The sequence below is a fragment of the Heyndrickxia sp. NPDC080065 genome (assembly GCF_050281185.1).
Classification (GTDB): Bacteria; Bacillota; Bacilli; order Bacillales; family Bacillaceae_C; genus Heyndrickxia.
The window spans coordinates 57,672-115,342 of record NZ_JBNNWS010000016.1; the positions used below are offsets into that span (position 1 = coordinate 57,672).

Consider the following 57,671-nt stretch of genomic DNA (forward strand, 5'->3'; position numbering starts at 1 on the left):
GCCATCGCATTTTGTGAGAATGCTGTTTTAAAAATCTCCATAGCAACCATTTGTGTTGAATTAAATGGTCCTCCACCTGTTAACGAAAGGTTCTGGTCATATAATTTAAATGAATTAGATAAAGTTAAAAACAAACTAACTGTAAAAGCTGGTGCAACAAGTGGAAATGTTACATGATAAAAACGTTGAAAACTATTCGCACCATCTATCTCTGCCGCTTCTAGTAATTCCTGAGGGACGCTTTCAAGGTATGAAATATAGATCACCATAATATATCCTGACATTTGCCAGCTCATTAAGATTGCCAGTGCCCAAAATCCTGTTTCAGGAGTAGCAAGCCATCCCTTTAATGCTTCAATTCCTAGTAAATCACCAATTCCACCAAAAACCTTAATAAAGATAAATTGCCAAATGAACCCTAGTATAAGTCCACCGATTAAATTTGGCATAAAGAATATCGTTCTCAATATTTTACTTGATTTCATTTTTTGGGTAACGATAAGGGCTAAGGATAAGCCAAAAAAGTTAATAAGAAACACCGAAATAATAGAAAATTTCGCGGTAAACCATAAGGAAGCCAAAAATTCCTTATCTTTAAATAGATTGATATAATTTTCAAAACCTAAAAATTTCGTTGTTTGGATCCCATTCCAGTTTGTAAAGGAATAATAAACCCCAAAAATCAACGGTAAAATGACCACTATCGCAAGTGCAATAAGAGTTGGCGCCAAAAATAGCCAATACCATAAATTTCGTTTTTTCATGATATTTCCTCCAAATTAGAAAACAAAGCAACTAATCTTAGCTGCCTTGTTCTCTATTTTCCTATTTGATGTACATTATTTATTTCTTCCTGCTTCCCAAGCTGTTTTTGAATCCTTAATTAATTCATCCCAGCTCATTTTTCCGCTTAAATATTTTTGGATATTTACACCTAATTTATCTTGTCCCCAGCCAGTAGGGTAACCCATAAATACCCATCCAATTGTTTTGCCATCTTGTGCATATTGATAAACAGCTTTTGCAAGCGGATCAGAAATTTTACTTGCATCAAAACCATCATAGGCAGGAATAAATTTAAAATCGTTAATGACAGCTTCTTTTCCTGTATCAGATGTATATAACCAATCTAAAAATTTCTTCGCCTCAGCTACTTCTTTTGAATCTTTATTTTTGTTTACTGCCCAATACATTGGTACTCCAACAGGAATAGAATCTTCCTTAAATCCTACAACAGGAATCGGTAGAATACCTACTCCATTGTCTGCTAAATCTTGGTCAATTCCAGCAATCGAACCATAAACCCAGTTACCTTGTTGAATAATTGCGACTTTACCAGTAGAGAATAACTCTTCTACCTGTTGAGAATAGTCAAGACTTACTGTTGGTTGTGCAGAATATTTGTTTTGTAAATCAAGTACCTTTTTAAAAGAATCACCATATTTGAAGTCAACCTTTTTCGCATTATAGGCATCCAAAACATTGCCATTAAATTCTGGTGATATGAAAGTATTTGATAAATGTAAACCAGTTACCCATGTTTCTTTGGCAGGTAAAGCAAATACTGATTCAAGACCTAAATCCTTTTTCTTACTATCTAAAGTTTTCACTGCATCTTCTAAAGCAGCATAAGAAGTAATCTTCTTAGGATCAATACCTGCTTTTTCAAAAATTTTCGTATTATAAATTAGACCATATCCCTCTTGATTATATGGAAGTCCTAAAACTTGATTATCTTTTTTAACCCCTTCAAGAGTTCCGTTTAATGCTAGTGAAGCAGCCTTTGTATCAGATAAATCAGCTAATTTCCCTTCCCAATCTTGAACATCCTGCGGTCCGCCTACATTGTAAATAGTTGGTTCATTACCAGATGCAAATTTTGATTTTAGTGCAGCGCCATAATCTTCTCCGCCGCCTACAGTAGTAATGTTAATCTTTACGCCTTTATGCTCATCTTCGTATTTTTTTGCAATCGCTTTAAATTGATCTTTAAATTCTACTTTAAATTGGAAAATATCAACGACTACATCGTCTTTTGAAGATCCGTTTCCACCTTTTGAACTATCCTTTGATGAACAACCTACTAATCCAACACTTACTAAAAGTAGAAATGCAAAAATTGCTGGAAAGAGTTTTTTCGCTCTCACGCATATTACCCCCATTAATTGTTTTAACTACTATTCATGTAATCGCTGCCTACTTAGGAAATCGTTTGCACAAACTTCGACAATTCATGAGATTCTTTTTATCATATTAATAATTATATACTTTAATAGATTAAACGCTTTCATAACATGATAAAAAAATATCTAATCTTGTCTATTTATATTTGTGCATCAAAAGTAGTGCAAACGGTTGCATTAACTTATGTCATTATATTAGCACACGCTTTTTTGATTTACAATAATATTTTTTAGAGTTATGTAAAATTTTTATCTTTTCAATTGATGCAGATGCGGTTACAACTGAAAATAATCGCTCAAATATTCTAATAGTAAATAAAAAAACTTCCATAAAAATTAATTCTTTTGTATGGAAGTTTCTTATATCGTATTTGCAGCATTTAATGCTTTTATTTTTTATCTTCATTAAAACTTGATTTGCTTTATCTGTATTTAATATAACAAGTTTAGTAGCAATCGATTCATAAAGATCTGGCCTTACTTTAAAAATTAAAATTAAATAATCCACTGAAAAAATAATTAGTAAAAATGAGAGAATAGTACTATTATCCAATTTTTTCTTAATAAATTTCCTTTTCTAGTCATAAAGTTCCATTTAAAAAGCCCATTTGCTTAAACTATTTCCAAAACAACAGCATCCTTTGTACTATTTTCTTAAAATATAAAAAGGAAAAATCAATGAATCGATTACCCTTATATGAATTAAAAATAGGTCTTTAGATATACAAAATAGTTAAAATAATGAGCACATAAAAAAAGAAGATGTTGTTATCACGACTAACTACATGGATCTTTATTATGGTGATAGAGTAAATAAATGGGAAAGGATGGTTACCATACTGGAGACTTATTTCTTATACAGCAGAGATGATTTAAAAGAAGAGTTTGATGTTAAATCTTAAATGATAGTTATCAGCCTTAAAATTTTTAAAGGCTGCTTTTTTGGTCAATCATTCATTTTATTCACATGAAAAAGGACATCACTACCCATACTAAATTTGGGAGGTATGTCATATATGAAAGTTCTCTGGTTATCAGCTCTTTTAATGATTGGAAACCAAAGCGATCTACCTGATAATTTATTTGTTACGCACGAAGGAAATACGATTGCTAATGTGAATCGAGTTTATTTTTCTAATCCTTTAATAGATATTCCACTCATCAATCAAAAAAACTATAAGGCATTTTTACAAAATCTAAATAAGACTATTTATAAACCGCCTACAAATGCTACAATTGATGACCATGGGAATATCGTTTCCGAAAAAGTTGGATACAAACTTAATCATGAAGAATTTAAACGTTTATTTTATACATATTTTTTCAATAAAGGATCACTTTTCGTAGAAGCACCATTGCATACTTTATATCCACATGTTGATAGCGAACTGCTCTCACATATTAGAGTAAATCAAATTGGTCATTACGCTACCTATTTTAATTCGAATAACAAGGAGCGTTCCAACAATATTTTATTAGCAAGTAAAGCAATCGACAATCATGTTGTATTTCCCGGTGAGACTTTTTCATTTAACAAAGTAGTCGGCAAACGGACAAAGGAAAAAGGGTATTTACGTGCACCCGTTATTGTACGTGGAGAGATGTCAGAAGATATTGGCGGGGGGATATGTCAAATTTCTTCCACATTATTTAATGCAGTTGATAATGCTGGATTAGCTATTACAGAACGCTACTCCCATAGCAAGCGGGTTGCCTATGTTCCACCTGGAAGGGACGCAACCGTTAGTTGGTATGGGCCAGATTTTCGTTTTACAAACAAATACACCCAGCCAATACTTATTCGGTCCAAAGTATATGGAGGCACAGTAAGGATCCTTCTCTATTCTTCAGACGCTATTAATAATAAGCAGAGAAAAATTCCTAGTGCTTCGTATAGACTGCCAAAAGAGGTGCCGATTGAGTCTGAGGTGAATAGGAATAGATAATATCTGGATTTTTTCGCAGAAAAACGGACATATTTTTCATTATGTCCGTTTTTAACTTTGGGTTCCACCTGAATGGGAAAAATATCGATCAATTTTCAATTTATATTAGGCAATATTTTAATTTATCGGTCATATTGGAAATATATCGGTCAAATCTCTTTATTTTTCGGTCATACTGGAAATATATCAGCCAATTCTCTTTATTTTTCGGTCATACTCCAATATATCGGTCATTCGCTTGAAATTAATACTAACAAACCTAAAAACGGACCCACCATAAAGGTGAGTCCGTATATTTTAAAGGATTATCCACCAATATGTATTTGGTGGAGACGGTGGGAATCGAACCCACGTCCAGAAACATTGGCACTTAAGCATCTACGAGTGTAGTCGATATATTAGTATTTCGCAGCTTCATTTGCCTATCGACGGGCGTCCGAAGTGCTAGCCTGATTGGTCTCTTCCTTCGTCCTCAGGCGGAGGACAACCGGCGTAGCCCACTAAAGTTGAGACCCTGACCCTACCACATGGGCGATGGAGGGAGGATCCGCTTAGTGCTTATTAAGCAGCTAAAGCGAAGTTATTGTTAGATTTGCCAGTTATTATTGGCTTTGGCGTTTTAACGAGGCCGACCCCCTCGACTCGCAACCTAAGCTCAAACTATCCCTGTCGAATCCGTAACGTCCCCATGATAGAAAGGTTACGATCTCTATATTAAGAGAAAGACGCTCGAGACATCTGAGCTTTTAAAATGATCAACTGGCTGTTACATGTATTATTATAACATGTTTATCGACGATTGCAATTGTAAATTTCTGCAATCTACATTTGTTGACGTGCCTTGAATGCTTTTTCGATTTCACGCTTTGCTTCTTTTTTCTTTAAATCTTCTCGTTTATCATATTTCTTTTTCCCTTTTCCGAGTCCGATTAAAACTTTTGCATAGCCATCTTTTAAATACATTTTTAGTGGAACTAATGCATAACCTGCTTCTTTCGTTTCACCTATTAGTTTATTAATTTGTTTACGATGGAGTAATAGCTTTCTTTCTCGTAATGGATCGTGATTATAGCGATTTCCTTGTTCATATGTGCTGATGTGCATATTGTAAATGAACACTTCACCCTTTTGAATGCGTGCAAATGAATCCTTTAAGTTTACACGTCCAGCACGAATGGATTTTATTTCTGTACCTTGTAGAACAATTCCTGCTTCGAATGTTTCTTCAATAAAATAATCATGATTTGCTTTTTTATTTTGAGCAACAACTTTGCCTTCTCCTTTTGGCATACAACAATCTCCCCCTATTTTTGACGAGAAATCTGGCATGTAGGTACCTAGATCTACATGCCAGATTTTTTATTTCCGTTTCTTCTTCCGCTTGTTTTTAGGTGTATTATTTGCAAAGGATTTTTTCTTTTTCTTTTTTGCCCCTGCAGGTCGTGTAGACCATTCACCTTCGTCGGAATTTCCTTGTGGACCTTTTTGATTCGTATCCTTTTTATGTGCCCGAACCTTTACAATTCTAGGCTTTTCTTGAGTTCCTCGTCTTGGTTTATTATTTTTCATACCAACGATTTCAAAATCGATATCTTTTTCTTCTTTATTGACATTAATCACACGAACGGTGATTTCGTCCCCAATACGAAAGACATTTCCAGACCGCTCGCCAATCATGGCGAATTGACGCTCATCATAATGATAATAGTCATCTGTCATATAACTAACATGAACAAGTCCCTCAATCGTATTAGGTAATTCAACAAACATACCAAAGTTTGTTACAGAGCTGATAATTCCATCAAACTCCTCACCTACTTTATCTTCCATAAATTCAGCTTTTTTCAATTCATCTGTTTCCCGTTCGGCATCAACCGCTCGCCGTTCCATTTTTGATGCATGATCGGCAATTTCTTGTAGGGAGGCATCCCATTTCGCTCTTGTTGCCTCATCTAGTTTCCCTTCAATTAAGTACGTGCGAATTAACCGATGGACGGTTAAATCTGGGTAACGTCTGATTGGAGACGTAAAATGTGTATAGAACTGTGTTGACAGACCAAAGTGACCTAGACTTTCTGGATCATATTTCGCCTGCTGCATCGAGCGAAGCATCACCGTTGATATTACCATTTCCTCCGGTTTCCCCTGTACCGCTTCGATAATTTCTTGAAGTGCACGAGGATGAACAGAATTCGCCGTGCCCCTAACGATTAAACCGAAGTTTGTAATAAATTCAAAAAAGCGTTGAAGCTTTTCTTCCTTTGGATCCTCGTGAATCCGATACATAAATGGAACGTCTAACCAGTGAAAATGCTCAGCAACCGTCTCATTGGCAGCTAACATAAATTCTTCAATTAATCGTTCAGCAACAGAGCGTTCACGAATGACAACATCTTGCGGCTTTCCTTCTTCATCCACAATGACCTTTGCTTCTTTAAAATCAAAGTCGATTGCACCACGTTCCATCCGCTTATTCCGTAAAATTTCTGCAAGCTCTTCCATCATTTCAAACATAGGAACTAACGGTTCATAATGGTTTCTTAGCTCTTCGTCTTTGTCAACTAAGATTTTATTAACATCTGTATATGTCATTCTCTCAGTGGTTTTTATAATGCTTTCAAAAATTTCATGACTGACAACTATACCTTGGTCGTTAATTTCCATTTCACAGGATAATGTAAAACGATTCACTTTTGGATTCAATGAACAGATTCCATTCGATAATCGGTGAGGAATCATCGGAATGACTCGGTCTACCAAATATACACTAGTGCCTCTTTCAAGAGCCTCTCTATCAATCGGTGAATCTTCCGTTACATAGTGAGTAACATCAGCAATATGTACACCCAGCTTATAGTGACCGTTTTCAAGCTTTGTAACGGTTACTGCATCATCTAAATCCTTTGCATCGGCACCATCTATTGTGACAATCGTTTCATATCGAAGATCTCGGCGATTGCCTATTTCTGCTTCATCGATCGTATCTGGCACACTGTTAGCCTGCTCTAATACCTCATCTGGAAATGCTTGTGGAAGACCATGCTTATGTATCACAGATAAAATATCTACTCCTGGATCATTTTTATGGCCTAAAATTTGGATAACTTCTCCCTCGGCATTTTTATTTCCTTCTGGATAAGAGGTTAATTGTACGACCACTTTATGTCCTTCAACTGCCCCTGCATTTGCAGCTTTAGGGATAAAAATATCACTTCCAAACTTTTTATCATCAGGTATAACGAAACCAAAATATTTACTCTCTGTATACGTTCCTACCACTTCTTTTATTCCACGCTCTAAAATACGAACGACAGAACCTTCACGCCTTGCCCCAGAGCTTTCTGATGAAACACGAACTAAAACGATATCACCATGCATGGCATTATTTTTTTCATGTGGTGGTATAAAAATATCATCATATCCATGTTCATCAGGAGTGACGAAAGCGAATCCTTTCGCATGTCCTGTCATTTTCCCACGTACTAAATTCATTTTTTCTGGCAGTCCATAACGATTACTTCTCGTACGAACAACAAGCCCCTTCTCTTCCATCACAACTAATGTTTTTACAAAATCCTTGAATCCCACCGAATCCTCAATCCCAAAGACTTGCTCTAATTCTTGCACTGTCAATGGTTTATAAGCTTCATCCTTCATATATGTTAAAATTCTTTCTATTTGCGATTGCGTTTTTTCATCCATTTACATCCCTCCTTAGGGTCAAAATTATTCGGACCAGTCAAGCTGCTCAAGGAATTCATATACATCTTGATGTAGTTGTTCCTTTTCCTTATCTAAGGTAATCACATGTCCTGACTCCTCATACCATTTAATTTGTTTCTGATCAGATTCAATGCTGTTATAGATGATGTTCGCACTATCCGTATTAATCATTTCATCATGCCTTGCTTGAACGACAAAAGTAGGAGAGTAGATCATATCAACATGATTCCTAACTTCTGAAATTAAGTTTTGTAGTGCTTTTAAAGTTCCCATTGGAGTTTTCTTAAACTCTTCCATTTCAGCATCTATTTGGTGTTCGTCTTTCCCCTCAAATTTTTTATATTGGCGGGCGTAATCAACTACACCGTTATACATCGTTTCTTCGCTTTTCATATACATCGGGGCACACATTGGGACAATCCCCTTTACAGGTACAGTGTATCCTAATTTAAGGGAAAATACCCCACCTAGTGATAAACCGGCTACAGCAATTTCATCGTATCCTTTTTCCTTTAAGTATTCATATCCAGCCATAACATCCTTCCACCAATCATTGGGCCCTGTATGAACCAAATCTTCTGGCGGTACTCCATGTCCTTTGTAAATCGGTGCGTGAGAAGTATACCCTTGTTTTTCAAGATACCTTCCTAACATGCGGACATCGGCAGAACTGCCAGTAAATCCGTGAAGAAGTAATACAGCTCGTTTACCTGCTTCAAATGTAAAAGGTTTTGGTGGTACAATTTTCATGATGTGGACTCCTTTAACATAACTTTCTTACCTTATTTTTAACAGAGATAATGATAACAATCCAGAAATATGTTTTTTATTAATAGGCTATAAATAATAAAAATAAAAAAACCCAACCAACCATCGGTCAGTCAGGTAGCTTCTTCTTATTATATGCCGAAGTAAGAAACGGCTAATGATAATAAAATAAAAAATACCGCAAGAACAACAGTGATTCGGTGTAAAACTAAATCCATTCCGCGAGCTTTTTGTTTTCCAAATAGCTGCTCAGCACCACCGGAAATCGCTCCTGACAAACCAGCGCTTTTTCCTGACTGTAAAAGCACTACAATAATTAAAGCAATTGCATCAATCACCAACAAAGTCATAAATAAAGCGTGCACGAAGACCCACCTCCAAATCGAACATATAAACGTAATTTTAATGTACCATAATTTGCACATGTACACAAACAAAATTTTCGGCGCCTGACACCAAATATTCAATTTTTACATAAAAATTCAAAAAATGAATAAACGGTGTCAGGCACCATTTATGCAAAATATAAATAAATATTAAAAAAACTGCATAATACTGGCCTGATACTAAAAAACTGCCGGTAAATACCGGCAGTTTGATTTTCATCTTATTTTTTTAAGTTGTAGAAAGTGTTTTTGCCTAAGTATTGTGCTGTGTCTGCCAAGCGGTCTTCAATACGTAGTAATTGATTGTATTTTGCAACACGGTCTGTTCTTGATGGTGCACCAGTTTTGATTTGACCAGCATTTGTTGCAACAGCAATGTCAGCAATTGTAGTATCTTCTGTTTCACCTGAACGGTGAGAGATAATTGCTGTATAACCAGCACGTTTTGCCATTTCGATTGCATCAAATGTTTCAGTTAATGTACCGATTTGATTTACTTTGATAAGAATGGCATTACCAACACCTTGTTTAATACCTTCAGATAGTTTTTTCGTATTTGTTACGAATAAATCGTCTCCAACAAGCTGAACTTTTTTACCAATACGTTCTGTTAAAAGCTTATGCCCTTCCCAGTCATTTTCGTCTAAGCCATCTTCAATTGAAATGATTGGATATTTAGATGTAAGCTCTTCATACCAATCAACCATTTCTGCAGATGTACGTACAACACCTTCACCGGAAAGATGATATTTTCCATCTTCTTTATTATAGAATTCAGAAGACGCAGCATCCATAGCAAGCATTACTTCTTCACCTGGTTTATAGCCAGCTTTTTCGATTGCTTCAATAATTGTTTGAAGTGCTTCTTCATTTGATTTTAAGTTTGGTGCAAATCCACCTTCATCACCGACAGCAGTATTTAACCCTTTGACTTTTAATACTGATTTTAGGCTGTGGAAAATTTCTGCACCCATACGTAATGCTTCTTTAAAGTTAGGTGCACCTACAGGCATAATCATGAATTCTTGAATATCAACATTATTATCAGCATGCTCTCCGCCATTCACAATGTTCATCATTGGAACTGGAAGTTGTTTTGTATTGAAGCCTCCAAGATATTCATAAAGCTCAACACCTAAGTAATCAGCTGCTGCACGAGCTACTGCCATTGATACACCTAGGATTGCATTTGCACCTAATTTCCCTTTATTTTCTGTACCATCTAGCTCAATCAAAAGTTTATCGATCAGTACTTGTTCTGTAACATCATAACCGATTAATTCTTCTGCAATCACTTCATTTACATTTTGTACTGCAGTTAAAACACCTTTCCCTAAATAACGATCTTTGTCACCGTCACGAAGCTCCACTGCTTCATATTCACCGGTAGAAGCTCCACTTGGAACAAGGGCACGTCCGAAAGCTCCTGATTGTGTATAAACTTCTACTTCTACAGTTGGATTTCCTCTGGAATCTAATACTTCACGTGCGTATACTTCAGTAATTAGTGACATGTTAAAATCTCCTATTCTTTTTCAAATTTTTATTACTACGTCGTATAGAGCTATTTTTAAGTAAGGTAAAAAATCCTTAATGTTTAATAATACTTTTTCCTGTCATTTCAACCGGCTGCTTCACTCCTAGTAAATCGAGCATTGTAGGTGCTAGATCACCTAAAATACCACCGTCACGCAGTTCGATTCCCTGTTTTGTTACAATAACCGGAACAGGATTAGTCGTATGTGCAGTCATTGGCTGACCTTCCAATGTGATTACTTCATCTGCATTTCCATGATCAGCTGTTATGATAGCTGAACCACCTTTTTCTAGGATTAAGTCTACAATCCGTCCTAAACATTCATCGACTGTCTCAATCGCTTTAATTGTTGGTTCTAGCATCCCTGAATGCCCGACCATATCTGGATTAGCGAAATTTAATATAATAGCATCATGATTATCCGCCTGAATTTCTTTAAGTAAAGCATCGGTAACTTCGTATGCACTCATTTCTGGTTTCAAATCATAGGTTGCTACCTTTGGTGAATTTATTAAAATTCGTGTTTCACCAGGAAATTCAGCTTCCCGTCCTCCACTCATAAAAAAGGTGACATGTGGATATTTTTCTGTTTCTGCTATGCGAAGCTGTTTTAAACCATTTTGTGATAAAACTTCCCCAAGTGTATTATCAAGGTTCACTGGTTTAAATGCAACATATCCATCCACAGTTTCTGAAAAGTGAGTTAAACATACGAAAAATAAGTTTTTTGGATGCTTAGGGCCACGGTCAAAGGAACGATAATCTTTGTTGGTAAAAGTGTTTGAGATTTGAATCGCACGATCTGGTCTGAAATTATAAAAGATAACCGAATCATTATCTTTGATGGTTGCTACCGGTTCACCATTTTCCTTTGTAATAACAGAAGGAAGAACGAACTCATCATAGATTCCATGTGAGTAAGAATCTTCTATAAGTTCTAATGGATCTTGATAAGTAGGGCCTTCTCCATAAACCATTGCACGGTAGGATTTTTCAACACGATCCCAGCGTTTATCACGATCCATCGAATAATAACGGCCGGAAATGGTTGCAAATTCTCCTACACCATATTCTTTCATTTTTTCTTGTGTTTCTTTTATATATGTTGCAGCTGTTTGTGGTCCAACATCACGCCCATCTAGAAAGGCATGGATATATACATTTTTCACACCTTCGCTTGCAGCAAGCTTTAATAAGGCAAACAAATGATTAATATGACTATGAACCCCACCATCTGATAAAAGCCCGAATAGATGAAGGTTAGTTCCGTTCTTTTTCACATTTTCGATAGCTTGAAGAAATGTTTCATTTTTGACAAATTCACCCTCACGAATAGACACATTTACACGAGTTAAGCTTTGGTAAACAATTCTTCCTGCACCAATATTTAAGTGCCCGACCTCTGAATTCCCCATTTGTCCTTCTGGAAGTCCAACCGCTTCTCCACTTGCTGTTAGCATATTATGTGGATAATTTGCCCAATAACGGTCAAAGTTTGGCTTTTTCGCTTGAGTTACTGCATTGCCCTTTGTTTCCTGACGTAAACCAAACCCATCTAGGATGATGAGTGCAACTGGTGATTTACTCATGGCTAACCGCCTCCAAAAGCTGTAAAAAGTCCTTAGGATCTAAACTTGCTCCTCCAACTAATGCACCATCGATATCAGGCTGTGACATATATTCTTTAATGTTTGTTGGTTTTACACTACCGCCATATTGGATACGAATAGCGTTTGCTGCTTCTTCAGAAAATTGCTCTTTAACCACAGTACGAATATGAGAGCAAACTTCATTTGCATCTTCTGCTGTAGACGATTTACCTGTTCCAATTGCCCATATTGGTTCATAAGCAATGACCGTTTGTTTAACTTGTTCTTCAGTTAAACCTGCTAATGCTTTATTCACTTGTAAAGCAACAAAATCTTTTGTTTCATTGTTTTCTCTTTGCTCAAGAGTTTCCCCAACACAAACAATTGGAGTTAGATGATATTTAAAAGCTGCTAACACTTTTTTATTTACAGCTTCATCTGTTTCATTAAACATTTCACGGCGTTCAGAGTGACCAAGAATGACATAGTCTACATTTAAATCTTCGAGTGCTTTCGGACTAATTTCCCCTGTAAAAGCACCGCTTTCTTCAAAATGCATGTTCTGAGCACCAATTGCGACATCATAGCTATGTGTAGATTCAACAAGTCTATCTAAAAATAGAGCAGGTGCACAAATAACAGAATCAACTATATCTTTTTTAGGAACTAAACCAGAAACTTCTTCTGCAAACGATTTCGCCTCAGACATCGTTTTATGCATTTTCCAGTTTCCCGCAATAATAGGTTTACGCATGACTAACACCCTTTCCTATTTCTTTATCTTTACTTATCGTTTAATGCTGCTACACCTGGCAAAATTTTGCCCTCCATAAATTCAAGAGAAGCTCCCCCGCCAGTTGAGATATGGCTCATTTTATCTGCAAGATTGAATTTTTCAACAGCTGCTGCAGAATCACCGCCGCCAATAACAGAATAAGTATTTGTCGCTTCAGCTAGGGCACTAGCAACACCTTTTGTACCATTTGCAAATGATTCTAGTTCAAATACACCCATCGGTCCGTTCCAAATAACGAGTTTCGATTGTCCAACCACTTCACGATAGAGTTCTACTGTTTTTGGTCCGATATCAAGAGCTTCCCAATCAGAAGGAATTTCATCAATAGGGACTACTTTTTTATTAGCAGTATCAGAGAAATCATCCGCAACAACAGCATCTACAGGCATATAAAATTTCACATTTTTTTGCTTTGCTTTTTCCATGAATGACTTTGCCAAATCAATTTTATCTTCTTCTAACAATGATTTGCCTATTTCATAACCTTGAGCTTTTATAAAAGTATAGGCTAGACCCCCGCCAATAATTAAGTTATCCACTTTTTCCAGCAGGTTATCGATCACACCTATCTTATCTTTTACTTTGGCGCCACCAATAATTGCAGTAAACGGGCGTTCAGGGTTTGATAGAGCCTTGCCTAGTACATCAAGCTCTTTTTCCATCAAGAAGCCTGCTACTGCAGGTAAGTATTGAGCAATTCCTTCTGTTGAAGCATGTGCACGGTGAGCCGCTCCAAAGGCATCATTCACATAGACATCTGCCAAATCTGCAAAGCTTCGTGCAAGCTCAGGGTCATTTTTTTCCTCGCCAGGATAAAAACGAACATTTTCTAATAAAACAATATCTCCGTTATTTAAACGATCGATTTCAGCTTTAGCGATTTCACCGTATGCCTCATTTGATTTTCGAATATCTTTTTTCAATAATTCACTTAAACGCTTTGCAACTGGTGTTAATCGTAATTCCTCTACTACTTGGCCTTTTGGACGACCTAAATGACTTGCCAAAATTACCTTTGCGCCTTGGTCAATTAAATACTGAATGGTTGGCAATGCAGCACGAATTCGAGTATCATCTGTCACATTACCGTTTTGAAGCGGTACATTAAAATCAACACGACAAAAAACACGTTTCCCACTCAAATCGATATCCTTAATGGTCTTTTTATTCATCCGTATTTGGCCTCCTTTATAGCAAAACATATTTATGTATGAAAAACACTTTCGCGTCTTTCTAGAAAGCAGATTATACGAAACCAATAATCAAGCTTTCTTTGAAAAAAGGGAGCAGGGATTGTTCCCCACTCCCTTTTGTCCCCATTATAAATGTTAGGACAATATATTTCCATCTATCACACTGAAAATACAACACATTTCTTTAATTAGTGTGGCATATTATTTATATTTTTAAAGACCTTTTTTTGCAATATAAGCAGCAAGATCCACTACACGGTTTGAATATCCAGTTTCATTATCGTACCAAGAAAGGACTTTTACCATGTTGTTTTCAAGAACCATTGTAGATAAACCATCTACTGTTGATGATGCTTTGCTGCCATTATAATCACGAGATACAAGTGGAAGATCGCTATAAGCTAAAATTCCTTTTAAATCTCCTTCTGCTGCTTCTTTTAAAGCTGCATTTACTTCGTCAGCAGTTACTTCTTTATCAAGCTCAGCAACTAAGTCAACAACAGAAACATTAGAAGTAGGTACACGCATTGCCATACCATTTAATTTTCCTTTTAATTCAGGTAACACTAAAGCAACCGCTTTTGCCGCACCAGTTGTAGTCGGAATAATATTTTCTGCTGCTGCACGTGCACGACGGTAATCTTTATGTGGCAAGTCAAGAATTTGTTGATCATTTGTGTATGAGTGAACAGTTGTCATCATACCGCGTTTAATACCGAATTTTTCATGAAGTACTTTTGCAAATGGTGCAAGACAGTTTGTAGTACAAGATGCATTAGAGATAACATTATGGTTTTGTGCATCATATTTATCTTCATTTACACCCATTACAATTGTAATATCTTCACCAGATGCTGGCGCAGAGATAATAACTTTTTTTGCTCCTGCTTCAAGATGTTTTGCTGCATCTTCACGTTTTGTAAAGCGTCCAGTAGATTCAACAACTACTTCTACACCAAGATCTCCCCAACCTAGTTGTGCAGGGTCACGCTCAGCTAAAACTTTCACTTTATGACCACCTACAACAAGGCTGTCACCATCAACAGAAACTTCCACATCAAGAGTTCCATGAACTGAGTCATATTGCAATAAATGTGCTAACATATTTGCATCTGTTAAGTCATTTACAGCAACCACTTCTACTTCTGGATTATTTAAAGCAGCACGAAATACATTACGTCCAATACGCCCAAAACCATTAATACCAACTTTTACAGTCATTTTAATTTCCTCCTTAGAGTATCTATTAATATTTTTTATCATTTAAAAGAGCAAACTCTTTTATTAAAAAAATTACAATCCTAGAATTTTTTTTGCAGCACCTTCATCAGTAATGAGTACCGTAGATTTCGTTGCACTTTTCATTACTGCTTTGATTGCTTTTGCTTTTGAAGATCCTCCTGCAACGGCAAGTACGTGCTCGATGGAAGCTAAGTCACTAAGTTGTAGTCCAACTGTAGGTACCTTATGTACAACATCTCCAGCTTCATTAAAATAATAACCAAAAGCCTCACCTACAGCGGATCCGCTCGTAATAATTTTCATGTCTTCATCCTTCGTTTTACGACGCTTCGCCATTACGTTAGCATCTCCAATTCCATGTAAAACCATGTTAGCGTTTTTAATTAAATTTAGAACCTCTTTTATAATCGGCTCTTTTATAAAGGATTGATAGACTTCTTTACTTACTTGATCAGGAACATATAGTACTCGATGCTTAGCACCTGTGTTTTCTGCCATTCTTGCACAGACAGAATTTGCCTCATTTTTAACATCTTCACCAATACCGCCTCTGGCTGGTACAAATACTGTATTCGTATCGCCAATAAATTCCGATGTAAGCATATCAGCAACAGCTGCCATAGTTGTTCCACCTGCAACGGCAATGATATTTTCATCTACAAGACGTTTTCTTATTCTTTTTTCACAGGCTCTGCCTAGTTCTTGTTTCACCCAAGGTGTTTCATCGCTGTCTCCAGAAACAATAACAACTTCTTGAAGGTTCAATATTTTTTTTAATCTTTCTTCCATTTCATTAATACCCGAGATTTCTCTCATCATACTTTCCAGCCCGCGCAAAACAGATAATCCCTGTTGAGATACCGTCATTCCACTCGATTTAATGATAATCAACTTTTGCTCATTCAAAAATTCAACTTCACTGCGCAATACTCGTTCAGATAAACCAAGTGCATGTGCCAGGGTTCTTCTTCCAACCGGTTCCATAAAATGAATCGAACGAAGAATTTGATATCGTTTTTGCATAACAGAAAGCATATCAGGTAATAATTTTTTTTGAACCTCAATTAAGGAATGCATCTTATTTGTCCCTTCTTACGAATGTTCCGGGTCCTTTTCAGTCCCGCGTAGACATATTATGTCCCGATCGATACAAAAAAAATCACCCTTGGTACATCTTTATTTTAGCAGTGTAAAAATAGGAATTCAACTAAGAAACATTATTTTTTTCTTTTTAGGGTTTATTAATTAAATGTTGTTGTTTCAAATAGGCTCTTTTCGTATAAATTGTTGTTTTTAGACTATAAACTTAGTCCGTTGATTTCCGCTCCAGACACTTGCTTTCCGCGGGGAGGGATGGAAGCCTCCTCGGCGTTACCGCCTGCGGGGTCTCCCACTTCCATCTTTTTCCCGCAGGAGTCAAGTGCCCTCCGCTACAACCAACTCAGATTGTTAATAAAATATCACTAAAAAAGCAACAAACTTTACGAAAACAGCCTTCTAATAAAAACCTGTATGGTATGTGTTCAGCTCGTTTTACAACGTAAAGAAATCGCTTCACACATACCATACAGGCGATTTTATCAAAAAAAAACTATTAACAAAGCCTTTCTTTTAAACAATTACTAATTGTAAAATAATCTATTTGCCCATACTGGACAATTTCCTGATTTATCTCAATGACAGGTATCATTAATCCATATTTTTCTGTAAGCTCATCACTTTCATCGATATTCTTTTCAATCAGCTCAAAAGAATATTCGTTTTTAAGGATCGTTAATAATTCCTTCGCTTCCTTACACAGATGACATTGATTTCTTGTATAGAAAACTACTTGCATTTTAAACAATCTCCTAACTAATTCGCTTTGTTGATGGTTGAATTACATGTAGGGTACGTGTGAAGAATTTTATACGAGTATCACTAGCTAATCACATACACTACAAGATTCAGCTATATCGCTTTCGTTTTGCTGAGGAAGGAATATTTAATTGGTCACGATATTTAGCAACTGTTCTTCTTGAGACGATAATTCCATCCTTTTTTAAATCATCCGCAATTGCTTGATCTGATAATGGCTTTAATTTATTTTCCTTCTCAATGAATTGGGTAATAAGCGTCTTAACCTGCAGAGCAGATGCTTGATCATCGTCTTCATCAGAATTTTTCATTAATCCTGAAGAAAAAAAGTACTTCAATTCATATGTTCCAAATGGTGTTTGGATATACTTTTCCCTGACAGCTCTGCTGACAGTCGATTCATGAACCCCAATTTCATCTGATAGCTCTCTCATTGTTAATGGTTTTAAAAACCTTGGCCCTTTTAAAAAGAAATCGTATTGCTTCTGAATAATCATCATTCCAACCTTCATAAGCGTTTCATTTCTTTGTTGTAAGCTTTTTATAATCCATTGATAATCCTGCGTCTTATCTTTCAAAAATTGTTTTACTTGTTGATCCTTATAGGATGACATCATTGTATAATATTCCTTTTGAAATTGCACATTTGGTAGATGCTTTTGAAACAAGTTGAGCTCAACATTTCCATTCTTTATCGTTACTATTAAATCAGGAACGATATATTGCGGCTGTTCTTTATAATAAGCTGATCCCGGCCTAGGTTCCAAGGTTTTAATATAGTCAGCTGCCATTTGAATTTCATTCATTTCTATTCCCAGTTCCTTAGAAATAAGCTTCCACTTACGATCAGCAAATTCTAAAAAATAGTTTGCTAGAATTTCTTTAACAGTTCTAGGACAGTCTTTCTTACGTTGCACTTGGAGTAAGAGACACTCCTTTAAATCACGTGCACCTACTCCTGCCGGTTCTAAGCTTTGCAATAAATCAAGACATTGATTAGCTGCTTGTATATCTATATTTGAAATTTTTGCTGCCTCTTCTATTGGTATAGTTAAATAACCATTTGTATCTAGGTTATTTATAAGCTGAGACATCATTTTTTTCTCATCTTTTGGTAGCGTTTTCAAAGAAAGTTGAATAAATAAATAGTCTTGTAAGGTAGCAGACGACTGCGCAATTTGATTTATCCAATTTTTATCGTCACGTTCGTTATATTTAGATGTTTGCTTTTTTGATCCATCATAACGTATATCCATATATTTAACATTTGTATTTTCCAATTGGATTAGGGGATTCTCTGTTGCTTTTGCTTCCAAAAATGAGGTTAATTCCTGGGCCGAATATTGGAGAAGTTCTATAGCCTGCTTCAATTCCTGAGTCATAGCTAATTTTAATGTTTGCTGCTGAAATAAACCAAATTGTAATTCCAAGCGTTTCCCCTCCCTTCAGGTTAACATTATTTATTTTACATCACATTAAATCATCCGTACATATATATGAATCTTTATTCTTATAGTTTTATAATATGTATTGCATTTCTTATCTTTCTACTATATAATTGTTTATCGTACGGTTAAAACTTTGCCCTCGTGGTGCAACGGATAGCACGTAAGATTCCGGTTCTTAAAATGGGGGTTCGATTCCCTCCGAGGGCGTAAGCAAACCTCTTGTTCCTAATGAACAAGAGGCTTTTTTTATCTTTGTTTAGAAATATTCAAACTTGGCTACTATGATTAAAGTGAAGTTATTTAAAAGGTATATTCCTTCCCAATTGATACTGGGTAAAAAATTTTCAGAAATAACAAGTGATTTGTTTGACCTTTATTGACCATCAGTGTATGATAACAGTACATAAGGATTTTTTCCTTAATATAATAATTTATGAAAGATTATGACCGGCTCTATTCGCCGTATTAGTCAAAGGAGGAGCAAGTATGAACTTAATCCCTACAGTTATTGAACAAACAAATCGAGGTGAACGTGCATACGACATTTATTCTCGTCTGTTAAAGGATCGAATCATTATGCTTGGCAGCGCCATCGATGATAATGTAGCGAATTCTATCGTTGCACAGCTTCTATTTTTAGATGCTGAAAATCCTGGTAAAGATATTTCTCTTTATATTAATAGTCCTGGCGGCAGTATCACTGCAGGTATGGCCATTTACGATACAATGCAGTTTATTAAATCGGATGTTCAAACAATTTGTATCGGTATGGCGGCTTCAATGGGAGCCTTTTTACTTACTGCTGGTGCAAAAGGTAAACGCTATGCACTTCCTAACAGTGAGGTAATGATTCATCAGCCATTAGGAGGCGCTCAAGGTCAAGCAACAGAAATCGAAATTGCAGCAAAGCGTATCCTTTTCATGCGTGAAAAATTAAACAAAATCATGGCAGAACGTACAGGTCAACCACTTGATGTTATTCAAGCAGATACTGAGAGAGATAATTTTATGACCGCAGAAAGAGCAAAAGAGTACGGCCTTATCGACCATATCATTACACGTGCGGATGAAAAAAAATAAAGTAAAACTTCAATATGAAAAACAAAAAAGAACTGTTCAAAACAACAGTTCTTTTTTTGCTATATTTAACTCCAGTGCTTAGCTCCTCCAATCAAAAAACAGCAAACATTGAAGTCAAAGAGCGGACTTCTTTGGTTGGAGGTTAATTGCTGGTCAGGGCTGATCAAGGCGCTTCTTCTTTTCTTGTTTATTGATCATTTCCAATAAATTTCGCTAGCTCTTCTACTGCAACTTTTTCATCGTTTCCGATTGCACTTAAAGTAATGATAGAACCTGCTCCAGCTGCTAGACTCATTAATCCCATTATACTTTTAGCGTTAACTTTCTTTCCATCCTTTTCAAGAAAAATCTCTGATGAAAAACGATTAGCCTCCTGAACAAATAATGCTGCAGGCCGTGCTTGTAAACCGGTTTTTAATTTTACTTCGACTTGTTTCTCAACCATTTGTGCTTTCTCCCCTTTTTATTTTTAGGCTCTTTTCGTAATTCTATCAATAATATTCCTTAATAATTCTTACTAATTATTTATCAATTTGAAAGTGACTTTTTATCCAAATTGCCTGCTCGTAATTTTTCGGCGATTTCGTCAATCTTTCTCAGACGATGGTTTATCCCGGACTTGCTAATATTACCGGACGAAACCATTTCTCCTAGTTCCTTTAGGGTAACGTCCTGGTATGCAACTCGTAATTCAGCAATCTCCCTTAATTTATCAGGTAATATTTGAAGCCCTACCGTCTCGTCTATAAATCGAATATTTTCGACTTGCCTGAGGGCTGCTCCGATTGTTTTATTTAAATTGGCTGTTTCACAATTAACAAGTCGATTTACCGAATTTCTCATATCTCTAACAATTCGTACATCCTCAAAACGCAGTAGTGCATTGTGTGCTCCAATAACATTTAAAAACTCAGTAATCTTTTCCGCTTCCTTCAAATATGTGATAAATCCTTTTTTTCGCTCTAATGTTTTACTATTTAAATTGAAATAGTTCATAAGATCACATAATGAATCATTATGTTCCTTATATAATGAAAAGATTTCTAAATGATAAGATGATGTCTCTGGATTATTAACTGAACCACCAGCAAGAAAAGCTCCTCTTAAATAAGAACGTTTACAACATTTTTTCTTAATTAAGGCTGGTGAAATGTTATGGATGAAGGTAAAGCCTTCACCTAAAATTTCGAGATCTTCTAGTATATCTCTTGCTTTTGCTTTAAGTCTTACAATATAAACATTATTTTTTTTCAAACGCATTTTTTTTCTTACTAATAATTCAACAGGAGTATCATATATCCTCTTTATTAAAGTATAAATCCTTCTAGCGATCGCTGCATTTTCTGTTTGGACATTTACGATCAATATTCTATTCGAAAATGATAAAGAACCATTCATGCGAATAAGAGCTGATAGCTCTGCACGAACACAGCAGTCCTTTACCTCCAGATTTGTTAATTCCTTTTTTGTTTCCGAAGCAAATGACATTCTACATACCTCCGATATCCCTTACCTATAGGATTGCCAGTATGCTGAAAAAGCTTACCTTATTTCCTGTAAAGAAGCGAAGCTTTACTTTTTTGGCTAACTCTAGCACCTAGCCCCTCGAGGTCAAATAACCTTCCACCATGACGTGACTCCTGATGAAAAAATATTTTTGCCCGAGGCTGATCAAGGTGCATCTTCTTTTCTCGCCAGCTCCGTCCTATTCTTTATTTTCTTTTATTTCCTTATCAAGTAATGAATATAATATTTTCGCAACCTTTGCGGTGTCATGTCGGATGTATCCCTCTTTAAAAGTGAGGATTTGATCATAAATTACATCTATTCCTAGTGACATTAATCGGTCAACATCATATATTACGGGTTTAGCGAGCTCCTCTTTATATTTCTCTTGAATTTCTAAAGGAACTTCCTCATTATTAACCAAAATAGTATCAATAAACGAACAATCCATATGATCATAAATAGCTTTTACATGATCACTCGCTGTAAAATCGAGAGTTTCTCCCGCCTGAGTCATTAAATTACAAATATATACCTTTTTCGCTTTTGAGTTACAGACTTCCATTCCGATTTCCGGTACAAGTAAATTTGGTAAAATGCTTGTATATAAACTACCAGGACCGACAATAATTAAATCAGCAGACCGAATGGCTCGAATCGCTTCAGGTAATGGATGGATAACCTCTGGAGTTAAAAACACTTTTTTTATCTTCTTACCAGAATAAGGGATTTTTGATTCACCAGAAACAATTGATCCATCCTCCATTTCTGCATGAAGGATAACACTTTGATTGGCTGCAGGAAGGACTTTACCACGAACATTTAATACCTTACTCATTTCTTGAATAGCATGAACAAAATCACCTGTAATCGATGTCAAAGCTGCAATGATTAAATTTCCAAGTGAATGTCCTGACAATTCATTAGATGTTTTAAATCGGTGTTGAAACATTTGTTCAATTAACGGTTCCACATCGGATAATGCAGCTAATACATTACGAATATCGCCTGGTGAAGGGATATCCATTTCATCCCGAATCCGACCTGAACTTCCACCGTCATCTGCTACGGTTACAATTGCTGTTATATCAACTGGATATTTTTTGATTCCTCTTAATAAAACAGATAATCCAGTTCCACCGCCGATAACAACTATCCGCGGTTTTCCTTCAATTCTCATGACGATGTTTCCTTCCTCTTCTTTATATCCCTATGAGTAATACGGGTATGATAATCACTTTCAAAAAAATGTCCGATATATTCAGTTAAAGCTACCGAGCGATGTTGACCACCAGTACAACCAATAGCAATAACTAATTGACTTTTCCCCTCACGCTTATAATGAGGCAGCATAAACGATAATAAGTCTGTTACTTTCTCTAAAAATCTACTAGTTTCATTCCATTTTAATACGTAATCATACACATCTTGGTCTAGACCTGTTTTGGGACGCATATTTTCAATGTAAAATGGATTAGGTAAAAAACGAACATCAAATACTAAATCAGCATCAATCGGAAGTCCGTGTTTAAATCCAAATGACATCACATTAACTGTAAATGCCGCTTGCTTATTAATGGAAAACTCCGTTAATATCTTTTCTCGCAATTCTTTTGGCTTTATTTCAGATGTATTAAAAATTATTTGAGCCCTTCCTTTTAGCTCTTCTAACAACATTCGTTCTTGACGAATTCCTTCCAATGGTAAGCCTGATGGAGATAGTGGATGCAAACGTCGTGTTTCTTTATATCTTCGTACCAAAACAGAATCATCGGCGTCTAAAAAAAGAATACGTGGTGAAACCCAAGAAGTTTCAGCTAAGTCATCTAAAGCTTTGAATAAATGATCAAAAAATTCACGTCCCCGTAAATCCATAACAAGTGCAACCTTATTCATTTTATTAGCGGAGTCCTTCATCAGCTCCAAAAACTTTGGCAGCAGCGTTGGCGGCAAGTTATCCACGCAAAAAAACCCAAGATCTTCAAAGCTCTGTATAGCAACTGTTTTTCCTGCTCCAGACATTCCTGTAATGATTACTAATTGAACACTATTTGCACCTGTGCTCATTATTTCTCCCCCTAAATTTTCTTTCTTGCTTAACATTGTCTTAAACTTTGTTGTTTTTTTCACCTAAATACTTTACGGGCGATCGTTAAGAAAGATAGCTTTATTTTCAAAATTCATCTAACTAGGATCTAATCGATACGAAATCAATTCAAAATCTGGTGTATATGTAAAATTCCCATAAATAATTCCTTTGCCATGAATAACATAATCTAATATATGGTAATCACCAGCTGCCATAGGCAGATTTTTAATTTCATCAATCGCATGCCAGGCGAGCTTTCCTTCCTCAGAACACTGGAACGAATCCCCATCGCCATCAATTGTTTTAAAGGAGAACATCATCCATTCTGAGACAATGTCCTTTCCTTCTTTAATATTAATCGTAAAAACCCCTTTGAGCTGGGGTTGTTTTATATAAATTCCTGTTTCCTCACGAAACTCCCGTATAACCGATTCACGAATGGACTCCCCCTGTTCCATCTTTCCACCAGGAGCAACCCACCAATTTCTGCTTGGCTTTTGTAAAAGTAAAACCTTGTCATCTTTAATATAAACGTTATTGGTTACACGTTGCATTGGCATCACCTCAGTGGGGAATAATTTTTATAAAAAGAAGATTTATAAACGTTTTGATTTAACCATTTTTCATCTAATATATCCTTTATATTATACTATTTTTCCAATCGACTAACAATGAATGTTGAAACATTCCGTGACAACATAAATTAAGAAGATAAATGGCGGAGTAAGAGAAAATTGTAAGCTAGCAAATTTTAAAATGCATTTTTTATGCTACTAGGATTTTCACACAAAAAAATAGCACAGGAATGACCTGTGCTAACAAGGGGTCTTATTAAAAAAAGGGGGTCAATTTCAACTACCTTTATTTTAACGAATTATTATTTCAACAGCGTTACAAAATAATGACTTTTTAGTTATTTTTAACATTCCACATTATTATCAATCGATTTTGTACTTCTCTTTTAATTCTTCCACATAAATTTGAGCATTTTGTGCAGCGATACTTCCATCACCAGTAGCAGTAACGATTTGGCGTAATGTTTTTTCCCTAACATCTCCTGCTGCAAAAATACCTGGAATATTTGTCAACATATTTTCATCGGTTACAATATAGCCTGCTTCATTTGTAATTCCTAAGTTTTGGAATGGATTTGTTAATGGAAGCATTCCAATATAAATAAACACGCCATCTGTTTTAAATTCTTTTTCTTCACCATCTATTGTTGAAACAAGGGTAATAGAACCAACCTTGCCATTCTCTTCGTGAATTTCTTTAATAGTATGATTCCAAATAAAATCAACTTTTTCATTTGCAAACGCACGATCTTGTAATATTTTTTGGGCACGCAGTTTATCACGACGATGAACAATTGTCACCTTACTTGCAAATCGTGTTAAATATACTCCTTCTTCAACTGCAGAATCACCGCCGCCTATAACGACCAGTTCTTTCCCTTTGAAGAATGCACCATCACAGACCGCACAATATGAAACTCCTCGGCCACCTAGTTCTTTTTCACCAGGAACCCCAACTTTTTTATATTCGGCACCTGTTGTAATAATAATCGATCTTGCTTTATATTGCTTTGATCCAGCATTTACTGTTTTATACTCTTCACCATCAATAATTTCGCGAATATCACCATAGGCATATTCGGCACCGAATTTTTTCGCATGCTCGAACATTTTATTTGATAGGTCTGGACCAAGTATATGATCATAGCCTGGATAATTTTCTACTTCTTCAGTATTCGCCATTTGCCCACCAGGGATTCCACGTTCAATCATCAATGTGGATAAATTAGCACGGGATGTATAAACTGCAGCTGTCATTCCCGCTGGACCTGCTCCAATAATAATCACATCATAAATTTTTTCCTCTGACACACTCAACACTCCTTCAGCAAATGTCTATGGGGGATATCTTTCCCTATCTACTTCTATCCTATAAGACAATGCATTTTTCGTCCAAACATATGCTTACTGACAATATTCAAGAATGATTTTGGCATATTTTTGTAGTGTTGAACTCGAGACTTGATAGCGTTTTGCGACTTCATTTTGTGGTTTTTTCTCATGCTTTAGTTTATACCATAAATATTCTGTAGCGGCAGCAAATGCTTGTTGATTACTAAATTCTTGTCCCTTTTTCATCCCCTCAAGGAAAATTGAAAACCACATTAGAAATAGGCCAGATGACATGGCACTGATTGGATGATGATTTTCATATAAAATATTGGCTACGTTGTGACCTCTTGAAATCACTCCATCAGGGTCAAATTGATTTGTCAAATCTGAATCAAGCACATTTGCTAAATACACTTTTTCTGTCATTGAAAACTCATCTAATGATTTAAATTCCGGATGAGAAATCATTTCATCTTTTCGTCTCGATTTTGAGAGGATAAAAATACCAAACAAACGCTCTTCCATATAATCACTGCGCAATTTTTTCAAAGTAGAAGTAACATGGTCCTCAAACCCAGCGTCATTTAGCGGTTTCTCATTCCATGGTTCTAGTCCTTCTTTTTCTGGATTTAGTTCAATTAATTGCTTCCATGCGTTTTTAGCTGTTTGTTCATGTCCTGTATGGTAGGCGGATTGGGCTAACCAATAATAATAACTAGAATCCCCTTCGAACCCAAACTTTTTTAAATTGTTTAACCAAATGTAAGCTTGCTGATATCTTCCGATTAACGCAAATGTTGCACCTAATTTATACTTATGTTCGATTAATATCGGCTGGACCTTTTCCAAGCCTTCTATCAATACTTCCAATTCTTCATCTCTTCTCTGATGATAAAGAAAAACAGCCAAATTACAAATGCCATGGAGGTTTCCAGGATTTTTAACTAGGAGATCTTCTAAAACGTTTGCGGCATTTTCCATATCTCCTAAATAAAAATACCCTAGTGCAAGATTATTGTATGCAGACCAAAAGTCAGGGAATTCAGCTATTAAGCTTTTTAAAATTTCTATCGCTTTATCAAAATTTCCAGATTCAAGGAGCTGTCTTGCTTGGTCTTGTTTTAAAATAAGCTCATCTTTAATCGGGAAAGCATTATCCTCTTCTTCATCTGCTCCAATAATAAAAAGTAAATCCTCTGCATCTTCAATAAACTCTCCATATGGATCTGTCTCTAGATAAGTCTTTACATGCTTATGTGCCTCATTAAATAAGCCGAGCTCGGCGTAATTATTCGCTAAAAAATAGTAACATTCTGTCATACTAGGATCAAGTTCATCAATGATTTGTTTGAAGAGATCATTAGATTCTTGATATTGTTCTAACTGCATATATACTAAGCCAAGTTGACAGGCAATCATTGGTTCATAAGGCTCCAGTTGAATCGCACGTTCCAAATATTTTTTTGCTCCTGTCAAATCATGGCGATGAAAAGCATTTATTCCTTTATTAAAATAATAATCACCCGTAGGTATAAATGACAAGACAACACCATTTTCTTGTTTAATCTTTGAGTCTTTTGCCATGAAAGTCCCTCACAAATATTTCGTAGTTAACTTCTGTAGTATAACATATAAAATAACAATGATTAACAGGCAAACTGAGAATAAAGAAAAAACCCCAATTTAGGGGATAAGGTTACCGTATATTGGGTCATCTTTCCATCGACTGATCATTTCTTCTTTTGTATAGATGATGCGCATCGGATTTCCCCCTACAAATGCGCCTGCTGGGACATCTTTATGTACTAGCGTACCCGCGGAAACAATAGCACCATCACCAATTTCTACTCCAGGTAATATGGTAGAATTTGCACCAATCATGACTTCACTGCCGATTTTCACTTCTCCAAGGCGATACTCTTTTATTAAGTATTCGTGAGCAAGGATGGTCGTATTGTAGCCAATCACAGTATTTTTCCCAACAGATATTTTTTCTGGAAACATCACATCAAGCATAACCATTAAAGCAAAAGATGTTTTATCGCCAATTTTCATCCGTAGAAAAGTACGGTACAACCAATTTTTCATTGCTAAAAAAGGGGTATACCTAGCCAACTGGATTACGATAAAATTTTTGACCACCTTCCAAAACGGAACGGTCTTATACACATGCCACAATGAATTAGAACCGGAGACTGGGTAACGTGTCGTTTTTCGCATTAAACACTCACTCCAACGATTTTAAGAAGATCGCCCATATGATCTAATATATAATCTGGCTCGTAGCTTTCAATATAGGCACGTCCTTTTGCAGACCAAGCTACACCTACTGATAATGTACCTGCATTCTTTCCCGCTAAAATATCATGGTAATTATCCCCTACCATAATTGCTTCATTCGGGGTAGAGTTCAATAGTTTCAATGCTTTTTCAATTGGTTCGGGATGCGGCTTCTCAAATTCTACCTCATCCAATGTAATAATCACTTCAAAAAATTGATCCAGTTTCATTAGCTTGAGTCCTTTTAAAACAGTATCTCGCTTTTTCGTTGATACGATTCCTAATTTAAATCCGTTTTTATGTAACGCCTGAACCGTTTCAAAAACACCTTCAAACTCTTTCACTAATGAATCATGATTTTCGAGATTGAATGTACGGTAAGTATGAATCATTTCTTCTGTTCGTTCCAAATCAATCTTAGAAAAGGTAGCATATAAAGATGGTCCGATAAAAGGTAAAACATCTTCACGCTTATACTGATCAGGGTAATAGCTATTTAAGGTATGTAAAAAGGACGATATGATTAATTCATTTGTATCAATTAGAGTACCATCTAAATCAAATAAGATTGTCGTAATGTTTTTTTCCATTTTGCCTTCTCCCTTTCATATTTTATCTCTTTTCATAATAAATCATTTTTCAAGAATAACAAAAACTGTTTTCACATAGAGCCTATGAAAAAAAACTGGTATTTCACCAGTTTCCTCATTTAACCTTCAAGAATCTTTGACGAATTTTTTTTAGCTATCACTCTTCTATTCCAAATAAATCCAACAATAAGTGTTAATAAAATTGCCGTGACTAATCGAATAAGCAGCAATGGTAATACCGGAATCCCTAAAGGTAAAAAGATTAATGTATCCTCAACGACGGCGTGACAACCTACTAAAAAGATAAATGCTAAGGTTACGTCTTTTTTACTCACACCATCTTCCTTGACCGCTTGAATCATTACTCCTGCCCCATACGCTAATCCAAACAATAAGCCTGCGGCTAATGTAGTAGAGGTATTTTCTTTCATCCCGAGTAAACGAGTAAAAGGAGACATGATCCGTGAAAACCATTGTAAAACCTTTAAATCCTTTAATATTTGAATTCCTACCATAAGAGGTATAACAATTATCGCAAGTTGATAGACACCTAATGCCGCCTTTTCAATCGCATGTACAGAAATAGACCAAATACCTGATACTTGTTCTTCCTGTGGAGCAAGCATCCCATATTGAGCAGCTTCATGTCCGTCATTCCACACTAGATTAATAATAATGGCTGAAAAAACAGCTAAACCAATCCTTACAACAATCATTATCCAAACCTTTACGCCAACCTTTACCGCTACACTTGATTCTATCAATAGATTATGAGCAAATGAAAGCATAACTGCAATTGTAAATACTTCTTTAACCGTTAGATCAACCGACATTATCCCGGCAATTCCAGCATATAAATTAAGAAAGTTTCCTAGAACAATAGGAATTGCCGCATCACCAGATAGTCCGAAAATCCCCATTAATGGAGAGATAAGTCGAATGATCCAAGGTAATATTGGTGTGTATTGTAAGACCGCAACAATTAAAGTTACTGGAAAAATGATTTTCCCCAATGTCCATGTTGTTTTTAAACCTGACCAAAATCCCATTTTTAAGGATTGTACCATTTCCAATATCTCCCGTAATTCTATTTTCTAATCTCGATAACGCTGTCTCGCCATTCCGGAAACCCTTCGAACAATCCAAAGTACAATTCCAACAGCAACTAAAACGATTGAAATAACCTGCGCCATTCTTAAATCGCTCGTTAACATTAAGCTGTCGGTTCTTAATCCTTCTACAAAGAAACGTCCCACAGAATACCAAATAACATAGCTTAAGAAAAGTTCACCTCTCCGTAAATTCACTCTTCTTAATAGGATAAGAATAATAAACCCGACAATATCCCAAATCGATTCATATAAAAATGTCGGATGATAATAGGTTCCATCGATATACATCTGATTAATGATAAAATCAGGTAAATGTAAATTTTCGAGAAATGTTCGACTTACCTCACTACCATGTGCTTCTTGGTTCATGAAATTTCCCCAACGACCAATAGCTTGGCCAAGAATAATACTCGGTGCAGCAATATCGGCTAATTTCCAAAATGAAACGTTTTTAATTCTTGAAAAAATAATTGTTGTTATTATGGCACCGATTAAGGCTCCGTGAATCGCAATTCCGCCATTCCATATTTTGATAATATCTCCTGGATGCTGAGAATAATAACTCCATTCAAAGATAACATAGTAAATCCTAGCAGAAATAATCGAAATCGGAATGGCCCAAATTAACAAATCGGCAAACAAATCTTTGTTCAGACCAAGTCTTTCAGATTCTTTCATGACTAAATATAAGCCTAACGCAATACCAACACCAATAATAATTCCATACCAGTGAACAGAAATTTCTCCTATTCGAAAAGCAATGGGATTTAAAGGGGTTATAGTGGATTCCATATATAAAAAACTCCTTTCTTAAAAAGAACATTCTTACATTTCTTCACGATCGCCTTCATCAATAATGACATCTGCCAAACGATCAGTAAATTGTTGGGCTGCATTCACTCCCATACGTTTCAATCGATAATTCATAGCTGCTACTTCAATAATAATACCTAAGTTTCTTCCCGGACGGACAGGGATCGTTAGCTTCGTAAGCTCGGTATCAATGATTTTCATTTTTTCTTCATCAAGACCGAGACGATCATAATGCTTAGTCTGATCCCAAAGTTCAAGATTAACAACTAAAGTAATTCGCTTATGACTTCGAACAGCACCCGCACCAAACAATGTCATTACATTGATAATACCTAAGCCGCGAATCTCCAGTAAGTGTTCGATTAAATCAGGTGCATTTCCCACCAGTGTATCAGTATCTTCTTGGCGAATTTCTACACAATCGTCGGCCACAAGTCGATGTCCCCGTTTCACCAGCTCTAAAGCGGCCTCACTTTTACCTACACCGCTTTTACCAGTAATTAAAACTCCAACACCATAAATATCCACAAGTACTCCATGCACAGCAGTAGTCGGTGCAAGCTTAAATTCAAGATAGTTCGTTAAATGACTCGAAAAACGGGTGGTTTTCATCGATGTGCGCATAAGTGGAACAGAATATTCCTCTGAAGCTTCAATTAATTCTTCTGGAACATCCATTCCTCTTGAAATAACGATCCCAGGAGTAATGTCGTTACAAAGCTTCTCAAATCGAATTTTGCGATCTTCAGGATCTAATCGTTCGCAAAAGATAATTTCAGACATACCAAGGAGCTGGATACGTTCTGCAGGATAATAGTTAAAGAAACCAGCCATCTCTAATCCTGGACGTGAGATATCACTTGTTGTGATAGGACGATGGATTCCTTCCTCCCCGCCAATTAACTCTAAATTAAATTTTTTAATAATATCCTCAATACGAACCTTTGCCAAATCGGCATCCTCCTTACAAATGAAAGTAAACCTAAAATTTATTTTAGCATTTTACTGCTGCGTAAAACCACCATAAAAATTTCCTAGATATATGGGTGTCGATAATTAGGTGAGATATCTATTATATAGATAAAGTAAAAAGGAGAGGAATTAGTTTGAAGATTATGCTTGATGCTGGGCATGGGCCAAATACCCCTGGAAAAAGAAGTCCTGATAATTTTAAAGAATTTACATTTACAAGTGCAGTGGCTAATTATGTAAAAGCTCTACTCGAAAGCTATGAAAATGTTACTGTATGCTTCGCACATTCCAATAAAGAGGATGTCCCATTAAAAGAAAGAACAGATAAAGCAAATCGATTGCAAGTTAATTGTTATGTATCTATTCATGCTAACGCCTATGGAACCATCTGGAATAATGCCAATGGAATCGAAACATATGTTTATCCTTCAAAGCCAAAGGAAGCGTTAGAGCTTGCTAACCGTGTACAAAAAAATCTTATCATTTCTACCGGACTCACTGATCGCGGGGTCAAAACAGCAGATTTCCACGTTTTACGAGAAACGAGTATGACAGCTATTCTCGTAGAATGTGGATTTTACACAAACAAGGAGGAATTAGTTCTTATCCGTTCCGATGTTTATCAAAAAAACTGTGCTGAAGCCATTGTAAAAGGCATTGCAGACCAATACAAACTAAAAAAGAAGAAAACAACCCCGCCTAAAAAAGAAACAAAGATTCTCTACCGCGTTCAAGTAGGGGCCTTTTCAGAAAAAAAGAATGCTGATAACCTCATAAAGGAATTAAAAGCTAAAGGTTATGAAGCAATCATTGTGACAGTTTACCAAGAATAACAATTACTCTTCTGAGAAACAAAATAAGGTATGGAACCACATATGGATCCATACCTTTGTTTATTGAATAAATATCGGTCAATTTCTCGATATATCGGTCAAAAATCGAAAAATATCGGTCAATTCACCATATAAATCGGTCAAATACAGAAATTATCGGTCATAAAATAATAAATTACTTCCTACGATCTTTTTCAAAAATTGCTTTTTGTATTATAAGATTAGCAATAGACATAATCACTGCAACTAAAAAGGCTGTTCCGAAGCTACTAAATTCGAAGGCACCTCCCATTAGTCGTTCAGTCATTAGCAATGTAATTGCATTAATAACAAAAAGAAAAATTCCTAAAGTTACAATCGTAATCGGAAAGGTTAAAATAATTAATATCGGACGAACTAACATATTTAAAATCGATAAAATAAAACTGGCAATTACTGCAGATCCAAAGCTTGCTACCTCAAACCCGCCAATGTAACCTGCTATTGCAACAAATAATAATGCATTAATCAAAATCCCTATTAACCATCTCATCTAACAACAACCTTTTCTTTTAGAGTACAAGCTTCTTGTTAATATTCTATGCAGGAAAATTAAATATATTTCTTCAGAAGAACAAAAGCGCAAGCGCCTTGCTCATCGGCGTACGGATTTCGTAGGCTTCGACTGAGATAAAGGAGACACGACGAGGAACGAGTCGATGTTGACTTATCGTAGGGAGAAGACGGAGAAATCCGCTAGCCGATAGGCGCTGGAGCTAGACGTAAACCTCGCTCTTCATAAAGTTATCCACAGTGCGAATATTTTATAATTTCCTAAACGAAAATTAGGTATCCCATAAGTGTCAAACACTTATAGGACACCCTCATTTATCTTACTCTTTATTTTCTTCTGAATGAAACATTTCATTAGTTTGAACAAAAATTGAGCCTGTTTTTGTGTCAGCAAATATATGAAGCGGAGATTCTGATATCCCCTTACGTTTAAATCTTATTTGCTTCTGAACAACCTCTTTTTTCTCTTCTATTTTATCTATATCCTCCAGAGCAACCTTTATATTTCCTAAATTCGATTTACATTCTCCCTCTATACTTATATCACTTGGGACGTAAACATTGATATTACCGGATACAGCTTTCAAATGTAGTGTATCTGTTTCTTGATTGTGTAATGCACAGCTTAAATTCCCATTTAGCGTCTGCAAATCAATCGTATGATATTTCCCCTCAACTGTTATACTTCCATGCATGGATTCGGCTGTAAGACGGTTTGCTTGGGATTCCTGGACAATAATCCTTCCGTTGACCGTTTCCGCATCTATTTTTTCAGTATCTACATTTTTTAACATTATCTTTCCATTAGCTGTCTTTGTTCTCAAATCATCTACTTTCAGCCCTTCACCTTTCACACCCCCATTAAATGTTCGGAAGGAGACTTTTTCATACTCTGTTTTTGGAACATATACAACAGTATCTACTTTCATCCATTTCGATTGAGTGGAAAAACGAAGCAATCCATTATCTATATAAAACGAGCTATTTTCTATAAAGAATGTCCTTGCTTCATCACGATTATCTTTACGATATACCTTTGCCTGACATTCTACTCGAATATCCGGATGATCCCACGCTTTTACTTCTACCTGTCCATTAGCAATATCAATATCGATATTTGTCAAATTAACATTCGCTTGTTGAAATACATGCGGAAATTCTACTGATTGATTAAATTGCAAATCAATATCTTTAATTTTCTTAAAAGCCGAATTTACAAAATCCATGATTTTATCTCTTGCATCAGAGAACTGTGATGAAAATCGATCTTCATTATTTTCCTTACCACTCTGGTCCTGTTTCTGCTCTGAATCAGAAACAACCTCTTCCAGTACTTTTTCATCTTTACTTTCCTGTTTTTTTTCTAATGCATCTAGTAAAATAAGGGCTTCATCTGTAGATAATTTTCCATCCCTCACCAAGTCAATAATGCGTTTTCTTTCCTCCTGCATTGCTGATTCCTCCTTATGAGTAGGTTATATAAAAACCATTAAAGTAATACCTTATACCCTTGTCTTATTACTTACGATTAGGGCAATTGGAAAGTTTCAATGCTTTTAATCTTACTTCATTTTGACATATTATTCTAAGTGGTTCATCGGTCTGAGGATGGAATTAAAATAGAGCTTAATATTTAATCTTCCTCTAAATCAACCTTACTCCATTTACTTTTGAATATTCCGATCCCTTTTGCCCAAAAATAAATAATGGCCATACCACAACATGATTTTTAGAAAATACAGTAGAAAGATGGGGAAGCTTCTTGATAAATATGTTTCGGATGCTAAAAAAGCGGCAATTTAAAAAAAACGATTTCAACTCAATGGGATATGCTATTGTAAAAAACAAAGAAAATAAAAAGAACGCTACAAAGATTACTGTGATCACACCAGTATATAATGCTGAGAAGTATTTAAAAAAGACCATTGACTCAGTTATTAATCAATCCATTGGTTTTAACCATATTGAATATATCCTTGTTGATGATGGTTCTACCGATTCTTCTAGGAATATTCTGTTAGATTACTCATCCAAATTTGAAAATATCGATGTTGTATTTTTGAAATCCAATACAGGCACACCAGGTCACCCTCGTAATATTGGTATTCAATTATCTAATTCCAAATACATTACTTTTTTAGATGCAGATGATTGGTTAGAACCAAGCGGTCTAGAAATACTACATACTATCTTAGAAGAGACAGGTGATGATTATATTGTCGGCAAAACGATTCAGCTTCAATCAAATAGAACTAAAATAGTCGGAGAGCATGAATCTTGCAAAGAAAGACGCGGAATCTCACCATACTCCATTCCCCATATCTTTCAACATTTAGGACCTAGAGCAAGAATGATAAGAGCAAGTATCATTAAAGATAATCATATAACGTTTCCGAAAATGAAATTTGCTGAGGATAAACAATTTTTTATTGATGTTCTAATAAACTGCAATACGATATCTACTACAGAACAGCCTATTTATTATTTAAATCGTTTGGATGATAATAAAACTCGTTTAACAAAACAAACAAACATTATACAAAAGACAAATTGTAATCTGAAAGTTATTAAATATGTAATCAATAAAAAATTGGAAATTGAAAAGGAGAAAATGATCTTAAACCGATTATATGAATTTGATTCAATCACAAGATTTTTCACTACTCCTCATTTTCAAAAAACGAGGCTAAAACCAATTTATTACTATAAATTTAATAAAGTGCTGAAAACAACTAAAGGATTAAGGTATGAGTTTTCAGAGAACTTTTTTCAACCGATAAACAAAGTAGTCTATCAACTTTTTTGCGAAAGAAAATATAAAGATTTAGTAAAACTCTTTGAGTGGGAAAAGGAGGAAAAAGTAAAGGATTTTATCATTAAAGATACCCTACCATATGTTGTTGCTCCATTTCTTGAAAACAAATTTAGATATATAAGAATTCCTATGCTTGCTTTTTCTATAGAGGATTATATTCATGACAATAAATACTGTCTACATTTTAAGGTTTATGGGGATTTTTTAGGCACGATTACTGATTTGGTTATAAGAAATCGAAAAAATATCATTCTCGAATATTCACAGCCAGTTATTATTGATAGGAGCGGTAATGGGAAGCTAGAGTTGGATCTCGGTTTACTTTCCGAGCTTCCTTCCTCAAATTATGAAATATTTTTAAAATATAGTGATTATAATAAACTTCATATTAGAAGAGAAAATGATGATATTCAAGATGAGTATCGAAACCGTGACTATATTTTTTACAAAACGATTTATTCAAACGTTGGATTAAGAATTAAATAAAAAACTCCCTTAACTATACTTGGATATAGTTAAGGGAGTTTTTACAAGTCACTAACTTGATATTTTTATGCGTTAGAAGGGTTACTTTCTAGTTCCCTCAATTTACTTCTTTTTTCTAATACAAGCTGTTTAAAGTTCTTTTGTTCTTCTTTAGACATAGCTTTGAATTCTTTTAAAAACTTTTCATACTGTGGAATAATTTCCTTAATAGTTCCGTAAGCCTTTACCTCTCCAGCTTCAAGCCACAATGCCTTTTGACAAAACTTCTTGACCTGCCCAATCGAGTGACTAATAAAAAAGATCGTTTTTCCTCTCTCTTTAAACTCATTCATCTTATCAAGACACTTATCCGTAAAGGTTTGATCTCCAACAGACAGGGCTTCGTCTATAACTAAAATATCTGGATCGATATTAACCGATATAGCAAATCCCAAACGAGATTTCATACCGCTTGAATAGCTTTTGACAGGCTGATCTATAAATTTCCCAATATCAGCAAACTCAATAATTTCAGGCATCAATTTACGTATTTCCTTTTTATTAAATCCCAACATCAAACATTTCAATTCGATATTTTCTCTACCAGTTAATTCATTATTTAATCCTGAATTTATGGCGATTAAAGACGCTTGGCCTTTAATTTCGATCGATCCAGAGGTAGGTGGAATAACACCCGTTATTAAGTTTGATAAGGTTGATTTTCCTGCTCCATTTACACCAATAACACCAATTACATCTCCATCATATGCAGTAAAATTAATGTTTTGCAGAGCATAAAAATTTTCTCCGTATCCATCTGGAAATATGATATCTAACAGCTTCTCCGAATTTTTATTATACATTTTATATTTTTTCGTTACTTTTTCAAAAATAACTGAATGACTCATCGTTTCTCTCCATTTAAATATTATTCTATTATTGCGAGCAGGTTACTTCGATTATAAGAAATCTACGAAGCGGTCTCTAAACTTAACATGTAAAATGGAACCGAAAAACAGTAATACAATAACTATTCCCCAAAAATAAAGCGTATATTCCCAATGATCAACAGGATACCATGACAACCCTAGAATAGATGCTCTATATCCTTCAACTAAATAATATATCGGATTTAGCTTCATAATGGTTTGAATAATAGCTGGATGAATATTATAAGGCGGCCATAATATTGGCGACAAATATATTAATATACGAACTGTCGAAGTAATTAACATTTGAAAATCTCGAACAATTGTCGTAAGTGTTGATGTTATTAATGATAATGATATTAAAAATATCACTGTTGCGACGATAAAGTATGGCAATTGAAGATAATGGATGTTAATCGGATACCCTAAAAATTGAAAAATAACAAGTACTACTCCAAGTAACATTAAATGCTGGTACAACTTTGCAAAAATCACATAAGTGGGAATGACACTCATCGGAAAGCTCATTTTTGAAATCATTTTAATTCTTGAATAAATAGATTTAGACCCTTGAGTGATCGATTGATTGACAAAGAACCAAGCGACTATCCCAGACAGCATCCATGGAAAATACTTAATACTATCTCCAGATAAGTCAACATCTGCCCGGCTGCCACCATGAATCCCAAATCCAAAAACAAACCAATAAATAGATATTTGAATCATAGGATTAATAATTTCCCATAATATCCCTAAATAATGATTACGGTTTGCACTCTTCAATTCATAAACAGATAATCGTCTAGCTAAATAAAAGCTTTTAATTTGTTCTTTTATTACGGTTATTACAGAACGCATATGTTTTTCCTTCCTGAGCTTTAAATTTACTATTATGCATAAAAAACATTATCTGAATCACCATTTTATCATTTATACGTGTAATTGTCATATTAATTTAGCAGCCGTTCCTTTCACCAAACTCCTGATAGTAGCATATATCAAAAAAATCCCCCATTCAACGAGAAAGTTAAATGGGGATGCAGATAATGCAATTTATACAAACTAAACCAATAATTTGATATTATTTTATTTTCCTGTAAATACCTTCTCAACCACTCTTTGTGATGATACTCCAGATTCCAAATAACAAAACCTCTCATAAAACTCATTAAAAGAAACAGGTAGTTGATAATTATTTACTTGCATATCTTTTATCGTCTCTATTACTTGTGTTGTTGTTTTAACTAGCGGACCTGGTGCATTTTTCTCAAAATCAAAGTAAAAACCACGTAAATTATCACGATAATCTTCAATATCATAAACAAAAAAGAGCATTGGGCGTTTTAAATTAGCATAATCAAAGAATACTGAAGAATAATCTGTGATTAATAAATCAGAAATGATATATAACTCATTAATATCCGCATGATTAGAGAAATCATAAGCAAAGTCTTTGTAAGGCGATAGATCCATATTTTCAGCTACCAAGTAATGCATCCTTAAAATGACTACAAACTCATCGCCTAACTTTTCACGCATTAAATTTAAATCTAACTCTAAATCAAATTTATATTTTCCTTTTGCATAAAATTGATTATCTCTCCAAGTAGGTGCATACAAAATCACCTTTTTATATAGAGGAATACCAAAACTTTCTTTTAAACTTTCTATCGTCTCAGGATTATTACATTTATTTAAATAATCATTTCTCGGATAACCAGATTCAATCATTTCTTTCTCAAACATAAAGGCTCTCCGAAAAATTTCAGTTGAATAAGCATTTGGTGATATTAAATAATCCCATTTACTTGCCTCTCTAGTAAAATTTCGTTTATATGTCGAAGTGGTTGTACCAGGCATATGAACTTCATCCATATCAGCTGCTAGCTTCTTTAAAGGTGTTCCATGCCATGTTTGCAGATAAGTCGTATGCTTCGGTTTAGGAATCCATAATGGTAACCGGCTGTTTGAAACCCAGTATTGTGCACGCGCCATTACATATAACCACTTTACAGAAAAACGCCGTACATAAGTAATATCTTTATCAACAAAATTATGTTTATATCTTATATCGAAACTCCAATACATTTTATATTCCGGGTGGTTTTCTTTTAAATATTCGTAAATCGCTCTCGGGTTGCAACTGTATTGCTTACCTAAAAAGCTCTCGAACACGACCAGATTTTTTTTCACTGGCAAAAGTCCGAGAACGATAAATACTTTCTTATATATTTTTTTGGATATGGAATGTCTTTTAAGTTTCAAAAAAAATCTTTTCCCGATATCTCTCAATTTATTTTTTTTCATAGGTTAAAACACCAATATTCTAAGCATTTTTTTCAGTACTGTTTAAAAACATATTATTTTCAAAAAGACTATTAACTAAATTCTCACTAGATCTTCCTAGGGAATATTTATTCCATGTTCTAGAAAAATCACGTATTTTCTCATAATCAAATTGATTATTTTTAATGACTTCAATAATATCTTTAGTTTCATATACAACTGGACCCGGAACCAAATCTTCATATCGTCCCCAGAAGCCTCTTTGTTCCTGATATTCTACTAAATCATATGGATAAAAAATCATCGGTTTCTCTAATAACGAAAATTCATATGGAATTGATGAATAATCAGTAATCAAATAATCAGTTAAAAATAATAGATCATTTACATTGGCATATGTGGAATAATCAAACACAAATCCCTCTAGTCGTTTTTCAATTATAGGCCTGTTCTTGATGGCTGGATGCAGTTTGATTAATACGACATAGTTCCCCGACAACTCCCTGCACATCTGATCTAAGTCCAACTGAAAATCAAAACTATCTAAGCTATCATCACGAAAGGTTGGAACATAGAAGATGATCTTCTTATCTTTGAGCTGTGGATTTTGTCTAAAGAGTTCTCTTCTTTTCATTTCTTGATGTTCTTGATTATAAAATATATCCGTTCGCGGGATACCGGTATATAAAATATTATTTTCGGAAAGATTGAATGCCTTTTTAAAAATCTCCGCCATTTCATCGGAACCTACGATTACTTTATCAAACTGATTATATACTCGTTGAAAACGTTCTTTTGCACGCTTTGTTCTTAAAGAAACAGACTTATCCTTTAATCCGAATGTCTTAATAGCTCCTGCTGCATGCCATAGTTGAGTGCATTGCACTCCATCTTTAAAGGAAACTGCTGATAAAAAACCAAAATAATTGTCAACAATGATATTCTTCGAAATAGCAAGATAGTATATAGCTTTTACCATGTCAATTATATTTTTTGATTCAAATAACAAGACTTGTGCATCCACATTATTTTTAATTACATTGAAGCTTGAAGATTCACAGAGAAATACCACTTTTTGTCGTATTTTTCGCCTTTTCATTTCCTCATACACAAAGAGACTATTATCCTTGAAAGAAACGACAAACACGATTTTATCTTGTAAAGGAAAAAGTTTAAAAAAATTAAACTGTATTTTAAATAGCAATAAATACAGTTTAATCAAAAATTCTCTAACCATTTTTCACAGAAAATAAATCCTTTTTTATTTTCGTTGTTGAAATTCCTACTGTTCTCGGTAAATAAACAACTTCACAATAGTCCTTTAAAAAATCAAACTTTCCTTTCCAATCATCACCCATCACAAATATATCCACATCATTATTTACAACATCTTGAATCTTTTGTTCCCAAGTATTTTCAGGAATCACCTCGTCAACATAGCGAATAGATTCAAGAATCAACTTGCGATTTTCATAACTGTGATAAGCTTTTTTATTTTTAATATCGTTAAATTCATCTGTTGAAATAGCAACGATTAAATAATCGCCTAATTCCCTTGCTCTCTTTAATAAGTTAATATGTCCCCAATGAAGTAAATCAAAGGTTCCATATGTTATTACCTTTTTCATTTCAACCTCTCCTCTTACAGTTTGGTTCATAATGATCCTATTACTATTTGAGTTAAGAAACATTAATAAAAAAATCACTTAACCTTTATTATAATCGAAATAAAGGTTCTTTCAAATACAAAAAGTGACAAATTTCACACAGAAGTTCATCAACTTCCTTCAAAATAGGTATTTTTATATATTTTTTATGTTTTAATAAAAAAACATACTCTTTTTATCCGTTCCTTTATTTACCAAATCTCAGTTATATGAACATCGAAATAAAGAATTATCTTTAATCTTTTGTCTTGTTCAATTGGATTTCTTTAATTAAATCCACCCACAATTTTCCTATATTTTCGATTTCAAATCGTTTTACATTTACAAGTGCATTTTCAGCAAATTGTTTTCTCTTTTCTTCATTTCCGATGAGGTCTAATAAAGCATCTGCAAATGCGTCAACATTACCATTTTCGACTAATATGCCATCTTCATCATTTGAAATAATCTCTGCTGGACCTTTCGGACAATCAAAACTAACTACTGGAACCCCACATTGCATAGCTTCCACAATAACCATTCCAAAACCTTCAAACCGGGAGCTCAATGCGTAAATAGAGCTCTTAGATAGCTCTCCCTCCATATCCTGAGTGGCACCCATAAGATAAACATGATTATATAAACGATTTTCAGTAATCAATTGTTGCAGGTTTGTTTTTTCTCTACCAAATCCAAATATTTTTAATTTCCAATCTGGAAAATACTTGTTTACTTTACTAAATGCCTCAATTAACATATCAAAACCCTTTTGGGGTGCAAGCCTTCCAGCTGCTAAAATAACTTTATCATTTAAAGGCGATATCGTTCCATTAAATTTTGGTATCGAATTCGTAATTTTCCTGACAATTACACCACTATCAGAAAATATTTTATCATAGTCCTTAGTATCATCGTCTGTAAGTGTAATCAAATAATCTAAATTACGATAATGTTTTTGTATAGACTTTTTCAATTTATCTGGATATATCCCAAAATTTAGATGTTCTTGACCGACAAGAACAACATTCTTATTAGCATATTTTGAAGCAAAAATATTAAAGCTTGGACGAGTAGTAATTAATATTCCAGAATCGATTGATTTAATAAAGTTGTACAATTTTATATCTGTTAAAAGTGAAAAAAATGTATATGCCTCGTCATCTGAATGGATAAGTCTGCTTTTCGATTTATTTAACTTGTTTATTACTTTTGATTTTAAATCTTTTGGTTTTTTATTTCTGCCAACATCATCATGTAATATTGTCACCTTAATCCGTGGATCAATGGTGAAAAACTCTTTTGCACGTCTACGTAGTACACTTACTATTTCTACATCATATTTATTTTCCACTAAATAATTCGCCACATTTAGAACAGTTCTTACTGTTCCACCCATACCATAAATATCGTATATTAAAAAATATATTTTCAATTTTATTCACCTGCGCTGATTCTTTTCGAAAATTATTTCGATAGCACGTTGTGAGGCATGTCCATCGTCTAAATTACAAAATCTATCTTTGAAATTCTCGTATTTCTCACTATATTCATCCCTTAAATCCTCAATGTTCGCGATAGTTTCATAAAGCTCACTATCACTTAATACAATCGGTCCTGGAGCTTCTTCCTGAAAATCAAAATAAAACCCACGCATTTTTGAACCATATTTTAATAAATCATAAGTGTAGAATATTATAGGCCTATTTAAATTAGCGTAATCAAACATAACAGAAGAATAATCCGTAATTAGTATATCAGAAATTAAATATAGCTCTTGTATATCATCATAATAGGTTACATTGTAAACCAAATCTTCAAAACCAAGTAAATGTATTCTTGCAGCATCAAAATAATGAAGCCTTAAGAGTAGTACATATTCATCGCCAAATCTTTCTTTGAATTGATCCAAATCGAATCTAAATTCAAAAGGTGAAGACTTTTTACTTCCTTTACGATCATCATCTCTCCACGTTGGGGCGTATAAAATGACCTTCTTACTAGGATCAATATTAAGTTGTTTTTTTATTTCCTCTACTTTTTTTACATTGTCATTCCGATAAAAAATATCATTTCTAGGGTATCCAATTTCTAAAGTCTTTTTATTATAGTTATAAGCCCTCTTTAGAATTTCAGCTGTATAATGGTTTGGAGCAATTAAATAGTCCCAACGCTTTACCCTATTTAATAATTCTATAGATGTATTTTCCGCATACGCAACAGAATCTGGATCTACATCTAATCCAAGCTTTTTCAATGGAGTACCATGCCATGTTTCCACATGAATGGTGTCACTTCTCTTTTTGTAAAAATCCGGGAAGTTTCCATTATTAACAAAGTATTTGGCGGTTGCCATATAAAAATAATATTTAAACGAATGAGGCTTTACAAGAATAGGATTACCAGGCAAATCTTTTTGCAGATCCTTCATGACCCAAACCGCTTTTATATTTTTATTTTGTGATAACATTTCCTCATAAATTGCCTTAGGATTACATGCGTAGCTATTTCCATAATAACTTTGGAAAATATACGTATTGGACTGGATAGGAAATAACTTGTTTAAAATACGGTAAGAAGCAACATTTCCCTTCTCCATCATCTTTTTGATTCTTGTAATTTTATTAAGTCTATCTTCAAATGATTTATCGATTTTCTCTGGACTAATATTTAAAGTGAATCTGGATTGAATTTTTCCAAAATCAAGTTTACATATTAACGAATCAAATTTGATGTGATCTAATATCCAATCCTTCATATTGCTTAATTTTTCATCCGGATAAGTAGCAATAACAGAGAATTCAAATTCAACATTCGTCTTATTGGTTTTATGAAGTTTCCACTTAGCAGGCAAATCAAATGATTTTCCATATTTCCCTTTTATCGATATATATCCTTCAGCATGCTCGGATAATTCCTCATTAGGAAGCATAATATTTATTTTTCCGTTAATCTCCATATTCTGGTTCGTAATATTAATTCTGCTTATAGATTTTGAATATGTGTAGTTGCGTATTAATAAAGATACATCATTTTGCGCCGTGTAATATGGTTTTACAACAACTGCATCTGATTTATTATTTTGAACAAGCTGTTGTGGGAAACTGATAATATCCTTTTTATTAGAAATACGATCTAAACGAGACGATATTCGGTAATGTTTTTCCTCAATATCAATGAATAGGTCCCATACACCTTCCTTCAAACCATCATTACAAATCATTTCGTTAAGATTTGCTTTAAAGGTAAAATGGGAATTATTAATTTTAATAGGGAATTCATGTATGACATTCAAATTCCTTTTTTTCATTACGAGCAGATAATCACCGGTAATATTTTGAAAAAGAGGATGGTTTGATAGTAATACAGCATTTATTGTTATACTCTCAGGGTCGACAAAAATAGTGTCAATTTCTACATTTAGATTATGATTACTTATTACTAACAATAAAGATTTTGTTTTTTTATTTTTTCTTATGGTTACCTCTTTTTCATTACCGTTAGAATCCTTAAAAATTACCGACTGGTTTGGAAAAATTGAGTCATCTACCAATTGTATGGATGAGCTTTCAATTTTATTAAGATTATGTGTATCTTGTGTATTGTTCTTAAGTTCAATTGTAATGTCAATTTCGTTTCCTTCTATTACATCCAAATCCAAATCATTCAAGTGAATACTAGCGTTAAATCCAGCCCAATTTAATTGATCTCCTAAATCCTTACGTTCGACATTTTGTACTTGAAAACTTTTTTCGTAATCACCGTTCTCATTTCTTACAAGAATATTCTTAGTAATATTATTTTGTTTTGATGTATCCCATGATGGATAATAAGCATAGCCACTTAGTGAAAAGACTCCATTATTATTTATGTGAGCCTTTTCTATTTTTGTAATTACGCTTGGTTGTTCAATTTTAAATGACATATTCCCATTTTTCGTTGCATAGGGAACTATAACCCTAGGAGAATGATTATAAAAAAACAACTGTGATTCAAAATTTATATCTAGACATTTTAGCCTGTATTTTTTTGAATATCCATTTGCCTTAACAATAATATATACATCCCAAAAATTAGTGTCAGCAATCATTTCATTATTCCCTGCAATGTCTATAATTGTCTCATAGATATTTTTTTCATTTAGAGATTTATTATGGTTCAACGTAAAGAAAAGTTCTTGACCATTTTCCCTCTGTTTTAAAAATAATTCTAGATTGCCTTCTTCTATATCTATTTGTGAATTTTCACTTATTTGTACAATCATTTTCTGATCATTAAATAGGATTGAATGCAAAAAGTAAAAATTTTCAATGACTTTTGGTTTCCATAAAGATTCTAGAAAACCCATCATAAAAACTCCTCTCAAAACTCATCATGAGCTCTTATTTAGGTATTATTTTTAAGATATTTTGGTCCCTTTATTCCCATTATCATGACAATAAGTAATATGCATATTCATTATACCGATTAATAATATCTGTACATTAAACAAACTTATGCAGGATAACAGATGATATAAATCTATGTTTCATTCCTAAAACACAATAAGTTATTCTAACATAAAATTTTTATTTTGTAATTTGTTTCTCAAATTCAACATTAGAAAGAATAGTAGATTTATTCCAATCAGAAAAAATCCATATTCCTCTTAATATAGCAATCAATCAAATAAATATTCTCTCTCCTCATAATTAATAAGAATTTAATAGAGACAGAAGTAATTATTTATTCTATTATAAATAGAGTAATAGAAAAAATTACATAATTTTCTATCACTCAAAATATGTAATTTCCAACCGAAAAAAGACTGTTAGTTACAAAATTTATTAATCTCACATTAACAGTCTATTACTAACTTTATAGGAGAGGGGATCAGATGAAAAAAATAGGAAAAGTACTAGTTTTAACATCAAGTATATTAATAGCTGCTCCTTTAATGTCCAATACACCATTTGACATTATAATGGCAGAGGCAAGCAGCAATATTAAAATGAAGAAAACTTCTTTTAAAACAACCGCTAATTTAAACATACGGAAGGGAGCAGGAACAAAATACAAAGTTAGTTATACTATACCGAAAGGAAAAATTGTAACATCTACCTTAAAAAATGGCACTTGGTACAAAGTAACATATACATATAAGTCAAAAGGAAAAAGTATAACTAAAACAGGCTGGGTTAGCCGAACTTATTTAAAAGAATATTATCAGTACACTAAAATAGCCAAATCGTATTATTTTACAAAAACGACGACGAAGCTCTACTCCACGCCTGATACAAAGAAGAAAGCAGTTTACACCATCCCGGGAAAGAACGGATTTTATTCTACTCAAAAAGTAGTGAATAGTGTTGGACAAACATGGTTCCGAATTTCTTATAAAGGAAAAGTACTTTATGTAAATAGTAATAGTGTCAGCAAAAACTCTTTTACATCGTTTGCCAAAACTAAATACACAGCCAATAAAGATACATACCTATTTCATTCCTATGGAAATGTAAATAAAAAACTAGTGAAAATTCCCAAAGGAACTATTGTCCAATCTACTAAAAAAATTAGCGATTGGTATAGTATAACTTTCAATGGGAAATCTGGATATATCTACATTAAAGATTTTTCCCCAATTGCTGTTATAACTGAAAAAAAGATTGAAGATACAACCTTTATTACAACTGCTGGATTAAATCTTAGAAAAACAGCAGATGTGTCATCTACTATACTAACTACAATCCCGAACTCAAAAATCGTAGTTGCAACCCATAAAGTTTCCAATGGATGGTATAAGGTAAGATACGGCAGTAAAATTGGCTATGTAAGTGGCAGCTATATCAAGGAAGTGAGAACTGGTGATCCAATAACGAGTCGAACTGGGTATCAATTCATTGATTTACGAACGAAGTCACCCGTAACAGCTAAGCAAATTAATGACTATATAGCAAAATATGTGAAGGCAACAGGTAAAATAAGTGTACTGACCGGTAAGGGGCAAGCATTTATTAATGCAGGAAACAAGTATGGAGTAAATGCACTTTATTTAGCTGCCCATGCGATTCATGAAAGTGCCTATGGAACCTCTAATATTTCATTAGGCAAAAATAATTTATTTGGATTTGGGGCCTATGATGCTACTCCATTTGTCGCTGCTTATCGTTTTGCAACAGTAGACCTTAATATTGACTATATTGCCCGGGAAATGAAAGCTACTTACTTAAACGATAAAAATTGGAAGTATAATGGACCATATTTAGGTTTCAGTACAAAAGATTTAAAAAATACACGAATCGATTCGAATAGTGAAGGAATGAATTTTTACTATGCAAGTGATCCTTATTGGGGTAAAACAATCGCTAAGCATATGGAGAATATACTACCTTTTGATAAAGCCTATTACAGCAAGGCTGTAGCGAATACTGTTGTTCCAGCTCAACCTGAAAAACCTGATGGCAGCGATATTTTTCCAAATGGGATCCAAGCAGTTGCCAATCAGGATATAGTATTAAATAGTAAACAAGGAGTAAACGATGCCGTTAAAAAGCTCAAGAAAAAATCAACGTTTTTCTTAATTGAAAAAACGAATGATTATTGGGTTAAAGTAAAGGTCGATAATAAAATATACTGGACAAATGATATTAATTTTGTTACTTACAAAAAATATTTATCTGTCCAAAATTTAGGAAGGGTTACTGCTACAGCATTAAATGTCCGTAGTGCTCCTAACTCAACCACTATAGGAACATTAAATCTTAATGACTATGTACAGATTGTTTTGCAAAAAGACGGTAAGCTAACAATGGATAGCACAAAAACTTGGTACAAAGTGACATTGGCTAATGGAAAAACAGGCTGGGTAAGTGCAAAATATATTGTGGATGAGCTTAAATAAAGCTAATTTATCCATTTGAAAAATTGTTTCCTCTAAACAGAGAGGATAAAAATATTACGCATAAAAAAGAAGAAGCACACTTTCTGCTTCTTCTTTTAATATTGAAACTTACGTTAAATTTACTCCTTGTTACTAATGAAATTTCTCTTAACTAATTCTTGTAAATAATTGATCATATCATTTCTTAAATCTTCTCTAGAGAGCGCCATTTCTATTGTTGTTTTAATAAATCCAAATTTTTCACCAACGTCATACCGTGTACCTTCAAAATTATATGCATATACTTTTTGTTTTTCGTTTAGTTTTTGAATGGCATCTGTTAATTGAATTTCTCCACCAGAACCAATTTGTTGTAAATCTAGGTAGTCAAATATTTCAGGTGTTAGTACATAGCGCCCCATGATGGCAATATTGGAAGGCGCCTCTGCAATTTCTGGCTTTTCCACAAAATTATTAACTTCATATAATCGTCCAAGTTGTTTAAGTGGATCAATGATACCATATCTATATGTTTCATTATCAGGAACCTGCTGTACTCCGATTACAGGAGAATCCACTTCTTGAAATACATTCATAAGTTGTTTTAAACAAGGTGTACTAGATTGAACAATATCATCACCAAGTAAAACTGCAAAAGGCTCATTACCAATAAATTTTCTTGCACACCAAATTGCATGCCCAAGACCTTTTGGTTCTTTTTGTCGTATATAATGAATGTCAACTTTAGAAGGCTGACGAACCTTTTCAAGAAGTTCAAACTTTTCCTTTTGAATTAAATTATCTTCTAATTCAAAAGCATAGTCAAAATGATCCTCAATCGATCTTTTACCCTTACCAGTTACAATAATAATATCTTCAATTCCGGATTCGACTGCTTCTTCAACAATATATTGAATGGTTGGTTTGTCTACAATCGGAAGCATTTCCTTTGGCATGGCTTTCGTTGCAGGAAGAAATCTTGTACCTAAACCAGCTGCCGGGATAATTGCTTTTTTTACTTTTTTCATTTCTGTTCACCTCTATTAAGTTGACTCTCCACTAAATTGTATTACATATCAGCTTTATTAAAAAGAGAAATGGTTGAAGATAATGTGTCTAAATAATAATAACATTATTGACTTATTTTTCAAAAACATGTAAAACCCTCTTTAGCATCTATGATTCAGGAGTAAAGAAAAGGGACGGAAACCAGCATCCATCCCTAGAGCAATTATTCATGAAAAATCTTTTCTACAACTTTTTTCGATGCTTCACCATTATCCCAGTCACAAAACCTTAGATAAAATTGGTCATAAATTTCTCGATATTGATCATTAACTTTATCAATGTTAGCAATAGCATCAATGACCTCATCAGATGTTCTTAGTAATGGACCTGGGACCTCATTTTCAATATTAATATAAAAACCTCTTAGGGTATCACGATATTTCTCTAAATCATAAGTAAAGAATAAAATCGGTCTTTTTAAATTAGCATAATCGAAAAATACAGAAGAATAATCTGTAATTAATATATCTGAGATTAAGTATAATTCTGCGATATCATCGTATTTTGAGAAATTATATGCAAATCCTTCTAATCCGCTTGTCTCAATGTCATCTGCAATAAAATAATGCATTCTTAAAGCAACTACATATTCATTACCAAGCTGCTCTTTCAGTTTTTGTAAATCTAATTTTAAATTAAATTTATATTTTCCAGGTTCATAGAATTCGTCATCTCTCCATGTTGGAGCATAAAGAATGACTTTCTTATCAAGGGGAATATTTAACTTCCCTTTAAGGCTCCTAATGTACGCTTCATTATTCTTTTGATATAAAATATCATTTCGCGGGTAGCCAAACTCTAACATCGTTTTCTCAAACTTAAAGGCCCTTCTAAATATTTCTGAAGAATATTGATTCGGAGAGATTAAATAATCCCAACGTCTAGACTGCTGATAGAAATGCTTTTTATAATTTGGATTGGCTGAATAGATATCATTCATATCAAACACCAGTTTTTTCAATGGAGTACCGTGCCATGTTTGTAAATAAATATTCCCCGGGCGTTTATTTAAATGTAATGGTAAACGTGAATTACTTACCCAATATTTTGATGTAGCTAGATAATAATAATAGGACAAGCTAAAACGTTTTACTTGTTTCGCATTTCCTTGAATGTCTCTTCCTTTTTTATTAAAAATCCAGACGTATTTGTAATTCATATTATTTTGTAACATATACTCATAGATGTATTTTGGACTATCAGAATAATTTTTTCCTAAAAAACTCTCGAAAACAATCGTTCTTTCTTTTAACGGCAACTTCATAAATAGTGTTCTGTATAATTGAATATAAATTTTTCGCTTACTCCCAATCGCCCTTTTTATATTTCTTGCAAAATGATGGAAGCTCATTAGCTTTGAGAATTGATCTTGTTTTCTTTTCAGCAAAAACTTAAATTCATTTCGTACAACCATGTTCAACCTTTTCCATTTTGACTGATCCACTTTTTCTGCAGAAATTGCAACTTCATTGAAATAGTTATTGATAATATCTCGTTTAGAAAATAGCATTACAATATTTTTTCTGTAAAAATTTAAAAATAACTCATCTAAATAAGTAATAGCACGATCATTGTTTTTATATTCTTCTTTTAAATCATTAAAAATACTTAAAAAATCCATTAAAATTTTTTCATTTTCACGCTGCATTATAGCTGGATTTGAGATTGGATCGTTGCGCAATCTTTTAAAATAATAACAGGATCGGACATAGGAAGTAGACTCCATACGTTGCACCATTTGAGTGATAAAGGGTAACTCGGAATAACATTCTACCTTCTCTGAAAATCTTAAATGATTTTTATTAACAAATTCCGTAGAAATTAATCTATGTAAAATGGAACAATTTCTAAAATGTCTGTTTAGGTTTGTAATTTCTACTAGCTCAATCTCTAATTCTATGTTTTTACTATCCTCTTTTGTTTTTATTTTCCTTTGCTGTCCGGAAATCATATTATTATCGCCGATGTTTTCCACTAACAACTGAATGGCATCAAGTGAAAGAAAATCATCACTATCAAGAAAATAAACATAATCTCCTGTTGCATTTTTTATTCCTAAATTCCTTGAATAACCGACTCCTTTGTTTTCACTTAAGTGAATGGAGTGAATTCTTTCGTCTTTATCGGAAAACTCTTTCATAATTTCCTGTGATTGATCTGTTGATCCATCATTGATTAACAAAATTTCAATATTTTTATAGGTTTGATTTACTACTGAATCTAAGCAATCCGATAAAAACTCAGAAGTATTATAGATAGGAATAATAATTGAAACTTTTTTCATTTTTTTTAGGTTAACTCTCCTTAATTTGATAATTTTGAGATGGCTTTTTAGATAAACAAAAAAATTCCACATAAAAGGAATTGTTAAAATTTACTTTTATTAAAAAACTTTCATCTAATATTCATTATAAATTTAACATAAATAATAAAAAATTTCATTTGTCTATTGAAATTTCCCTTTATCTTTATTTCAAAAAGAACAAAAATTACCAAGTGAAATTATAAAATCCTTTTCAACTACCCATACTATGGAGAGAAATGTAATGATCTTCCATAGGAAAGATGAATAAGAGTCATTGACTACAATTAATCAGCTTTTCATGGGTTTTGCGGAGGAAGAAATGGTTATCAAAAAAATTAACAGTAAAACATTAAAAAGGAGACTTTACTTTGTACTTAGCCCATTAAAAAGATATCTCCTTGATAAAGGATTTCGAAAACGAGCGATTTATACAAAATATATGAATAAGAAACCGATTAATGAAAAAATGATTTTTTACGAGGCATACCATGGTCAGAGTATGACTGGCAATCCATATGCTGTGTTCAAATATTTAATTGAACATCCGAGCTTTCAAAATTATCTGCATGTATGGGCTATTAAGGATAAAGCGGAAATTCAGGAAGATTATAAAAAAAAACCTAATGTATATTTTGTTCGTTATCAGAGTATTGCCTATGTGAAATGCCTTGCTACCGCAAAATATTTAATTAACGATACAACTTTCCCTTATTATTTCCACAAAAGAAAAGAGCAGATCTATGTTAATATCTGGCACGGTACTCCATTAAAAACGATGGGGATTGATATTAAAAATCGGGGGCTATCCGATCATAAAAATATCCAGAGAAACTTTTTATTTGCTGATTATATGGTTAATCCAAATCAATTTACCGCTGAAAAATTGCTGAAATCACATGAAGTATATACCATTTTCAATGGAAAGGTTTTGGATACAGGTTACCCTCGTGTTGATTTAATGTTTCATGCAGACAAAGAGAAATTAAGGAAAAAGCTGTCTATTCCTTCTCATAAAAACATCATTCTTTATGCCCCAACTTGGCGGGGAAAATTAGGAGAAGAGAAAAATGAAAGTGAAAAATTATTACATGACATTCAGCAAATTCAAAAGAATATAAGCGACGAGTACGTTGTTCTACTTAAATCACACTACTACGCTTACAAGTTTTTTAAAGAACAGAAAATGGAGTCTATATGTGTGCCAAATAGGATAGATACGAATGAATTATTATCGATTGTCGATCTTTTAATCACAGACTACTCCAGTATTTTCTTTGAATTTCTTCCAACAAACAAATCTATTATTTTTTACACGTATGATGCTGAAGAATATGTGGAGGAACGCGGCACATATATAGATTTGGATGAACTTCCAGGTCCTATTTGTAAAACGGTGAATGATGTAATTAAGAGTATTCATCATTTAGATGATGAAAAAAGACGGCATCAGGAATCATATGATATTTTTCTAAAAAAATATTGTTACCATGATGATGGTAAAGCAACATCTAGGATTGTTGATATTGTTTTTCTTGGAAAACCAACAGAACACCAAATCAAAGTAGGTACTGATAAAACAAAGATTTTAATTTATGGTGGCGGCTTTCTTAATAATGGCATCACTACTTCATTTATAAACTTATTAAATGCAATTGATTACAATAAGTATGATGTCACAGTTGTTGACTATGGAAATAATAATAAAGAGGAAAAATTAAATAATATAAAAAAAATTAATAAAAATGTTAAATATTTATATCGAGTCGGTTCATGGAATGCAACTCTATCCGATTGGTATCGGCATAGTTTGATGCTTCGCAGAGGGATTTACACAGAATTTATGGAAAAGACAGTACCGTCACATATGTACAAAAGAGAATTGGAGCGAATGATTGGCGGAGCTAAATTTGATATAGGCATTGATTTTAGTGGATACAGTCCATTCTGGGCTATCATTATGGCATTTGGCGATTTTAAAAAGAAAAGCATTTATTTACATAATGATATGGGACAGGAAATCCAGAAAAAGGTAAATAATAGATATCCTCACCGTAAGAATTTAAAGGTCATTTTTTCACTTTATAACTATTTCGATAAAGTGATATCAGTATCCAATCTTACAAATGAACAAAACCGGAATAGCTTAAGTCATATTGTAAAGGATCATTTTCATAAAATGGACTTTGTCATAAATACAATTGATTATAAAAAAGTTCTCTCAATGAAAAATGAATACCAATATGAATTTAGTATCGAAAATGATTTTTCAGCGATTAGTAGTGCAATTGAAAGAAACACATTTCCTATGCCTAATAAAAGTGACATCAACTTTATTAATATTGGAAGACTTGGTCCTGAAAAGGATCAAGAAAAATTAATAAATTCTTTTTCAGAAGTTGTTAAAAATAATGACTCTGTGAAGCTTTATATTGTAGGGGATGGGGTTTTGAAAGAGGATTTATTCAATCAAGTTGAAAGACTTAAATTAGAAGATAAAGTGATCTTTACTGGTCAGATTAATAATCCTTATTTTTTGTTAAATCAATGTGATTGTTTTGTTCTTTCGTCAAATCATGAAGGCCAGCCGATGGTTTTACTTGAAGCACTTATTTTAAAGAAGCCTATTATTGTTACTGATATACCAGGTTCTAGAAGTGTAGTTGGAGATGGATATGGGTTAATTGTTGACAACTCTGTTAACGGATTAATAAGTGGGATGAATCAATTTATAGAAGAAAGAAAGCTAGCTATGAATGATTTTGATTACGAGAAATATAGTGCTGAGGCAATCAATATGTTTTATGAAAAGGTTTGCAGCTTAGAAGCTGGAGGTGAAGGATGAGATTCAAAGAAATCGGCTAGTTAGCCGATTTCTTTATCTCACTAGTTATATTTTTTGTTTCAATAGTAATTCTTCCATAAACTTCAATACATCTTCTTGCAGTTCCTCATTTTGTAAAGCAAATTCAATCGTTGTTTTGACGAATCCTAATGTTTCACCAACATCAAAGCGTTTACCTTCAAAGTCGTATGCAAAGACACTTTGAACATCGTTTAATTTTTGAATCGCATCTGTCAACTGAATTTCTCCTCCAGCACCTGCTTCTTGTTTTTCCAAAAATGAAAATATTTCAGGTGTTAGAATGTATCGTCCCATTATTCCTAAGTTAGATGGTGCTGTTCCCGGATCGGGTTTTTCTACAAAATAATTCACTTCATACAGTCTGTCTTCTTGATTTGCCGGATCAATAATTCCATAACGATAAGTTTCCTCTTCCGGTACTTGCTGTACCCCAATAACCGATGAATTTGTCTCTTCAAATTGCTTGATTAGCTGCAGTAAACAAGGAGTTTCACTTTGAACTATATCATCTCCTAAAAGCACGGCGAATGGTTCATTACCTATAAATTTTCTCGCACACCAGATGGCATGACCTAAACCCTTTGGTTCCTTTTGACGGATATAATGGATGGTCGCTAAATTTGATGAGTATTGTACTTTATTTAACAAATCAAATTTTCCTTTATTAACTAAATTCAACTCTAATTCTGGAGCATTGTCAAAATGATCCTCAATTGCACGTTTTCCTTTACCAGTTACAATAATAATATCCTCAATTCCCGATGCAACCGCTTCTTCGACTATGTATTGAATCGTTGGTTTGTCAACTATCGGCAGCATTTCCTTTGGCATCGCTTTTGTTGCTGGTAAAAATCTAGTACCTAATCCAGCAGCAGGAATGATCGCCTTCCTAACTTTATTCATGCCTTCCCCCCTATTTTGATGATGTATAGCAGAAACATATGGTGCCTAATTTTTTGTGTATATTAATGTATGAATAATATGTTTGGAATAAAACTAAATAATTAAGACTCTTTTCTTAAACTTTTGCTTTTAAATCGAAAATCATAAGTAAGAAAGATATATCTTTTAAGAAAAGATGCCCTAAAGCTACATGATATTAGGATGATAGCCCATATACGAAATAGCAGCAGGTTAAAATCGGCTTTAAGATTTTTAACAATCAATGTGAAAACAGCCTTACATTAATATTTACAACAAACTTGATGAAATTTCCTTCTCGTTTCCTAGCGGACAATAAAAAAACTACTCCATTCTTACATGGAGTAGTTCTGCTCGTTATTGTTTGGCTTCATTTGAATAGATTGTTTCTTTTTGGATAAGTTCTCATTCTATATTAATTTTGGTGATAAGCTCTTTTCCCTATATAATAAATTCCATTCAAATTGGAAGATAAATTCGAATCGTAAAAATCCTAATACCGATTTTTACTTATTTTAAGAAACAACAAAGCTTACGAAAAGAGCCTTATTGTTTCACTTTCTCTTTTTCTTCCACTTTCTTATCCATTCGGATTCGATCTCTTTCTAAAATCGGTCTTAAATACTTTCCGGTATAGGATTCAGGGAGTTCAGCTATTTTTTCAGGTGTTCCTGTCCCCACAATGGTACCGCCTTTTGCACCACCCTCTGGTCCGAGATCGATTAGATAATCCGCGGTTTTAATAACGTCAAGATTATGTTCAATGACCAAAACAGTGTCACCATTATCGACTAGTCGCTGTAATACATCAAGAAGTCTTGATATATCATCGACATGAAGCCCTGTTGTTGGTTCATCAAGTATATATAATGACTTCCCATTCGATCTTCTATGGAGCTCAGATGCCAATTTAACACGTTGTGCCTCCCCGCCTGAAAGGGTCGTAGCAGGCTGCCCAAGTTGAATATAACCTAAGCCTACATCTAATATCGTTTGCAGCTTCCGTTTAATTTTAGGAATATTTTCGAAAAACTCTACAGAATCTTCGACTGTCATATTAAGTACATCTGCTATATTTATTCCTTTATATTTCACTTCTAATGTTTCACGATTATAACGCTTTCCATGACATACTTCACATGGAACATACACATCTGGAAGGAAATGCATTTCAATTTTAATAATTCCATCACCACGGCACGCTTCACAGCGGCCGCCTTTCACATTAAAACTAAATCGCCCTTTTTTATACCCGCGGATTTTTGCTTCATTGGTAGCTGCAAACACATCACGAATATCATCGAATACTCCAGTGTAGGTTGCTGGGTTTGAACGAGGTGTACGACCAATAGGTGACTGATCAATATCGATTACTTTTTCAAGATAATCAATTCCTTTTATCTCTTTATGCTCACCAGGCTTAGCTTTCGCACGATTTAGCTTTTGTGCCAAGGTCTTGTGTAAAACTTCGTTAACTAAAGTACTTTTCCCTGAACCTGATACACCAGTTACAGCTACAAAACTTCCTAGCGGGAACTTTACACTGATATTTTTAAGATTATTTTCTTTTGCACCCTTAATTTCTATATATCGACCATCAGGCTTGCGTCGATTAATCGGAAGAGGGATAAACTTTTTCCCTGATAAATACTGCCCCGTTAAGGAGTGAGGATCATTCATAACTTCCTCAGGTGTTCCTGCCGATATAATTTCTCCACCATGAACCCCAGCCCCTGGACCAATATCGATTAAATAGTCAGCAGCAAGCATCGTGTCTTCATCATGTTCAACAACAATTAACGTATTGCCAATGTCTCTCATATTTTGAAGAGTTTGAATCAGTCGGTCATTATCCCGTTGGTGTAAACCAATTGAAGGCTCATCTAAAATATAAAGAACACCTGTAAGCCTTGAACCAATTTGCGTTGCTAGACGAATCCGTTGTGCCTCCCCGCCAGACAAAGTTCCTGCTGCACGGCTTAATGTCAAATATTCCAAACCGACATTGACAAGAAAGCCAAGTCGTTCACGGATTTCCCGGAGAACTAAATTAGCAATTTGTTTTTCTTTTTCAGTAAGATCAAGCTGTAAAAATAATTGATCAGCATTTTCAATGGAGAGCTCTGTTACCTCTCCAATATGTTTGTTATTAATTTTTACGGCTAGGGTCTCTTCTTTTAATCGATAGCCTTTACACTTTGGACATGCTTGTTGTCCCATGTATTTTTCCATTTGCTCACGAATGTAATCAGAACTCGTTTCTCGATATCGTCTTTCTACATTTCGAATAACGCCTTCAAATTTGATATTGCCTTCGCGAATTTGGCCAAAATCATTTTCATAGCGGAAATAAATTGATTCATCACCACTGCCAAATAATATTTTATCCAACTGATCTTTAGGGAGATCCTTTACAGGCGTATCCATATCAATACCAAAATGAGTGCAAACCGCTTCTAGCAGTTGTGGATAGTACTGTGAACTTACCGGCTCCCACGGAGCAATGGCATGTTCTTTTAAAGAAAGTTCAGGATTAGGAATGATTAAATCTTTCTCTACCTCAAGCTTTGTTCCAAGACCATCACATTCTGGACAAGCACCGAATGGGCTATTAAAAGAAAACATCCTTGGCTCTAATTTATCAATTGAAAATCCACAATGTGGACATGCTAAATGTTCGCTAAATAAAAGTTCTTCTTCACCATTGACATCAATAATGACTTTTCCGTCAGCCAATTTTAATGCAGTCTCAAGTGAATCAGCAAGGCGAGAAGTTACTTCTTCTTTAATAACAATACGATCGACTACCACTTCAATAGAATGCTTTTTATTTTTTTCTAATACAATGTCTTCTCCTAAATCAAGCATCTCTCCATCAACACGAACACGCACAAAGCCTTGCTTTTTAATGTCCTCCAGGACTTTAACATGGGCACCTTTTCTTCCAGAAACGATTGGTGCCAATACTTGAAGTTTCGTTCTTTCAGGATATTCCATAATACGATCGACCATTTGTTCAATCGTTTGAGAGGTAATTTCGATTCCGTGTGTTGGACAAATCGGCCTCCCTACTCTTGCAAATAAAAGCCGTAAATAATCATAGATTTCCGTTACG

Annotated in this window: 44 protein-coding genes, 1 tRNA gene, 1 other RNA gene and 2 pseudogenes (2 of these 48 cut by a window edge); 7 read left to right on the forward strand and 41 right to left on the reverse strand. The window is 34.1% G+C overall.

The window, feature by feature from the left end; translation table 11 throughout:
• From ACQKP0_RS18885 to ACQKP0_RS18895, 3 genes are all read right to left on the reverse strand, one after another.
• Window positions 1–764, reverse strand: the 5' portion of a protein-coding gene (locus ACQKP0_RS18885) for a carbohydrate ABC transporter permease (protein ID WP_427407386.1). The gene continues 97 nt to the left of window position 1, outside the view; only the first 764 of its 861 coding nucleotides appear in the window; it begins with the start codon at window positions 762–764; the stop codon falls past the left edge of the window.
• Window positions 765–839: 75 nt separating this feature from the next.
• The gene (locus ACQKP0_RS18890) at window positions 840–2,147 is read right to left on the reverse strand and encodes an ABC transporter substrate-binding protein (protein WP_427407387.1); all 1,308 of its coding nucleotides are present in this window, start codon (window positions 2,145–2,147) and stop codon (window positions 840–842) included.
• A 226-nt stretch (window positions 2,148–2,373) separates the two neighbouring features.
• Complete coding sequence (locus ACQKP0_RS18895) at window positions 2,374–2,691, reverse strand: hypothetical protein (RefSeq protein WP_427407388.1); 318 nt, start codon at window positions 2,689–2,691, stop codon at window positions 2,374–2,376.
• Window positions 2,692–3,199: 508 nt separating this feature from the next.
• On the opposite strand from ACQKP0_RS18895, the gene ACQKP0_RS18900 reads away from it, so the two are divergent.
• Window positions 3,200–4,129: a VanW family protein gene (locus tag ACQKP0_RS18900; RefSeq protein ID WP_427407389.1), complete on the forward strand. Its 930-nt coding sequence runs from the start codon at window positions 3,200–3,202 to the stop codon at window positions 4,127–4,129.
• A 324-nt stretch (window positions 4,130–4,453) separates the two neighbouring features.
• Here ACQKP0_RS18900 and ssrA read toward each other — a convergent pair.
• From ssrA to rpoN, 13 genes are all read right to left on the reverse strand, one after another.
• Window positions 4,454–4,817, reverse strand: a transfer-messenger RNA (tmRNA) gene (gene ssrA / locus ACQKP0_RS18905).
• Window positions 4,818–4,951: 134 nt separating this feature from the next.
• Complete coding sequence (smpB, locus tag ACQKP0_RS18910; RefSeq protein ID WP_058002848.1) at window positions 4,952–5,419, reverse strand: SsrA-binding protein SmpB; 468 nt, start codon at window positions 5,417–5,419, stop codon at window positions 4,952–4,954.
• 69 nt (window positions 5,420–5,488) lie between these two features.
• Window positions 5,489–7,831, reverse strand: a complete 2,343-nt coding sequence (rnr, locus tag ACQKP0_RS18915; protein WP_427407390.1) for a ribonuclease R — start codon at window positions 7,829–7,831, stop codon at window positions 5,489–5,491.
• A 24-nt stretch (window positions 7,832–7,855) separates the two neighbouring features.
• The gene (locus ACQKP0_RS18920; protein WP_427407391.1) at window positions 7,856–8,602 is read right to left on the reverse strand and encodes an alpha/beta hydrolase; all 747 of its coding nucleotides are present in this window, start codon (window positions 8,600–8,602) and stop codon (window positions 7,856–7,858) included.
• Between the two features lie 149 nt (window positions 8,603–8,751).
• The gene (gene secG / locus ACQKP0_RS18925) at window positions 8,752–8,985 is read right to left on the reverse strand and encodes a preprotein translocase subunit SecG (protein ID WP_427407392.1); all 234 of its coding nucleotides are present in this window, start codon (window positions 8,983–8,985) and stop codon (window positions 8,752–8,754) included.
• Between the two features lie 242 nt (window positions 8,986–9,227).
• Window positions 9,228–10,520, reverse strand: a complete 1,293-nt coding sequence (gene eno, locus ACQKP0_RS18930) for a phosphopyruvate hydratase (protein WP_427407393.1) — start codon at window positions 10,518–10,520, stop codon at window positions 9,228–9,230.
• Between the two features lie 76 nt (window positions 10,521–10,596).
• Entirely contained in the window at window positions 10,597–12,132 is a 1,536-nt protein-coding gene (gpmI, locus tag ACQKP0_RS18935; protein WP_427407394.1) for a 2,3-bisphosphoglycerate-independent phosphoglycerate mutase, read from the reverse strand.
• Window positions 12,125–12,886, reverse strand: a complete 762-nt coding sequence (tpiA, locus tag ACQKP0_RS18940; protein ID WP_427407395.1) for a triose-phosphate isomerase — start codon at window positions 12,884–12,886, stop codon at window positions 12,125–12,127. Before tpiA ends, gpmI begins: the two co-directional genes overlap by 8 nt.
• Before the next feature lie 29 nt (window positions 12,887–12,915).
• Window positions 12,916–14,100: a phosphoglycerate kinase gene (locus tag ACQKP0_RS18945; protein ID WP_427407396.1), complete on the reverse strand. Its 1,185-nt coding sequence runs from the start codon at window positions 14,098–14,100 to the stop codon at window positions 12,916–12,918.
• A 234-nt stretch (window positions 14,101–14,334) separates the two neighbouring features.
• Window positions 14,335–15,342: a type I glyceraldehyde-3-phosphate dehydrogenase gene (gene gap, locus ACQKP0_RS18950; RefSeq protein ID WP_427407397.1), complete on the reverse strand. Its 1,008-nt coding sequence runs from the start codon at window positions 15,340–15,342 to the stop codon at window positions 14,335–14,337.
• A 72-nt stretch (window positions 15,343–15,414) separates the two neighbouring features.
• Window positions 15,415–16,440 (reverse strand): sugar-binding transcriptional regulator, encoded by a 1,026-nt coding sequence (locus ACQKP0_RS18955; protein WP_427407398.1) that lies wholly within the window; start codon window positions 16,438–16,440, stop codon window positions 15,415–15,417.
• 517 nt (window positions 16,441–16,957) lie between these two features.
• Window positions 16,958–17,200, reverse strand: coding sequence for a glutaredoxin family protein (locus ACQKP0_RS18960; RefSeq protein WP_427407399.1), 243 nt, complete (start codon window positions 17,198–17,200; stop codon window positions 16,958–16,960).
• Window positions 17,201–17,309: 109 nt separating this feature from the next.
• Window positions 17,310–18,650: an RNA polymerase factor sigma-54 gene (gene rpoN, locus ACQKP0_RS18965; protein ID WP_427407400.1), complete on the reverse strand. Its 1,341-nt coding sequence runs from the start codon at window positions 18,648–18,650 to the stop codon at window positions 17,310–17,312.
• A gap of 153 nt (window positions 18,651–18,803) precedes the next feature.
• Here rpoN and ACQKP0_RS18970 point away from each other — a divergent pair.
• Together ACQKP0_RS18970 and clpP are read left to right on the forward strand one after the other, a co-directional pair.
• A tRNA-Arg gene (locus ACQKP0_RS18970) sits at window positions 18,804–18,875 on the forward strand.
• Between the two features lie 279 nt (window positions 18,876–19,154).
• Window positions 19,155–19,748 (forward strand): ATP-dependent Clp endopeptidase proteolytic subunit ClpP, encoded by a 594-nt coding sequence (gene clpP / locus ACQKP0_RS18975; protein ID WP_427407401.1) that lies wholly within the window; start codon window positions 19,155–19,157, stop codon window positions 19,746–19,748.
• 187 nt (window positions 19,749–19,935) lie between these two features.
• Here clpP and ACQKP0_RS18980 read toward each other — a convergent pair whose 3' ends face one another.
• The 12 genes from ACQKP0_RS18980 to hprK all read right to left on the reverse strand — a co-directional run bounded on the left by ACQKP0_RS18980 (window position 19,936) and on the right by hprK (window position 30,996).
• Window positions 19,936–20,193: an HPr family phosphocarrier protein gene (locus ACQKP0_RS18980; RefSeq protein ID WP_427407402.1), complete on the reverse strand. Its 258-nt coding sequence runs from the start codon at window positions 20,191–20,193 to the stop codon at window positions 19,936–19,938.
• An 83-nt stretch (window positions 20,194–20,276) separates the two neighbouring features.
• A complete protein-coding gene (gene whiA / locus ACQKP0_RS18985; RefSeq protein WP_427407403.1) occupies window positions 20,277–21,236 on the reverse strand; it encodes a DNA-binding protein WhiA in 960 nt (319 codons plus the stop codon).
• A 217-nt stretch (window positions 21,237–21,453) separates the two neighbouring features.
• Window positions 21,454–22,434 carry a gluconeogenesis factor YvcK family protein gene (locus ACQKP0_RS18990; RefSeq protein WP_427407404.1) on the reverse strand — a complete coding sequence of 327 codons (981 nt, stop codon included), beginning with the start codon at window positions 22,432–22,434 and terminating at the stop codon, window positions 21,454–21,456.
• Window positions 22,431–23,321, reverse strand: a complete 891-nt coding sequence (gene rapZ, locus ACQKP0_RS18995; RefSeq protein ID WP_427407405.1) for an RNase adapter RapZ — start codon at window positions 23,319–23,321, stop codon at window positions 22,431–22,433. Before rapZ ends, ACQKP0_RS18990 begins: the two co-directional genes overlap by 4 nt.
• Window positions 23,322–23,438: 117 nt before the next feature.
• Complete coding sequence (locus ACQKP0_RS19000; protein WP_427407450.1) at window positions 23,439–23,897, reverse strand: NUDIX hydrolase; 459 nt, start codon at window positions 23,895–23,897, stop codon at window positions 23,439–23,441.
• Window positions 23,898–24,281: 384 nt separating this feature from the next.
• On the reverse strand, window positions 24,282–25,229 hold the full coding sequence (gene trxB / locus ACQKP0_RS19005) for a thioredoxin-disulfide reductase (protein ID WP_427407406.1): 948 nt from the start codon (window positions 25,227–25,229) through the stop codon (window positions 24,282–24,284).
• A gap of 93 nt (window positions 25,230–25,322) precedes the next feature.
• Window positions 25,323–26,834, reverse strand: a complete 1,512-nt coding sequence (locus ACQKP0_RS19010; protein ID WP_427407407.1) for a tetratricopeptide repeat protein — start codon at window positions 26,832–26,834, stop codon at window positions 25,323–25,325.
• A gap of 99 nt (window positions 26,835–26,933) precedes the next feature.
• Complete coding sequence (locus tag ACQKP0_RS19015) at window positions 26,934–27,470, reverse strand: acyltransferase (protein ID WP_427407408.1); 537 nt, start codon at window positions 27,468–27,470, stop codon at window positions 26,934–26,936.
• On the reverse strand, window positions 27,470–28,120 hold the full coding sequence (gene ppaX, locus ACQKP0_RS19020) for a pyrophosphatase PpaX (RefSeq protein ID WP_427407409.1): 651 nt from the start codon (window positions 28,118–28,120) through the stop codon (window positions 27,470–27,472). The genes ACQKP0_RS19015 and ppaX overlap by 1 nt, the downstream gene beginning before the upstream one ends.
• A 119-nt stretch (window positions 28,121–28,239) precedes the next feature.
• A complete protein-coding gene (locus tag ACQKP0_RS19025; RefSeq protein ID WP_427407410.1) occupies window positions 28,240–29,187 on the reverse strand; it encodes a nucleoside recognition domain-containing protein in 948 nt (315 codons plus the stop codon).
• A 27-nt stretch (window positions 29,188–29,214) separates the two neighbouring features.
• Complete coding sequence (gene lgt, locus ACQKP0_RS19030; RefSeq protein ID WP_427407411.1) at window positions 29,215–30,024, reverse strand: prolipoprotein diacylglyceryl transferase; 810 nt, start codon at window positions 30,022–30,024, stop codon at window positions 29,215–29,217.
• 33 nt (window positions 30,025–30,057) lie between these two features.
• Window positions 30,058–30,996 carry an HPr(Ser) kinase/phosphatase gene (gene hprK / locus ACQKP0_RS19035; RefSeq protein ID WP_427407412.1) on the reverse strand — a complete coding sequence of 313 codons (939 nt, stop codon included), beginning with the start codon at window positions 30,994–30,996 and terminating at the stop codon, window positions 30,058–30,060.
• Between the two features lie 164 nt (window positions 30,997–31,160).
• On the opposite strand from hprK, the gene ACQKP0_RS19040 reads away from it, so the two are divergent.
• On the forward strand, window positions 31,161–31,850 hold the full coding sequence (locus ACQKP0_RS19040) for an N-acetylmuramoyl-L-alanine amidase (RefSeq protein ID WP_427407451.1): 690 nt from the start codon (window positions 31,161–31,163) through the stop codon (window positions 31,848–31,850).
• Window positions 31,851–32,025: 175 nt separating this feature from the next.
• Here the strand turns inward: ACQKP0_RS19040 and ACQKP0_RS19045 are convergent, their stop codons facing one another.
• Window positions 32,026–32,382, reverse strand: coding sequence for a phage holin family protein (locus ACQKP0_RS19045; protein WP_427407413.1), 357 nt, complete (start codon window positions 32,380–32,382; stop codon window positions 32,026–32,028).
• 340 nt (window positions 32,383–32,722) lie between these two features.
• Window positions 32,723–33,853 carry a DUF4097 family beta strand repeat-containing protein gene (locus ACQKP0_RS19050; protein WP_427407414.1) on the reverse strand — a complete coding sequence of 377 codons (1,131 nt, stop codon included), beginning with the start codon at window positions 33,851–33,853 and terminating at the stop codon, window positions 32,723–32,725.
• Between the two features lie 320 nt (window positions 33,854–34,173).
• On the opposite strand from ACQKP0_RS19050, the gene ACQKP0_RS19055 reads away from it, so the two are divergent.
• A complete protein-coding gene (locus ACQKP0_RS19055) occupies window positions 34,174–35,703 on the forward strand; it encodes a glycosyltransferase family 2 protein (protein ID WP_427407452.1) in 1,530 nt (509 codons plus the stop codon).
• 104 nt (window positions 35,704–35,807) lie between these two features.
• Here the strand turns inward: ACQKP0_RS19055 and tagH are convergent.
• The 7 genes and pseudogenes from tagH to ACQKP0_RS19090 all read right to left on the reverse strand — a co-directional run.
• Window positions 35,808–36,590 (reverse strand): annotated as a pseudogene (tagH, locus tag ACQKP0_RS19060) (teichoic acids export ABC transporter ATP-binding subunit TagH); the annotation flags it as partial.
• A gap of 51 nt (window positions 36,591–36,641) precedes the next feature.
• Entirely contained in the window at window positions 36,642–37,469 is an 828-nt protein-coding gene (locus ACQKP0_RS19065; RefSeq protein ID WP_427407415.1) for an ABC transporter permease, read from the reverse strand.
• Window positions 37,470–37,697: 228 nt separating this feature from the next.
• A pseudogene (locus ACQKP0_RS19070) lies at window positions 37,698–38,918 on the reverse strand (CDP-glycerol glycerophosphotransferase family protein); the annotation flags it as partial.
• Between the two features lie 19 nt (window positions 38,919–38,937).
• Entirely contained in the window at window positions 38,938–40,134 is a 1,197-nt protein-coding gene (locus ACQKP0_RS19075; RefSeq protein ID WP_427407416.1) for a CDP-glycerol glycerophosphotransferase family protein, read from the reverse strand.
• Window positions 40,127–40,525, reverse strand: coding sequence for a glycerol-3-phosphate cytidylyltransferase (gene tagD / locus ACQKP0_RS19080; RefSeq protein WP_427407417.1), 399 nt, complete (start codon window positions 40,523–40,525; stop codon window positions 40,127–40,129). The genes ACQKP0_RS19075 and tagD overlap by 8 nt, the downstream gene beginning before the upstream one ends.
• Window positions 40,526–40,799: 274 nt before the next feature.
• Window positions 40,800–41,975 (reverse strand): glycosyltransferase family 4 protein, encoded by a 1,176-nt coding sequence (locus tag ACQKP0_RS19085; protein WP_427407418.1) that lies wholly within the window; start codon window positions 41,973–41,975, stop codon window positions 40,800–40,802.
• 6 nt (window positions 41,976–41,981) lie between these two features.
• Window positions 41,982–44,888, reverse strand: coding sequence for a CDP-glycerol glycerophosphotransferase family protein (locus tag ACQKP0_RS19090; RefSeq protein ID WP_427407419.1), 2,907 nt, complete (start codon window positions 44,886–44,888; stop codon window positions 41,982–41,984).
• 528 nt (window positions 44,889–45,416) lie between these two features.
• Between ACQKP0_RS19090 and ACQKP0_RS19095 the strand changes: the two genes are divergently transcribed.
• On the forward strand, window positions 45,417–47,420 hold the full coding sequence (locus tag ACQKP0_RS19095) for an SH3 domain-containing protein (RefSeq protein WP_427407420.1): 2,004 nt from the start codon (window positions 45,417–45,419) through the stop codon (window positions 47,418–47,420).
• Between the two features lie 119 nt (window positions 47,421–47,539).
• Here ACQKP0_RS19095 and galU (ACQKP0_RS19100) read toward each other — a convergent pair whose 3' ends face one another.
• Both galU (ACQKP0_RS19100) and ACQKP0_RS19105 read right to left on the reverse strand, forming a co-directional pair.
• A complete protein-coding gene (gene galU / locus ACQKP0_RS19100; RefSeq protein ID WP_427407421.1) occupies window positions 47,540–48,427 on the reverse strand; it encodes a UTP--glucose-1-phosphate uridylyltransferase GalU in 888 nt (295 codons plus the stop codon).
• 203 nt (window positions 48,428–48,630) lie between these two features.
• Window positions 48,631–50,751: a bifunctional glycosyltransferase/CDP-glycerol:glycerophosphate glycerophosphotransferase gene (locus ACQKP0_RS19105; protein ID WP_427407422.1), complete on the reverse strand. Its 2,121-nt coding sequence runs from the start codon at window positions 50,749–50,751 to the stop codon at window positions 48,631–48,633.
• Window positions 50,752–51,091: 340 nt separating this feature from the next.
• Between ACQKP0_RS19105 and ACQKP0_RS19110 the strand changes: the two genes are divergently transcribed.
• Window positions 51,092–53,614: a CDP-glycerol glycerophosphotransferase family protein gene (locus ACQKP0_RS19110; RefSeq protein WP_427407423.1), complete on the forward strand. Its 2,523-nt coding sequence runs from the start codon at window positions 51,092–51,094 to the stop codon at window positions 53,612–53,614.
• Between the two features lie 45 nt (window positions 53,615–53,659).
• On the opposite strand, the gene galU (ACQKP0_RS19115) is transcribed toward ACQKP0_RS19110, so the two are convergent.
• Together galU (ACQKP0_RS19115) and uvrA are read right to left on the reverse strand one after the other, a co-directional pair.
• Window positions 53,660–54,538: a UTP--glucose-1-phosphate uridylyltransferase GalU gene (gene galU, locus ACQKP0_RS19115; protein WP_427407424.1), complete on the reverse strand. Its 879-nt coding sequence runs from the start codon at window positions 54,536–54,538 to the stop codon at window positions 53,660–53,662.
• Window positions 54,539–55,102: 564 nt separating this feature from the next.
• Window positions 55,103–57,671 carry the 3' portion of an excinuclease ABC subunit UvrA gene (uvrA, locus tag ACQKP0_RS19120; protein ID WP_427407425.1) on the reverse strand. Its footprint extends 305 nt past the window's final position, so the window shows 2,569 of its 2,874 coding nt (coding positions 306–2,874); the start codon falls outside the window, past its right edge; the stop codon is at window positions 55,103–55,105.

Coding starts and splice junctions, on each gene's coding strand:
- ACQKP0_RS19055 (WP_427407452.1), top strand. CDS start 34,174: ATGTTTCGGATGCTAAAAAAGCGGCAATTTAAAAAAAACGATTTCAAC.
- tagD (WP_427407417.1), bottom strand. CDS start 40,525: ATGAAAAAGGTAATAACATATGGAACCTTTGATTTACTTCATTGGGGA.
- ACQKP0_RS18990 (WP_427407404.1), bottom strand. CDS start 22,434: ATGAGAATTGAAGGAAAACCGCGGATAGTTGTTATCGGCGGTGGAACT.
- ACQKP0_RS19090 (WP_427407419.1), bottom strand. CDS start 44,888: ATGGGTTTTCTAGAATCTTTATGGAAACCAAAAGTCATTGAAAATTTT.
- ppaX (WP_427407409.1), bottom strand. CDS start 28,120: ATGGAAAAAAACATTACGACAATCTTATTTGATTTAGATGGTACTCTA.
- clpP (WP_427407401.1), top strand. CDS start 19,155: ATGAACTTAATCCCTACAGTTATTGAACAAACAAATCGAGGTGAACGT.
- ACQKP0_RS18945 (WP_427407396.1), bottom strand. CDS start 14,100: ATGAATAAAAAGACCATTAAGGATATCGATTTGAGTGGGAAACGTGTT.
- ACQKP0_RS19045 (WP_427407413.1), bottom strand. CDS start 32,382: ATGAGATGGTTAATAGGGATTTTGATTAATGCATTATTATTTGTTGCA.
- ACQKP0_RS19095 (WP_427407420.1), top strand. CDS start 45,417: ATGAAAAAAATAGGAAAAGTACTAGTTTTAACATCAAGTATATTAATA.
- ACQKP0_RS19050 (WP_427407414.1), bottom strand. CDS start 33,853: ATGCAGGAGGAAAGAAAACGCATTATTGACTTGGTGAGGGATGGAAAA.
- galU (WP_427407424.1), bottom strand. CDS start 54,538: ATGAATAAAGTTAGGAAGGCGATCATTCCTGCTGCTGGATTAGGTACT.
- ACQKP0_RS19075 (WP_427407416.1), bottom strand. CDS start 40,134: ATGGTTAGAGAATTTTTGATTAAACTGTATTTATTGCTATTTAAAATA.
- rapZ (WP_427407405.1), bottom strand. CDS start 23,321: ATGAGCACAGGTGCAAATAGTGTTCAATTAGTAATCATTACAGGAATG.
- ACQKP0_RS19040 (WP_427407451.1), top strand. CDS start 31,161: ATGCTTGATGCTGGGCATGGGCCAAATACCCCTGGAAAAAGAAGTCCT.
- gap (WP_427407397.1), bottom strand. CDS start 15,342: ATGACTGTAAAAGTTGGTATTAATGGTTTTGGGCGTATTGGACGTAAT.
- ACQKP0_RS18960 (WP_427407399.1), bottom strand. CDS start 17,200: ATGCAAGTAGTTTTCTATACAAGAAATCAATGTCATCTGTGTAAGGAA.
- gpmI (WP_427407394.1), bottom strand. CDS start 12,132: ATGAGTAAATCACCAGTTGCACTCATCATCCTAGATGGGTTTGGTTTA.
- whiA (WP_427407403.1), bottom strand. CDS start 21,236: ATGTCATTTGCTTCGGAAACAAAAAAGGAATTAACAAATCTGGAGGTA.
- tpiA (WP_427407395.1), bottom strand. CDS start 12,886: ATGCGTAAACCTATTATTGCGGGAAACTGGAAAATGCATAAAACGATG.
- ACQKP0_RS19000 (WP_427407450.1), bottom strand. CDS start 23,897: ATGCAACGTGTAACCAATAACGTTTATATTAAAGATGACAAGGTTTTA.
- ACQKP0_RS18920 (WP_427407391.1), bottom strand. CDS start 8,602: ATGAAAATTGTACCACCAAAACCTTTTACATTTGAAGCAGGTAAACGA.
- ACQKP0_RS18955 (WP_427407398.1), bottom strand. CDS start 16,440: ATGCATTCCTTAATTGAGGTTCAAAAAAAATTATTACCTGATATGCTT.
- smpB (WP_058002848.1), bottom strand. CDS start 5,419: ATGCCAAAAGGAGAAGGCAAAGTTGTTGCTCAAAATAAAAAAGCAAAT.
- galU (WP_427407421.1), bottom strand. CDS start 48,427: ATGAAAAAAGTAAAAAAAGCAATTATCCCGGCAGCTGGTTTAGGTACA.
- ACQKP0_RS19025 (WP_427407410.1), bottom strand. CDS start 29,187: ATGGTACAATCCTTAAAAATGGGATTTTGGTCAGGTTTAAAAACAACA.
- ACQKP0_RS19015 (WP_427407408.1), bottom strand. CDS start 27,470: ATGCGAAAAACGACACGTTACCCAGTCTCCGGTTCTAATTCATTGTGG.
- ACQKP0_RS19065 (WP_427407415.1), bottom strand. CDS start 37,469: ATGCGTTCTGTAATAACCGTAATAAAAGAACAAATTAAAAGCTTTTAT.
- ACQKP0_RS19110 (WP_427407423.1), top strand. CDS start 51,092: ATGGTTATCAAAAAAATTAACAGTAAAACATTAAAAAGGAGACTTTAC.
- eno (WP_427407393.1), bottom strand. CDS start 10,520: ATGTCACTAATTACTGAAGTATACGCACGTGAAGTATTAGATTCCAGA.
- ACQKP0_RS18900 (WP_427407389.1), top strand. CDS start 3,200: ATGAAAGTTCTCTGGTTATCAGCTCTTTTAATGATTGGAAACCAAAGC.
- ACQKP0_RS19105 (WP_427407422.1), bottom strand. CDS start 50,751: ATGAAAAAAGTTTCAATTATTATTCCTATCTATAATACTTCTGAGTTT.
- lgt (WP_427407411.1), bottom strand. CDS start 30,024: ATGGAATCCACTATAACCCCTTTAAATCCCATTGCTTTTCGAATAGGA.
- rnr (WP_427407390.1), bottom strand. CDS start 7,831: ATGGATGAAAAAACGCAATCGCAAATAGAAAGAATTTTAACATATATG.
- ACQKP0_RS19010 (WP_427407407.1), bottom strand. CDS start 26,834: ATGGCAAAAGACTCAAAGATTAAACAAGAAAATGGTGTTGTCTTGTCA.
- ACQKP0_RS18980 (WP_427407402.1), bottom strand. CDS start 20,193: ATGGTTGAGAAACAAGTCGAAGTAAAATTAAAAACCGGTTTACAAGCA.